Source organism: Methyloversatilis sp. (assembly GCF_030696805.1).
Lineage (GTDB): Bacteria > Pseudomonadota > Gammaproteobacteria > Burkholderiales > Rhodocyclaceae > Methyloversatilis.
In genome coordinates this window covers 1-57,671 of sequence record NZ_JAUYRO010000019.1, presented here as the reverse complement: position 1 = coordinate 57,671, position 57,671 = coordinate 1, and the positions used below count along the sequence as shown (strand labels likewise).

Genomic DNA, 57,671 nt, shown 5'->3' with positions numbered 1-57,671 from the left:
AAGAAACCGCCCTGACCGGCGGTTTTTTTTCGTCGCGACCGGCCGGCTGCCGACACATTGCTTCACCGGCTGCACGCACGGCGACGCTTGACACGCCGCAACCTGCGTGATTGAATGCGAATCATTCCTATTCATTACCGAACAGGACATGCGCCAGCCTGCTGCCCCGGCAGCCACCCGCCAGCCACCCCGTGCACCGCACGCCCAACCGCCGGAGGATGCAGGTATGACGACCGAACACAGTGCCACTGGCGACGCCAGTCCGAACATGCTGGCCGCGGCCACGCTGTTCGTCATGACCCGGTTTGCGGAACGTCCGTGCCCGGAAGTCGCCCAGATGGTGATCCGCCATCTCGAAGTGGTGGCCGAGGACGAGCGCGCCGATCCCCTGATGCGAGAGGTGTGCGACGCACTCATCGGCCGCTGGAGCCTGCATGCCGTCGGCGATGCCGGCCGGCGCGCCGCCCACTGATCCGGAGAACCCCGAACATGTCCCGCTACACCGGCCCCCGCCTGCGCGTGCTGCGCGCACTGGGCACCGACCTGCCCGGTCTGACCCGCAAGAACATCGAAAACCGCACCTCGCCGCCCGGCCAGCATGGCGCCCGTCCGAACCGCCGCAAATCGGAATTCGGCGCCCAGCTGATGGAAAAGCAGAAGCTGCGCTACAACTACGGCCTCAACGAAACGCAACTACGCGGCGTGTTCCGTGAAGCCGAACGCTCGAAACTGCCGACCGGCGAAAAACTGGTCGAACTGCTCGAGCGTCGGATCGACAACATCGTGTTCCGCGGCGGCCTGGCACCGACGATTCCGGCGGCACGCCAGCTGGTACGCCACAAGCATGTCCTGCTCAACGGACGGCGCGTGAACATTCCGTCAATCCGGCTGCGCGTCGGCGACACCATCACCCTGACCGACAGGGGTCGCACCGTCCAGAGCGTGGTCGATGCGCTGCAGACACCGCCGCTCGAACGGGCTGAATGGATCGCCTTCGACGCCGCAACGCTGAGCCTGCGCCTCGTTCATCTGCCGCCGGGCGATGCGACGCCCTTCGCATTCGAAGCTCAGAAGGTGGTCGAGTTCTACGCCCTGCGCGTCTGATCTCGCGCCTGGCCAAGGTTGATCGGGCGCCCTGCCCCGATCCGCCTGCCGTGGCTTTCCAGCTGCTGCTTGTTCTTCGCTGCTGCTTTCCCTTTCCCCCGCCCGCGCCGCGGCCGGGGCTGCCAGCCAGATCCGCTCACGCGATCCAGCCAGTCACGCATCTTCAGGAGACGCTGACATGTCGCTGTTCGCTTCATCGATCTGCATCACCGGTTCCCATCGCTGTCCTGCGGCAACCGGGAGCGTCACCTGTCAACGGCCGCGCATCCGCGCCGGCTCCACATCTTCAACCCGCTTCGAGAGGTCAACCATGATCACGTCACGCCTGCCCAGCGCAGCCCTCACCACCGCCGCCGTACTCTCCTTTGCATTCGCCGGTCAGTCGGTCGCGGCCACCGCGCACGAATCCTTCACCTCACTGGCCGATTCGGTCGCCAGCGACGGTTTCAACAATCTGACGGCTGGCCGCATCACGACCGCGCAACTGATCGCCGGCCTGGTCGCCAACGTCGACGGCAGCGCGGGCGACACGATATTCCGCAAGATGTCGGGTGGTGCCTACCCGGCGTCGGCCGGGCTCTATCAGTTCAGCGGCGCAGGTTCGAGCTTCGAAATGAAGGTCGCCGACGCGGTCGAAGGACTGACCAGCATCGTGTTCCAGAGCTATATCAACATCAGCCGTGGCGCCAATGGCGTCGATGGCCTGTTCGAACCCGGTTACGAGCCCCGCCTGAGCTACAACAACGGCACTCAGTTCCTGACTGCCTCGCTGGTGGAAACCGAAAACCTCAGCTACACCGACTTCTTCACCGGTCAGGTCGTGGCTTCGGACCCGAACAACCCGAACCACGCCACCTTCACGTGGAATCTCGCGGCATTGGGCGTCGCCGTGCCGGTCGACAGCTTCCGCATCACCTTCGGGACCGACACCCACTCGCAGACCGAAGCCTTTCAACTGGACCAGCTGGTGACGGCACCGGTGCCCGAACCGGAAACCTGGGCGCTGATGCTGGGCGGTCTGGGGCTGATCACGCTGAGCGCGCGTCGCCGCATCACGAAAGGCTGATCGCCGCCCACCGCCGGACGATCAGGTCCGGCGGCCCACCCTGCGGCGCGCGCTGCGCGCCGCATCCGTTGCAGACCTCCCGTGACACCCCAGCCCTCCACAGCCGCAAGGCGAATCTTCCGCCGCTCCGCCTCCTGGCCTGCCGCCGGACTGTGCGCGTTCGCCTGTCTCGCCGCGTCGGCGGCCGGTGCACAGGGCACGAGCGCACCCGACCGCGTCACCCGGGAACAGAGTGCCCGATCGACTGCACCGTCCGCTGCGCTGCCCGACGTACGGAAAGTCGCCGAGGCAATCAGCGACGACCCGACCGTGCTGCCCGAAGTCGAGGTGACCGACGAACGCGAGCTGCAGCGCCCGGTCGAGATAGAACTGCCGCCGGACCGCCCGGTCACCGTCATCAATGCCGCCGCAATCGAGCGGCGCCAGGCCAGCACCATTTTCGACATCCTCAAGGACATACCCGGCGTGGCAGTCGATGGCGGACCGCGCGCCAGCGGCATGAAATTCAATCTGCGCGGCTTTTCCGACAACGAGGACGTGCTGTTCAAGGTCGACGGCGCGGTCAAGGGCTTCGAAAAGTACCGCTTCGGAAGCGGTGTGTTCATCGAGCCTGAACTGCTCAAGGCACTGCAGGTCGAGCGCGGCCCGTCAGTTACCGCCGGGTCGGGCGCACTTGGCGGCACTGTATCGGCCACCACCAAATCGGCGTCTGACTTCCTGAAGCCGGGCCAGACCTTCGGCAGCGAGGTGAAATACGGCTACAACTGGAACAGCCGCGAGCGGTTGCGCATGGTGACCGTCTATGGCCGGCCGAACGCCCACCTCGACCTCATCGTGTCGGTCGCGCGGCGCGATTCCGATGACTTCCGCCTGCCCGACGGCGAGCGCCTCGACCTGACCGCCACATCGTCGGAAAGCCGCTTTGTCAAGGCGAGTTTCTACGCCACCGACGATCTGCTGATCGAACTGAGCCAGACGCGCTACACCGGAGGGCCCGAGCGCGCGCCATACGACGCGACCGCAAGCGGTGCCGGCGGCTTCGGCATCGTCCAGCGCAGCATCGACGACACCACGACCAATCTGTCGCTGCGCTATCTGCCGCCGGATTCATGGATCGCACTGCGCGGCACGCTGGCCTACGAAACGACCGAACTGGCCGACCTGCACCTGATCGGCCAGAGCCGCATCTGCGTGTCACCGTCGCGACTGCTGCCGGCCGCCTTCCGGGTCGACCGCTGCAACGACGACTGGCGCTATGCCATCTGGACCGGCGAACTGTTCAATGACCTGCGCTACACGCTGGGCGAGCTGCGCGGCGTGCTGACCGTGGGTTACCAGGGCATCCGCAACAGCCGCGACATCGTGCGCGTGACGTCGAACGCCAACACCAATGCGAATAATTATCCTGGCGGTTTCAACGAAGCACAGCCGCCCGGCGACAAGGTGTCCGACGCGCTGATCATCGAGAACGCGATGACCTACGGCGCGTTCACGCTGACGCCGGGTGCGCGCATCGACCGCTACCACGTGAGCGCCGAAGGCCAGACGCGCACCAACATGATTGCCGCCGGCCAGTCGCCCGACCTGCGCTTTGTCAAGGTGTCGCCAGCGCTCGCGCTGACCTGGCGCATACCGGCCAGTGATGTATCGCTCACCGCACGCTACAACGAAGCCTTCCGGCCGCCATTGGTCGACGAATATTTCGCGCGCGGCAGTTTTGCCAGCCGCTGCGCGAAAAGCACCCCTCTTGACCTGGGCCCCGCCAACAGCCCGGTCACGGCCGCTAATCCGCTGTATGACCCGTCGGGCATTGGCCTTCCTTACAACGCGGCGCTCGATCTGGCGCCGGCAAACGAAATCTGCGGCGGGCTCTATCGGCCGCAGGAATCGTCCAACCACGAACTGACGATCGCGTGGTCGCCGCAGCCGACGAGTGCCGCCGACGGGCGCTGGCAGGCACGCGCGACCTGGTACGACATCCACACCCGTCATCTGCTGCAATCCATCTCGAATATTGGCGGCAGTGTGGGTCAGCCAGGTCGCGAACGACGCAAGGGCAGCGAACTCGAGGTGTCCTACGACGGACTGCGCAGCTTCGCCACACTCGCCTGGTCGCAGATCGACGGCCGCATCACGAACCCGGTCGCCGGCACCGACTACGCGATCTATGGTGTGCCAGGCGACACGCTGAGCGCCAGCGCCGGCGTGCGCGGCTTCGACGGACGGGTCGAAGCCGGTCTGCGCATGCGCGACATCGGCGAGCGGCGCGCCAGCGCAGGCACCGAACCCACCGTGTGCTCACGCCCGGGCACGCTGTTCATCGAAGGCATCGGTCGTATCGGTACCCAGTTTGGTGCGCGGGTGTTCGACCTGTTCGCCAGTTGGCGTGTGACACCTGACGCCGTGCTGCGGCTCAACATCGACAATCTGACCGACGAGGTGTATTGCCTGCAGGACGGCTTCGCCGGCGCGGTCGGCGTGCAGGCGCCGGGCCGCAGCGCGAAGCTGTCGCTGACGCTGCGCTTCTGATCATGCCGATGCCTCGTCATCGCACAAACCGGAACTGTTTTTCATATTCCGACTATCGTGCGAGGCTGACAAAATCCGCGCATTTACTGGTATTTCAGCAGGGTGACGTTTCAGCCATGGACAGTCCGGTGCACCGTTACTGGACACCCGCGCAAACGGCCATCCGGAGAATTCCGCAGTTTTCCTTTCCCGCCCGTATCCTGCAGCGCATCGCCTGACATGGCGCAGGATTTGCTGATTCAACCGTCGTGTGAGCCGGCCTGCAGGTGCGACGCACACGAACCATTGCACATGACCCACACGTCGCGCCTCGACATCCGCACATGCCACATTCCTCCGACCCTGAATGCTCGCCCCACGGTGCCGGTCATGTTCCGGTCGTATCGCTGACCGCCAGCATTGACGCCGTCATGCTCATCATCCGGCTGTCTGCGCGCTACGGCCCGCTGATGTTCCGCCACGGTGCGATGGCCGAAAGCGTGCAGCCGCTGTGTCGGCCAATCGGCTCGATCGCGCTCGGCGACTCCGACGTGAAGCTGGGCGAGATCGCCGGTTGCGAATACTGGCTCGACGCATCGACTTTTGCGCGACTGGGCGAAGGCGCGTATCTGCTCGACGTGCTCAACCCCTCGGTCACGCCGCACGGCACGCCCGCCCTGACCGACCGCTTCGTGTTGCGTCCGCACGCCAGTTGAGCCTGCGCACTGCGCGCCGGTGGGACAAGCTCCCGCCGCCCTCCAGCTGTTTCGCTTGACACCGAACTGAGAATCATTATTATTTGAACCGGTTCAACACAGCGCGGCGCTGCCGCGACGGACATTCCGGTCACCATGCACGACGCCACGTCAGGTCTGAACGCTTCATCTTCAGACGCCCTGAAATCCCGACTTGCCGGCCTGCTCGACGAGCTGATACGGCATGACGGATTCGGGTCGCTCAGCGTGGAAGTGCGCCTGCTCAAACGCGGGCAGAAGGAAGTGATCATCGATTGCGGCAAGCAGTACCGCTACGTGATCGATTTCGCCGCCGGCTGAACGGAACCGTTCGTGCAGCACAGTCCGGCGGCGCGGGGCCGCGGACTCACATCATCCGAAACAACACCTGAGCAGTCGCCTTCGCGGGGAAGGGATGCATGGCTCTGAACGAGGCCCATCATGTCTTTCCGTCGTCTGTGCTCGACCGGCGCGCTGTGCGTGCTGTCTTCTTCTTCCGTGTTCGCCGCCGGAGCGGTCTGGGATACCCCACTGGCCGGTTTTGACGGCAACGGTGCCACCTCCGCCACGCCCTGGGCCAGCGCCGACGTTTATGCCGAATGGAATGTATTCGACAACATCAGCGTTGACGCTACCCCCGACATCGCCGGCAGCGGCTCGCTGAGCCAGACCAATCCGGCTGCCGGATCCTTCCTGACCGGCAGCGGCAACCTGTACAGCAGTGGCGGCGCTGCGAACTTCATCGTCGATCTCGCCGCCCCGGCCGCGGGCACGTACGACGTGTGGCTGCGCATCGCCACCCAGGGCACTGCGGCCAACGACATCGCAACGCTCAATGGCGTTGCAGCCAGCAAGGTGGTGTCGTTCAGCGCCACGCTGGGCGGCTTCGGTGGCAGCGAGGAAGAAGCCTGGTGGCGCTGGACGGTGACCGATCCGCTCGCCCTGCAATTCGCCTTCGCCAGCCCGGCGGCCCACCTGAGCCTCGACCAGCTGGCCGTGCTCGCCGCACCGGTGCCCGAACCCGCCACCTGGCTGTCGCTGCTGGCCGGCCTCGGCCTGCTTGGCACCCTCGCCCGCCGCCGCGCCTGACGCGCCGCCCCGCCCACCCCGAACCGGAGATTTCCATGACCCGCACTGCCGATCCCGAAAGCCTTTACCACACCTTCCACGCCCTGAAAGCCGAACGGCGCCTGCGCAACCGCGACGCCGCGGCAGCACTGGGCGTCAGCGAAGGGGAAGCCATTGCCTGCGGCGTCGGTCGCGATGCCATACGCCTGCACGGTCCGTTCGATGCCCTGTTCCAGCGCATGCCGCAACTGGGCGAAGTCATGGTGCTGACCCGCAATGAATCCGCCGTGCATGAAAAGACCGGCAGCTTCGAACAGATGTCAGGCAACGCCCATGTCGGGCTGGCACTGGGCAGCGTGATCGACCTGCGCATCTTCTACGGTCAATGGACGCATGGTTATGCCGTGACCGACGAAACGCCGCGCGGCACCTCGCTCAGCTTCCAGTTCTACGACCGCCACGGCGACGCCGTGCACAAGGTGTTCTCGCGCGCCGGCACGAAGCTCGACGCCTGGCACGCACTGGTGGCGACCTACACGGCTGACGACCAGCAGGCAGGTGAACAGGTCGAACTGCGCAACGCAGCGCCGGAAGCGGAAACGCCCCTGGCCGACATCGACGCCGACGCCTTCCGTCGCGACTGGCTGGCCATGCAGGACACGCACGACTTCTTCCCGCTGCTGCGCCGTCACAAGGTGTCGCGCCGACAGGCCATGCAGCTGGCACCGGACGGCCATGCCGAACGGCTGGACAACGCGCTGTCGCGCCCGCTGCTGGAACAGGCGGCGGCGCAGTCGGTATCCATCATGTGCTTCGTCGGCAACCCGGGCATGATCCAGATACATACCGGGCCGGTGCATCGCATCGAAGTCATGGGCGACTGGCTGAACGTGCTCGACCCCGGATTCAACCTGCACTTGCGGCACGATCTGGTGGCGGAAACCTGGCTGGTGCGCAAGCCGACGGCAGATGGCATCGTCACTTCGGTCGAATTGCTCGACGCCAGTGGCGAAACGATTGCGCTGTTCTTCGGCGAACGCAAACCGGGCAAGCCGGAACGCGAGGACTGGCGTGCGCTGGTGGGTCAGGTCTGCCAGTCGTCCGACACTGTCGCCGCATGAAGCGTCTCGCCCTGCTGAGTGTTGTGGCCGCTTTGTGCGGCCCGGCGCTGGCCGACAGCGCACAGCGTCTGGTCACGGTCGGCGGTGCGGTGACCGAAATCGTCTACGCGCTCGGCGCCGGTGCCCGCGTGGTCGCGACCGACACCACCAGCACCTTTCCCGCGGCGGCGCAGGCACTGCCCCGGGTCGGCTACCAGCGTGCGCTGGCGGCCGAAGGCGTGTTGTCGATGCGCCCGACGCTGCTGATCGCCACCGCCGACGCCGGTCCGCCGGTTGCGCTGACCCAGCTGCAGGGCGCCGGCGTGCGCGTGCTGCAGCTCGACGCCGGCCACCGTGCCGATCAGGTCGGTCGCACCATCCGCGCCATCGCGGCCTCGCTCGCGCTGGACGACGCCGGCCGCACGCTGGCCGAGCGCTTCGACGCCGACTGGGCGGCGGCGCGGCAACGGGTCGCGGCCTTGCCGGGGCGCCCGCGTGCGCTGTTCATTCTCGATCATGGTGGTGCCAGCCCGATGGTCGCCGGCGACGGCACGGCCGCCGCAGCCATGATCGACTATGCAGGTGCGGTCAATGTCATGGCCGGCCGCTTCAACGGCTACCGCCCGCTGACGCTGGAAGCGGCCCTGGCGGCGGCCCCCGACCTCATCGTCACGACCGACGAAGCGATCGCCACCGCCGGTGGACGCAACGCCTTCCTCGCCCGACCCGGTCTGGCCGCCCTGCCCGCGGCGCGAGCCGGCCGGCTGGTGACACTGGATGCGCTGCGTCTGCTCGGTTTCGGGCCACGTCTGCCGGCTGCGGTGCTCGATCTGGCGCAGCGGATGCGCACGCCATGAACCTGCGCAGTGTCGAGTTGCCGCGCATCGGCCCGCCCGCCGGCATGACGCTCTGGCTGCTGGCGGTCGCGCTGATCGGCGCCGTCGTCCATGCGCTGGGCAGTGGTGCGGTGGACCTGCCGGCGGCGACCGTCGTCAGCGCACTGCTCGGGCAGCAGGTCGGGTCGGACGCCGATCTGGTGATCTGGACGCTACGTCTGCCGCGCGTGCTGCTCGGCGTAATCGCCGGCGCCGGCATGGGCATCGCCGGTGCCGCCATGCAGGGCCTGATGCGCAACCCGCTCGCCGACCCCGGTCTGGTCGGCGTCAGCAGTGGCGCTGCACTGGCCGCAGCCGCCGTCGTCATCCTTGGCGAGCGCGCCATGAGCACGGGGGGCTGGGCCGCCAGTGCGTTGCTGCCGCTGACCGCCTTCGCTGGCGCGGCGCTGACCACGGCGCTGGTCTATGCCGCCTCGCGCCGCAATGGCCGCAGTTCGGTCACGCTGATGCTGCTGTCGGGCATCGCCATCAACGCGCTCGCCATGTCGGGCATCGGCCTGCTGCTGTTCATGGGCAGCGACGCCCAGGTTCGACAATTCACGTTCTGGACGCTGGGCAGCCTGGCCGGCGCCACCTGGCCGGGCGTCATCGCCGCCGCCGTCGCAGTCGGCGTGGCACTCGCGCTGCTGCTTCGCAAGGCCGGGCCACTCGATGCGCTGGCGCTGGGCGAAGCCCAGGCGGCGCACCTGGGCGTGGCGGTCGGCACGCTGAATCGCGCCTGTGTGGTGTTGATCGCACTGTCGGTCGGCGCCACCACTGCGCTGACCGGCACCATCGGTTTCATCGGCCTGATTGCGCCCCATCTGGCGCGCCGTCTGGCCGGGCCGTCGCACCACATGCTGCTGCCGGCCAGTGCGCTGGCCGGCGCCTTGCTGGTCGTGCTGGCCGACAGTGCGGCACGCACCTGGGTCAGTCCGGCTGAGCTGCCGATCGGCGTCTTGACCGCGCTGTTCGGCGCGCCCTTTTTCATGCTGCTGCTGCGCCGGCGCGCCGCGCAGGAACACTGACATGCTGAGCGCCCGCCACCTCACTGTCATGGCCGGTCAGCGCAGACTGATCGACGACGTGTCGATCGACGTGCGACCCGGCGAAATGCTGGCGCTGATCGGCCCGAATGGCGCTGGCAAGACCACACTGCTGCGCGCGCTGTCCGGCGACATCGACGCCGCCTGCGATGCCGTGTCGTGCAACGGCCGGCCGTTGCGCCACATTCCGGCGGCCGAACTGGCCACGCTGCGCGCGGTGCACGCCCAGCACCAGCGCAGCGATCTCGACTACACCGCGCAGCAGGTGGTCGCCCTCGGCCGATTTCCGCATCACGGCGGGCGACCGGGCGCCGACGACCGCGCCATCGCGCGCGCCGCCATGGCGCTGACCGGCTGCGAAGCGATGGCCGATCGGCTGTGCAGCACGCTGTCCGGCGGCGAACAGGCGCGCGTGCATCTGGCGCGCGCGCTGGCACAGATCTGGCGCGGCACACCCGGCGCGCACTTCCTGCTGCTCGATGAACCGGTCGCCGCCCTCGACATCGCCTGGCAGCACCGCGTGCTGGCCTGCGCGCGCGATCGCGCACACAGCCGCATGACCGGCGTGCTGGCCATCGTGCACGACCTCAATCTTGCGGCCCGCTATGCCGACCGGCTGGTGCTGCTGGCCGACGGCCGAATCCGGGCCGACGGTGCGCCGTTCGAAGTGCTGCAATCGGCCGCGCTGGCCGATGCCTTCGGACTGGATTGCCGCGTCTGGATCGACCCGCACACGTCGCGCCCGCTGCTGATGGCCGAGCCGGCCGCCTGAGGCACGGCGCGCGCTCAGCGGCGCGACGCGCGCCCGGCGCACTGGCGGCAATCGCTGCAGCCATCATCGCTTCCATCCTTGCCCGCGTCTGCATCCGACTTGCTTCCCGGATTGCTTCCCGACACGCCAGGCGGACGCAGCCGCGCCCGGGCGACGCGCATCACCTTCCATGCGGCCAGGCCGACGATGACCAGTGCCAGCAGATCGGTAACGGAAAGGATCATGTGCAGCAGGCCAGCGCAATGCGGTAGGTGACGAACGACGCTGCATACGCCAGCGCGAACAGATAGCCGGCCATCAAGAGCGGCGCGCTCCAGCCGCCGGTTTCGCGCCGTACCGTGGCGAGTGTCGACAGGCACTGCGGCGCGAACACATACCAGGCGAGCAGCGACAGCGCGGTCGGCAGACTCCAGCCGGCAACGATCAACGGTACCAGCGCCTGCGCGGTATCGTCGGCCGTGGCCGACAACGCATACACCGTGCCGAGTGCGCTCACCGCGACCTCACGCGCCGCCATGCCGGGTACCAGCGCCACCGCGATCTGCCAGTTGAAACCGATGGGCTCGAACAGTGGCAGCAGGAAATGCCCGAGCCGGCCGGCGAAGCTGTATTCGATCGGCGCGCCTGCGAAATCAGCGGGCGCGGCCGGGAAGCTGGCCAGAAACCACAGCAGCACGGTGAGCGCGAGAATGATGCCGCCGACCCGCCGCAGGAAAATGAGCACGCGCTGCCACAGGCCGATCGCCAGATTGCGCAACGACGGCCAGTGGTAGTCCGGCAATTCCATCAGCAGCGTGTGCTGGCGGCCTTTCGAGCCCAGCCGCTTGAGCAGCCAGGCCACTGCCACCGCCGACACGATGCCGGCGAGATAGAGCGCGAACAGCACCAGCCCCTGCAGTTCCAGTCCGCCGGCCACGCGGCGCGCCGGAATGAAGGCGCCGATCAGCAGCGCGTAAACGGGCAGCCGGGCGGAACAGGTCATCAGCGGCGCAATCATGATGGTCACCCAGCGGTCGCGCGGATTCTGGATGGTGCGCGTGGCCATGATGCCGGGAATCGCGCAGGCAAAGCTCGACAGCAGCGGGATGAAGGCGCGCCCGGACAGCCCGACGCCGCCCATCAGCCGGTCGAGCAGGAAGGCGGCACGCGGCAGGTAGCCGGACTCTTCGAGCAGCAGGATGAAGAAGAACAGGATGACGATCTGCGGCAGGAACACCAGCACGCCGCCCAGACCTGCGATCAGGCCGTCGGTCAGCAGGCTGCGCAGCAGACCGTCCGGCAATATCCGGCCCACCGCATCGCCGAGCAGCGCCGTCGCCGCTTCGATCCAGCCCATCGGCGCCTCTGCCCACGCGAACACCGCCTGGAAAATCAGGAACAGCAGCGCGAACAGCAGCAGCGGACCGGCCAGTGGATGCAGCAGCACGCGGTCGGCACGGTCGGTGAACGCATGCGCTGGCAGGCGATCGAGGCCCAGCGTCGCGAGGATGTGCTTCACCTGCCGGTGGTCATCGACCATGCTGCCGGCCGATTCTGCAGGCGGCACCGGAGGCAGTGCCGCATCCAGCAATCCGAACAGCGCATCGGCACCGCCGCCGCGTACCGCGACGGTCGATACGACCGGGACGCCAAGCGCGTGCGCCAGCGCCTCGACGTCGATGTCGACGCCGCGCGCTCGCGCGAGGTCGGCCATGTTGAGCACGACGACCAGCGGCAGACCGAGCCGCTTCAGGCCCAGCACCAGTCGCAGCTGGCGCGCCAGCTGGGTCGCATCGACCACCGCCAGCACCAGATCGGGGCGACGCTCACCTGGCAGCCGGCCGGCGAGCACGTCGCAGGTCACCTGTTCGTCGGGCGAATTCGGCGCCAGGCTGTAGGTACCGGGCAGATCGAGCACGGCCAGGCGTGTGCCGGCCGGCGTGCGCAGCCAGCCTTCCTTGCGCTCGACCGTGACACCGGCGTAATTGGCCACCTTCTGGTGACTGCCCGTCAGCAGATTGAACAGCGCCGTCTTGCCGCAATTCGGATTGCCCACCAGCGCCAGCATCGGCGGTGCGAGGCGGCGGCTTTCGATGGGTATTGCGGTCATCACTTGACTGGCCTGGCAGCGACGCGCACACAGGCCGCCTCGATGCGGCGCAGTGCAAAGGTCGACACGCCGATACGCACCGCCAGCGGCTCGCCGCCGGGCTGCCCGCGACGCAGTACGCACACCGCTTCACCCTCCATGAAGCCCAGCTCGCGCAGGCGCATCTGCAGATCCGGCAGTCCGGCACGGTCATCGAGACCGATCACCACCATGGGTGCGCCGGTTTCCGCATCGCTCAGCCGCATTTCATTGTCAGGCAGGGTCATTCAAGGTGTCCGTGATCCGGTAGCAGAGGCAAGGCGCAGGTTGTGAAGTGTGCGGCGAAGCGCGCCATTCTCGCGCGACCGCAGGGCTGCCGCACAAATCGCGCAAGCGAACGAGCCGGGTGAGGCGCGGCTACCCATCCGCCGCAGGTCGGCCCGAGTTGCGTTCACGCATCAGATGATTACAGCACTAATTTTAACAAGAATCATTCTCGATTATAGTCCGCCTCGCGTCGCTGCCGGTGTTCTCACCGGACAGACCGCGGACGAGCCAGCCTCTCTGCAAGCCAGTCCCGACAACTTCACTCCAGGACTGACTCAGATGACCCGCACTCCCCCACAGCAGCCGCTGTCGCTGGCGGCCGCCATGCTGATGGCGCTGTCGACCGGCAATCCCGCCCAGGCGCAACAGACGCCGCCCGCCGGCACGACGCCCGTACTGCCTGAAGTCAAGGTGATCGACGCGCGCGAACGCGCGAATTCACCGAACAACGGCTACCAGTCGGGCATCGTCCGTTCAGCCAGGACGAATCAGCTGTCCAAGGACATCCCGCAGGCGATCACCACCGTCACCGAACAGCTCATGCTGGACAGCAACTCCGACACGATGAAGAACGCGCTGCGTCACGTCGCCGGCCTCACGTTCAATTCGGGCGAAGGCGGGCGCATCGGCGACAACATCATGCTGCGTGGCTTCTATTCGTTCGGCGACCTGTATATGGACGGCATCCGCGACGTCGCCCAGTACAACCGCGAGGTGTTCCACGTCGAGCAGATCGACGTGCTGCGCGGATCTGCCGCCATGCTGTTCGGTCGCGGTCAGGCCGGTGGCGTCATCAACCGCGTCAGCAAGCAGCCGGGTCTGGTCGATCGCACCGAAGTGTCGGCCACCGTCGGCAGCTACGATTACGGCCGGGTCACCGCGGATGTGAACAAGGTCGTCGGCGAAAACGCCGCACTGCGGATCAGCGCGATGAAAACCGACGCCGAAAGCTCGCGCAACGGAGTTGAAACCAAGCGCGAAGGTATCGCACCCACCTTGCGCTGGGGCATCGGTACGGCGAATGAATTTTCGATCGGCCATCTTTATCTCTCGACTGATGACGTTCCTGACTTCGGTGTCCCCTTCATCAGCCGTGCAGGTACGGTAACCCGCCCGCAAGTCACGCGCCGTCCGCTCGATGTGCCGGTCAGCCGCTTCTATGGCACGCCGTCCGATTACGAACGTAACGACACCAATATCAGCACCGGTATGTGGACCCATCGTTTCTCGCAGGACACTGAAATACGCACGGTGCTGCGCGTGGCTGACTACAAGCGTGCGCTTTGGGCCACACAGCCCACATTGGGCGGCAGCGTCAACACGACGAATGTCTCGGATGCCACTGCGGTCACCCGCCGAACCCATGCGCGCGGCGCGCATGAGCAGACCGTTACACTGCAGAGCGATCTGACCACAAAGTTCCAGGCCGCAGGGATGAAGCATGAACTGCTGATGGGCATTGAACTCCTGAACGAGAAGCAAGACCGCTGGAACTACGTCGCCGCTGCTGCGCCTGCCACCACCGTGGGCAATGCCAACCCGGACCCCGCCCTTCCGGCGAACTATGGCAACCGCACCCGTACCAACCGGGCCGGCTACGAAGGCGACTCGCTCGGCGTGTATGCGCAGGACCAGATCGAATTCATGCCGCACTGGAAGCTTCTGCTCGGTCTGCGCCACGACCGCATGGACGCCGATTACTACACGGCGACCAATCCTGAGTTCCGCTTGAAGTACAACGAATGGAGCTATCGAAGCGGCCTGCTTTTCCAGCCGAACGACACCTCGACCTATTACTTCGCGTGGAGCGACTCGTTCAACCCGACTGCTGACCTGTACCAACTCAATAACGGCACGCGCTACGATGCCGAACGCAGCCGCACGGTGGAGCTGGGCTCGAAGTGGGAATTGCTGGACGGGGCGCTGTCGCTGCGCACCGCGGCTTACCGCGCAACCAAGTTCAACGAGCGCAATACGGATCTCGAGCAGGCGAACACTTCAGTCCTGTCGAAGGAACGCCACACTGACGGACTCGAGTTCGAGGCAGCAGGCCGTATTACTTCGAAGTGGGATGTGTTCGGCGGTATCGCGCTGATGCGGGCCGAAATCGACGAAGTGTTTGCTGCCAATAACCCGAACATCGTAGGGTTGCGCCCACGTAACACGCCACGCTACACAGGCAATTTGTGGACCACCTATCGCCTTGCTCCATCCTGGCGCATTGGTGGTGGCATTGAAGCCAAGGGCAATCGCCTTGCCTACAGCACCGGCGGCACCAACCAGGCTATCGCCATGGCACCAAGCTATGTGCGCACTGACCTGATGCTGGCTTACGAACAGCGGAACTACGATGTACGTCTGAACGTCCTCAACTTGTTCGACAAGCGTTACTACGATGGCATCTACGAAAACGGCAGCATGGTGGTTCCAGGCACCGAACGCGCCGTCCAGCTGACGGTGGCGGTGAGGTACTGAGCTGTCGGCCCAGTGAAGGCCGGGCCGGTGGTCTTTCGACTGCCGGCCCGGCTTTTTTTCGTTCAACGACCGGACAACGTGCGCCAGCCCGCCATCGTCCGTTCGACCAGCGCCCATCCGGAGCCGCTCTCGCACAATCCATAGCGGAACGGCAGGTTGTCGCGCCCCGGGGTTTCGAAGCGCAGGTCGCGAAAGCTGATGCAGGCGCCACCCGCTGCGCCGCCGACGCTGTCGAGCACCGGAAACATCGCGAACCAGCGGAATACTGCGAAGTCCGGCGCCGACCAGACGGCGCGCACCTGTTCCTGCACGGCGCCGTAGTCGCCATTGCCAAAGCGCTCGCGCACCTGCCACTGCGCCATCGCCACCGGCCGGTAATGCGACGAGAAGCGACGGATCAGGTTGTCGTCCGGCCCGGCCTCCAGGATTCCCGTTCGCCGCGTGTTGATGTGTGCGGTATGGAAGCGCTCGCCGTCGTCGATCACTGCGGTCCAGTTGAAAGGCGAAGCCGGGCGGGGAATCGCGTCAACCGCGACCGCGACGATGCCCTGCTCCACCGCATGGTGCCGCGCGGCATCGATGGCTTCCGACTTTCCGACTGCGCCGACGCCGACCCACGCGCACACCGCCACCAGCCCGATTGCGGCCGGAGCGCGGCGACGTCGCCACAGTGCGCTCGCTGCCAGACCTGCAATCAGCAGCCCGGTCAGCGGCAGATCGATGATGAAGGTGGTGCCCCAGCCGAAGCGACGATCCGAGAAGGGCGCCAGGATCATCGTGCCGAACTGCGTGATCAGGTCGCCGAGGATGTGGATGCCGATGCCGGCACACACCACGACATAAAAGGAACGCCAGTCGACGCCTTGCGCGCGCATTTTCGGCACCCGCGCCAGCAGCCAGGCGATCAGCAGCCCCCACAGCGGCAGCAGCACAAAGGAATGCGTCACGCCGCGGTGGCCGCGCAGATAGGTCAGCTCCGACACATAGCCGAGCACGAAATCGAGATCGGGAAAGGTCGCGGCCGCTGCGCCGGCGACCACCATCTGCCAAGGTTCCGGCCCCGGTTTTGCGGGGTCCGGGGGGCGGGCGATCAGGCGTCCGAGCAGTGCGCCGGACAGGGCGTGAGTAAGGGTATCCAAGAAACATCCTGAAGTTGAAGTGAAGCGGCGAACCGGCGAAAGTCCGGTGCGGGCGGGAATGCGGACTGCCGGTGGACGGTTATCGGCGCATATCGTTTCCAGTCTGGCGCAGTGCACAACCGACGGACGTATAATGCGTCCCCGAACCTCTACACGGCTTGTTGATGGAATCCGCTACCGCGCTCATCGATTTGCAAGTTTCGCGCGAACCTACCCGACTGCGCGAAATACCGTACAACTACACGTCGCTGTCCGATCGCGAAATCGTGATCCGGCTGCTCGGTGCGCCGCTGTGGGACATACTCGCCAGCCTGCGCGGCGAACGTCTGACCGGCCGCTCGGCGCGCATGTTGTACGAAGTCCTGGGCGACATCTGGGTCGTGCAGCGCAATCCCTACCTCGAAGACGACCTGCTCGACAATCCGAAGCGGCAGGCCGCGCTGGTCGGTGCGATGCACCATCGACTGGGCGAAATCGAGCAGCGCCGCCAGCGCAGCGGTGATGCGGCAGCGCTGGAACGCGACCGCAAGGTCGGCGAGTTGCTGCTCGGCGCGCGCGCAGCGGTAGACGCCTTCGCTGCCCACTTCGCCACCGTGCGCGCGATGCGCCGGCGCATCGTCAAGGTGCTCGGCCGCCACACGCGCGAAACGAACATCGCCTTCGACGGCCTGGCGCGCGTGTCGCACGTGACCGACGCCACCGACTGGCGGGTCGAATACCCGATGGTCGTGCTGTACCCGGATACCGAGGATGAAATCGCACCGCTGGTACGCGGCTGCATCGAACTCGGGCTGACCATCATCCCGCGCGGCGGCGGCACCGGCTACACGGGCAGCGCCGTGCCGCTGACCGCGACGTCGGCCGTCATCAACACCGAAAAACTGATCGACATCGGGCCGGTTGAATCGACCGTGTTGCCCGGTCTGGCAACGCCCTACGCCTCCATCCGCACCGGTGCCGGCGTGGTGACGCGGCGAGTGATGGATGCGGCGGAGCACGCCGGACTGGTGTTCGCCTGTGATCCGACGTCAGCCGACGCCTCGTGCATCGGCGGCAACATCGCGACCAATGCCGGTGGCAAGAAGGCCGTGTTGTGGGGCACAGCGCTCGACAATCTGGCGAGCTGGCGCATGGTCGATGCCGACGGCTTTCCGCTCGAAGTGACCCGGCTCGACCACAACCTCGGCAAGATCCACGATGCGGCGCTGGTGCGCTTTTCCATCCAGCACTTCGAGGCCGATGGCAGGACGCCGCGCGGCGACGCCGAAACGCTTGAAGTGCCAGGCGCGCGTTTTCGCAAGGAAGGTCTGGGCAAAGACGTCACCGACAAGTTCCTGTCCGGCCTGCCCGGCGTGCAGAAGGAAGGTTGCGACGGTCTGATCACGAGCGCGCGCTGGATACTGCACAAGCTCCCACCGGTCACCCGCACCGTCTGTCTCGAGTTCTTCGGTCAGGTGCGCGAGGCGGTGCCGGCCATCGTCGAAATCAAGGATTACCTCGACGCCCTGCCCAAGGCCGGAAACGCGCGCGTGCTGCTCGCCGGCCTGGAACACCTGGACGAGCGCTATGTGCGCGCGGTCGGCTACGCCACCAAGGCGCGCCGCCACGGCCGGCCGAAGATGGTGCTGATCGGCGACATCGTCGGCGACGACGAAACGACGGTGATGGCCGCCGCATCGGACGTCGTACGCCTGTGCAACCAGCGCGGCGCCGAAGGCTTCATCGCGGTGTCTGCCGAGTCGCGCAAGACCTTCTGGCTCGACCGCGCACGCACCGCAGCCATCGCGCGCCACACCAACGCGTTCAAGATCAACGAAGACGTGGTGATTCCGCTGCCGCGCATGGGCGACTACTGCGACGGCATCGAACACATCAACATCGAACTGTCGATCGCCAGCAAGCTGCGCTTGTGCGATGCGCTGGTGACGCTGCTGCGCGGCGAGCTGCCGCTGCACGCCGGCGACGCCAACATCGACGCCGACCAGCTGCTCGGCGACCGCCGCACGCAGGCGCTGCAGCAGGTGGCCGCGGTACGCGGTCGCTGGCAGTGGCTGCGCGACAACCTCGACATGCCGCTGGAGCGGGCCGAGGCAGTCGCCCGCTCGCTCGGTGTCGAAGTCGGTCCGCTGGTGAACCGCGCCGCCTCGCCGACGCTGTTCCACCGGCTGCAGGACTACTCGGTGCGCGTGTCGTGGAAGCGCGAACTCAAGCCGCTGCTGGAAGAGATTTTCGACGGCGCGATGTACCGGCCCACCCTCGAGCGCATCGAGGCCGAGCAGAAGGCGGTGCTGCGCAGCCGGGTGTTTGTCGCGCTGCACATGCATGCGGGCGACGGAAACGTTCACACCAACATCCCGGTGAATTCCGACAACTACGACATGCTGCAGGAAGCCAATGCGGCGGTCGCCCGCATCATGGCGCTGGCGCGTTCGCTCGGCGGTGTCATTTCGGGCGAGCACGGCATCGGCATCACCAAGCTGGAATTCCTGACCGACGAAGAACTCGCTCCTTTCATCGATTACAAGCGGCGGGTCGATCCGGACGGCCATTTCAACGCCGGCAAGCTGCTGCCCGGTGGCGATCTCGCGCGCGCCTACACGCCGTCATTCTCGCTGCTCGGCACCGAATCGCTGATCATGGAAATGAGCGACGTCGGCCAGATCGCCACGTCGATCAAGGACTGCCTGCGTTGCGGCAAGTGCAAGCCGGTCTGTTCGACCCATGTGCCGCGCGCCAATCTGCTCTACTCACCTCGCAACAAGATCCTCGCCACGTCGCTGCTGATCGAGGCCTTCCTGTACGAAGAACAGACGCGGCGCGGCGTGTCGCTGCGCCACTTCGACGAATTCAGCGACGTCGCCGACCATTGCACGGTGTGCCACAAGTGCGCCAACCCCTGTCCGGTCGACATCGATTTCGGCGACGTGTCGATCGCCATGCGCAACGCCTTGCGCAAGCAGGGCAAGCGCAAGTTCAATCCGGGTACGGCGGCGTCGATGGCCTTCCTGAATGCGACCGACCCGGCCACCATCAAGGCGCTGCGCGTGGCGATGATGGGCGTGGGCTACAAGGCACAGCGGCTCGGCCATGCGGTTGGCAAGGCACTCGGCCTGATCGACCGGCAGACGAAGAACCCGCCGCCGACGCTCGGCCGACCGCCCATCAAGGCGCAGGTGATCCACTTCATCAACAAGCCGATGCCGGGCAAGTTGCCGAAACGCACTTCGCGCGCGCTGCTCGACATCGAGGATGCCGCCATCGTGCCGGTCATCCGCAATCCGAAGCGCGCGTCGGAAGAGCAGGAAGCGGTGTTCTACTTCCCGGGCTGCGGTTCGGAACGGCTGTTTTCGCAGGTTGGTCTGGCCACGCAGGCCATGCTGTACCACGTCGGTGCGCAGACCGTGCTGCCGCCAGGCTATCTGTGCTGCGGTTACCCGCAGACGGCCGGCGGCGAAGCCGAAAAGGGCCAGCAGATCAGCACGTCGAACCGAGTGCTGTTCCACCGCGTGGCCAACACGCTGAATTACCTCGACATCAAGACGGTCATCGTGTCCTGCGGCACCTGCATGGACCAGCTGCAGAAGTACGAATTCGACAAGATCTTCCCCGGCTGCCGGCTGCTCGACATCCACGAGTACCTGATGGAAAAGGGCATCAAGCTCGAGGGCGTCGAAGGCGTGCGCTATATGTATCACGACCCCTGCCACACGCCGATGAAGACCCACGCGCCGCTCAAGGTGGTCAATCAGCTGATCGGCACGGCGGACGGTTCCAAGGTCGCGCTGAACGAGCGCTGCTGCGGCGAGAGCGGCACGCTGGCCGTCAGCCGGCCGGACATTTCCACCCAGGTGCGCTTCCGCAAGGAAGAAGAAATGCGCAAGGGTGCGGGCGCGCTGCGCGCCGACGGCTACACCGGCGAAGTGAAAGTGCTGACGTCGTGTCCGTCCTGCCTGCAGGGCCTGTCACGCTACGACAACGACAGCGCGACGCAGGCCGATTACATCGTGGTCGAAATGGCGCGCCACCTGCTCGGTGGCGACTGGGCCGAACGCTACATCGAGCAGGCCAACAACGGCGGCATCGAGCGCGTACTGCTGTGACGCCGCCGGTCGACCGTCACCGGCGCTGCGCCGGTGACGCGTCGCGCCGGCTCAGGTCCTGCATGAAGGCTTCGAGCGCCTGTTCATCACGCGGGCCGGCGGGTGCCATTTCGAGCTTCATGGTGCCGCTGCCGCCCGGCTGATCCGCCGCACACACACGGTGGGCAAGCATGCCGCCATGCCGTTCCGGGCGCCCCTCGCGGTCCAGATAGATGTTCTGCACGCGGTAGGCTTCACGCTCGGAACGCAGCGTGGCCATGCAGTCCTGCTGATAAGCTGCCCCCTTGAGGCGCGCTTCGAGCACATGGACAAACTCGTGCACCAGGAAGGAGTTGTCGGCCGCGTCCTGCAGGTCGAGATCCGAGCGCATCAGCACCTGATGGCGTTCGCGGTCGTACAGCGCAACCAGCTCTTCGCAGTCCGACGGCGCATCCGGGCAAACTTCTTCGACCAGAGCCGCGGGCGTCATCAGCCTCAGCAGCGGTCGATCCGGTTCGGCTATCGCCGGGTAACCCGACAGGGCTGCCGCCACGCTGAACAGGTGGGCAATGATTGCGCTGTCGACCATGTCAAAGTCCTTCGAGGCGCGTTGGGCGCCCGGTCCGGGCAATCAGCGCAATGTCTGGAAAGATATCCGGGCATTTCGACATCGCCGCGCGAAATCGTTCCGTTCCGGAAGAACTCGGGCACGGCGCCCGTGTCGGAAAACGCAGCGATGGCGACAATGCGTCATCCAGCCGATCACCCTTACGCCCCCGCACGGAGTCCGCCATGCCCTCACCTTCCCTGAAGTGCGCCTGTCTGCTGTCCCTGAGCCTGTTTGCCGCACAGACCGCGCAGGCCGTCCCGGCCGATGCCGAGCGCGCCGCATCGCCCGTGCCGCAGCTCACCGGCGCATGGAGCTGGACCGATCCGGCGCAGTGCAGCGAAACCTACGAGTACCGCGTCGATGGCAGCGGTTCGGTGCAGAGCGGCGAAGAGCGCAGCGAAATGGCCTATGTGTTCGATCCGAAAGGTTCGGACACGGGCTTCTACAAGCTGGAGGCGACCATCCTGAAGGACCACGGCGGCACCGACTGTGCCGGCTCGAAGGAAGACGACACGAACAAGCTTTACACCGTGTACGTAAAATTCAACCCGGAAGGTGACCAGCACGTCGTGTGCGTGGCGCCGGAGCTTAAACACTGCTTCGGACCGCTGCGCCGCACCGGCGTAGCGCGCTGACGGTCAGCGCAGCAGCAGGTCGACGCGGTCGAATTCTTCCGGCGTGGCGACCAGCTTCACGACTTCCCGCAGGTCGGCACGCTCGATGAAGTGATGCGCGCGGCGCGCCACGATGTCGCGTCGCACGACACCGCCGAAGCCGATCACCGTCGCGCCGGCGTCGCCAGCTTCCAGATCGGTGATGCCGTCACCCACCATGACGACGCTGTCTACCTCGCCCAGCACCGCCCGGCACACATCGGCCTTGCCGCCGCTGCGCGCCAGCGGCGATGAGCGATCGAAACCGGCGTATGCACCGGCGTCGTCGAACTGCAGGTCGACCGCATGCACCCGCTCATCCGGCACGCCAAGGTGGCGCGCCAGCGCCAGCACCGCCTGACGGATGCCACCACTGACCACATGCACCTGCCAGCCCAACGCACGAAGTGCGGCCACCGCCTTGCACGCCCCCTCCACCCGCGTATCGATGTAGCGCTGGCCGAGCGCCTCGATGGCCGCAGCGTCCGGCCGGATCAGGTCCAGCCGCGCCGCGTAGGCGTCTTCGAGCTTCAGTCGGCCGTCCATCGCCGCGGTGGTCAGCGGCACGACCTGATCGACCACACCGGCCTGCTCGGCCAGCACGTCGATGCCTTCTATCGTCGACAGCGTGCTGTCACAGTCGAACAGGATGGCGCGGTTCATTCGGAGGATTCCTGCTTCACGGTTTCATAGGCCCAGTCCAGCCAGGGCGTCAGGGCGGCGACATCCGCAGCGTCGACCGTGGCGCCGCACCAGATGCGGAAGCCCGGTGGCGCATCGCGGTAGGCCGCAACGTCGAAGGCGGCCTCTTCCTGTTCGAGCAGCGCGCACATGCGGCGCACCCGCGCCCACTGCGTGGCTGGCGGCTGCATGGTGAACCAAGGATCAACAATCTTCATGCAGACCGAGGTATTCGAGCGGGTCACCGGATCCTCGGCAAGGAAAGCCGCCCAGTGACTGCCATCGATCCAGCGCGCCAGCACGTCGAAGCTGGCCATGCTGCGCGCAATCAGACCCGGCAGACCGCCGACGGACGCCGCCCAGCGCAGCGCATCGATCTGATCTTCGACACACAGCATCGACGGCGTATTGATCGTGCTGCCGGCAAACAGGTCTTCGATCAGGCCCGCCTTGTTGGTCATGCGGAACAGCTTGGGCACCGGCCACGACGGCGCGTGACGTTCAAGTCGCTCGACTGCGCGCGGGCTGAGCACGATCATGCCGTGCGCGGCTTCGCCACCCAGCACCTTCTGCCACGACCACGTTGTCACGTCGAGCTTCGGCCACGGCAGCTCCATCGCAAAGGCGGCCGACGTGGCGTCGCAGATCGACAGGCCGCTGCGGTCGTCGGCAATCCAGTCGCCATCGGGTACGCGCACGCCACCGCTCGTGCCATTCCACGTGAACACGACATCGTGATCCCAGCTGACGGCGTTCAGGTCGGGCAGGCTGCCGAACGGTGCGACAAACGTACGGGCGCCGGCCAGTTTCAACACGCTGTCGACGTCCGTCACCCAGCTCTGGCCGAAGGTTTCCCACGCCAGACAATCGACTATGCGATCGCCGAGCAGCGACCACAAAGCCATTTCGACCGCGCCGGTATCCGAACCGGGCACGATGGCGATCCGGTAGTCGTCCGGCACGCCGAGCACCGCGCGGCTGAGGTCGATGACTTCTTTAAGTTTGGCGAGGCCGTGCGGTGCGCGGTGCGAACGCCCGATGAACGCATCGCCCAGCGCCGCCAGTGTCCAGCCAGGACGCTTCACGCAAGGCCCGGAGGAAAACGAGGGCCGCAACGGGCGGATCAGGGGCTTCTCGGCAGTCATGGTGTCACGGTCACTCGATGTTGAACGGTGAATTGGCGCGGACATTCCGGCCTGCCCGGCGCCTGAATGCGCCGGGTACGCATAAATCGCGGCGAAGTATAGCGGCAGCGTCGCTGCAACGCCGAACGGGCAAGGCCAGTGCTCGAAGGTGTTGTGCGAGCATGCGCTGCCGCGCCGGACAACTGCGCCTGCACCCTGAACGGAAGGCCCGTTGTAACAATAGTTGGCATTCCCGCAGACCTGCACGACGACGGGTGTGACGGGTGTCCTGCCTTCCGGCAGACACATAACTTAAGTTGTATTACATAATCGGTCTGAAACGCAGTCATGGCGCAGTAACGCACGCGTCCGATGCTGCAGGACTTCGCCCAATCCGGACACTACAGTCATGAAAAAATCACTCTCGTCATTGCTGGCGACGGCCTTGGCGGCACCGCTTGCCGCCTTCGCCGTCGACCTGGCCCCTGCACTGCCCGGAAGTTATGGCACCGGTGGCGGCTCGGATGCGCTGTTCGTCAAAATCGATGACAACTGGCAGGGCAGCACCGTGCTGTGGGATGAAGCCACACTCACCTACGGCAGTGGACAACCGATATCCGACTTTGCCTGGGGCACCGGCATCTGGGGCATCGCCGACTGGCATGCGCTGATCGACCAGCCGCAGGGCCAGTCCGGTGTCATCGAGCGCTGGACCGGCATCGCGAGCCAGGTGAATTTCGGCAATACGCTTTACAACGCGATGTATTCGTCTCAGTGGGGCAGCGCATTGCCGCTGCCGCTGAGCGCGCCACAGACCAACTGGCTGTCGCGCTTCGATGGCTACATCCGCATCACCGAAAAAAGTCTCTACAACTTCGGCGTGCTGTATGACGACGGATTCTTCTTCAACCTGTACGGTGCAGACGGCGCGGTGCTGTCGCTGGCCAAGGACGGCGTGAATCCCCGCGACCGGCTCGGCTTCGAGCAGGACATCCTGCTCGACGTCGGCCTGTATCGCTTCCAGCTTGGTGCCTACAACCGGCTTGAGGCCGGCGTCGTCGACCTGCGCTGGTCGCGTGAAGGCGCTGCCGACTGGACGCTCGTGCCGACCGAAAACCTGCTCAGCCTGACCCAGCCGCTGCCGGTACCCGAACCTGCGACCTGGTGGATGCTGCTGGGTGGGCTGGGCCTGATCGCCGTCGCAGCCCGGCGACGTGCCTGATGCGCCGTGAGCCCCTGCGCGGCGCGGGTCAGCGACTGGTGCATGTCGTCGTCGTCGCTGCGGGGTGGTTCCTGTTCGGATGGGCCTGGCTGCTGGTCGGTCGCGACCTGCCCGACTACGGCGTACTGGCCTGGATGATCGTTGCCACACTGGTCATCAGCCCGGCGGTGACGCTTTATTGGGTGCTGCACAATCTGGCGATTTTCAAGCTTAAGGGTCCCCGGCGCCAGCTGCCGGACGTAAAGGCCGACTACCTGCATGACTGGGCCGGGCGGCCGGTAGTGGCCGACTGGGACACGCTGCGCACCGCAAATATCACGGTGATCGGCGTCGTCGATTCCCGAAAGCTGTACCGCTGTCTCGCGCCGCGCAGCGTCGATCCAGGAGTGTCGCGACTGTTCGGCAAGGGCTGACCCGCAGTCATGCACGCGCTTGAAGGACTGCTGATCGGCATTCAGTACACCGGGACCTACTCGGTTGCGCTGTTCTTCTTCGCGGCCTACCCCATCATTTCCAGCCTGGTGTGGATCACCACGTCGCTGTTTTTCGTGTTCCGCTGGGAACGCGACGAGCCGGGTGCGGCGCCGCCCGAGCGCAACTTCGCTCCGCCGGTCAGCATCCTCATTCCGGCGCACAACGAAGACGCGGTGATCGCACGCTCACTGGTCGCGGTGTGCGCCGTCGACTACCCGGACTACGAAATCGTGGTGGTCAATGACGGCTCCAGCGACAGCACGGTGCGCCAGGTGCTGCCCTTCGTGCAGACGGGCCGGGTGCGCCTGATCGACAAGCGCATCAACGAAGGCAAGGCGATGGCGCTGAACGACGCGCTGCCGATGCTGCGCGGCGACATCGTGCTCATCATGGATGCGGATGCCGAACCCGAACCCGACATCCTGTGGCACCTGGTCCCGCACTTCATGAGCGCCCGCGTCGCAGCCGTCACGGGCAACCCGCGGGTGCGCAACGTCGACAACTTCCTGAGCCGCCTGCAGGCGATCGAATTCACGTCCATCGTCAGCCTGCTGCGACGCTCGCAGCGCATCTGGGGCCGCATCGTGACGGTGTCAGGCGTGGTGGCCGCCTTCCGCAAGAGCGCCGTGCAGTCGGTCGGCGGTTTTTCGCCCGACATGCCGACCGAAGACATCGAACTGACGTGGAAGCTGCAGCGCCACTTTCACGACATCCGCTACGAGCCGCACGCCATCGTGTGGATGACGGTGCCGACGCACTTCCGGGCGCTGTTCCGGCAGCGGCTGCGCTGGGCACGCGGCCTGATGCAGGTGCTGCGCCGCCATCACGACGTCATCCTGCACTGGCGTTACCGTCGCATGTGGCCGATGTTCATCGAGTCGGTGCTGTCGATCTGCTGGGCCATTGTGTTCGTGGCGATGACGATGTTGTGGATCGCATCGTGGGCGATCGGCTTTCCACCGGTCGGCGCGTCGCCACTGCCCAATCTGTGGGGCATGGTGATCGCCACCCTGTGCCTGGTGCAGCTGGCCCTGGGCACGCTGATCGACCACCGGTATGACCGCGGAATCTGGCGCTACTTTCCATACGCCGTGTTCTATCCCCTTGTTTACTGGGCCTTCCTTGCCGTCACCACCTGCATGTCGCTGCACCACCTGTTTGTTGCGCCTGCGCGACAGTCGATCACGTGGAACACGCCGCGCACCGGGCGCGAGGCCTGATACTTTTGTTATACGAATCCCCCGCAGCATCCTCTTTTATGACGCGTGCACTGCCTGCCCTGACGCTCGCCCTGACGCTGACACTTTCGCTGGTCGCAGCGCAGCCCGCTTTCGCGGTCCATCCGCAGCGCGACGAAGCGCGCCGGCTGGTCGAGGCGCGTGACTATGCGCCGGCGATCGAGCTCTACCGCGGGCTGGTGAGCCAGTTTCCGGACGACACGGACCTGTTGATCGAAGCCGCCCGGGTCGAAGGGTTTGCCGACCGCAACGAGGCGGCTGCGGAACTGTACGAGCGCGCGCTGCGCAGTGCACCGGCCCGGCAGGCAGACATCCTCCCTTCACTCGCCTGGCAGTCGTTATGGGCGGGCCGCTTCGAACGCGCCGCGACGCTGTTCCGGCAGCGGATGAATGGCTGGTCCAACGCGACATCAGTCAGCGACAGCCGGCGCGGCCTGATCGAATCCCTGCTCGGCCTGGCGCGTTCGCGTACTGCAGCGCAGGACTACGCCGGTGCGCTCGACACCTATGCACAACTGGCACAGGTCGACCGTGCGGATGCGACGCGCACGGCGGAGGTGGCGCGCGTGCTGGGTTATGCCGACCGCAACGCCGAGTCGGCGGTGACGTATCGGCTGGCGCTGCAGCTTGCGCCTGAACGACGCACCGAGTGGTTGCTTCCGATGGCCTGGCAGACCTTGTGGTCGGGCGATGCCGCGGGCGCCCGTACGCTGTTCTCGCAAGCGCATGCCGAAGGGATTGGCCTGCCCGAAATCTGGCGTGGTCTTGCGCAGGCCTGTGCCGCGCTGGACCGCCATCCCTGCGCTGCCGAAGCGTGGCGCAAGCTGCTCGCCAACCAGCCGGACGACCGCGGAGCACAGCGCGGCCTTGCACGCGCGCTGCTTTGGTCGGACGACCCGGCCGGTGCGCGGGCGATCTACGCTGCCCTGCTGCAGGCCGATCCGGGCGATGCCGATGCGCAGCTCGGTCTGGCGCAGTCCGAAAACTTCTCCGGTCGGCATCGCGCAGCGGTCGGCGAATTCGACCGGCTGGATACGTCTACAGATCCCGGCATGAACGTGGCGAAGGCGCGCGCCCTCTACTGGGCCGGCTATGCCGACGAAGCCATGCCGCTGCTGACCGATGTCACTGACGAGGGCGCGCAGTGGCTGCGCGATTACCGCATCCGGCGCGATACGCAGCACTACGCCTCGGCCGGCATTGACTGGTCGGACGACGCCGACCGGTTGCGCATCGTCACGCCGTTCGCGCTGGCCGGCTGGCGACGTTCGCCGACCGAACTGTTCGAGGTCGGCGTGCGCCTGCCGCAGATCAGCGGCTACGAAACCGGAACACGTTCGCCGCGCCGCACGGTCAGCGGCAGCGAAATCAGCGCAACCTACGGCTTGCGTCTGGGCGAGGTGCGCGGCGGCCGCGGCACGCTGTGGCCCGGTTTCACGCTCGGCCGACGCGACTATGACGGTTGGCAGAGCACGGTGTGGCGAGCACGTGTGCGCTACGTTCCCGCGGATCTGTGGCGCATCGACGCGGAAACCGGCAGCGGCATCATCGACACCATCAGTGCCCTGCGCAACGAAGTGAATTTCCGCGACATTTCGGTCGGTGCGACCTATACGCCGACGCCGCGCTGGAGCTTCGCCGGCAGCGTCGCGCGGCTAGAATTCGATGACGACAACCAGCGCTCCCGCATCGCCTGGCGTGGCGACTACGCGCTGTGGACGCGTCCGCAGATCCGGCTGGGTATCGAAGGCAACCGGTTCGAAAACAGCCGGCCCTGGGACGTCAGCCGCGCCAATCGCGGCTACTACAACCCGGATCGCTATCTCGAATACCGGGCCTTCATGTCGATCTACGACGACGTCCGCCCGTGGAGCTACTACGCGAAGGCCGCGTTCGGCCGCTACGACGAAACCGACGGCGATGGCAACGGCGCATCCGGCCGCAACTATCTGCTCGAAGGTTGGGTGGCCTACGACATCGGGCCCGGCTGGCAGCTGCGTGCGGCAGCCGGCATTTCCGACAGCGAAGCAGGCTCGCCGGGCGGCGGAAGCGGCTACTGGCGCCGCTTCGGCAGCGTCACGCTCAACGCCTGGTTCTGATCATCCTAACCCAGCCCGGATTACGACTCGCGCGTGTGGATGTTCCCCGATCCGACCATGCGGTGGGCACCGGTGCGCGCCCGATTACCTGGCATCCGGTGCAAATTCCGACTTCGGCTCCGCACCGCGCTTCTTTCGGACGGATGACGACCATCCGTTGTGGATACACCCCGCTCATTGCCGACACGCATCGGGGTGCCTTCCGAGACGGCCACCCGAATCGCGTCCAGCTCACCCTGCGCTCGAATCGCCGACGACCAGCACATCACAGTCGGATTCCGAAAGGACATGACGGGTCACGCTGCCCAGCAGCATTTCCTTGATGCGGTTGCGACCCTGCTTGCCGAGCGCAATCAGATCACAGTGTTCCTGCTGCTGTACTTCGCGAATGAGTGAACACGCATCTCCGTGGCGAACGATGATGCGCGACTGGTCGGCAATCCCGGCGCTTGCCTGCAGCGCTTCCATGTGCTGGAAAGCCGAGCTGCGCTCGGCAATCCGCAGCGCATGTATTGCCGCGTCGTCGATGCCTGCATAACGCAGCTTGCCTTCGAATGGCAGTTCGAAGGCGTGCAGCAGAATGATTTCGGCGCGCGGAGCGAGCACGTGTACAGCCTGCAACGACGGTTCCGAAGCCATCGAGAAATCAACCGGCACGAGCACGCGCCGGTACGCCGCATGAGGTGGCTGGCGAACCACCAGCACCGGCTTTGTCATCACCCCGAGCATGCGCTCTGCGGTCGAACCCAGCATCAGGTGGCGCATGAAATCCTCACCGCGCGCGCCCAGCACCAGCAGATCGGCGTCAAGCTCATCGAGCTGGCCGATGATTTCCTGCACGACGGCGCCGGTCGATATCCGCACAGCGGCGGATACCCCATGCGCCCGCCCCAGTTCGTCGGCGAGGTCACGCAGCGTGTTGCAGGCATCATCGACGATGCGCTGTTCGACCGTCGGCGCGCTCGTGCCGAGCAACTCATGCAACGTCGCCATCACCCCGCTGCTGACTGCATGCATCAGCGTCAGCCGGGCACCCGTCTCCGCAGCGAGCTGGAATGCACGGGCAAGCGCCTCCCGGGCCGGGGCTGAAAGATCAGTTGCCGCGAGAATGTTACGGATTGGCTTCATGTCGCTCCTCCTTCTTGCGTATCAATTCGGACAGGTGCTCCGCAACATAATCCACCGCATTGCGGAACGGATACAGCACGATCGGGGCACCCGCGCGCTTGAGCTGCTCACCCTGCCCATCGTCACGCGCCACGATCGCCACCTCGCCGGCAAACTGGCGCGCCCTCAGCGCCGCCAGCCACTCGCGGTTCGATTCGAAATCAGGCAGCGTGCTGATCGCCCACTGGACTGTGTCGAGCGGCAGGCTGTCGAGGAAATGGGGATCCTGCGCATCGCCGAAATCCACCTGTACTCCGCGCCCGCGCAACTCAAGCACCACCTCCGGATCGAAGTCGATGCCGCGCACGGTCAAGCCTGCGTCGGCAAGTTGCAGCGCAAGCCGTTTGCCGTAGCGCCCGAGCCCGAACACCATCACGTCAGTCGTACCGGAGCGCTCGACCCCGCTTTCGACTGTCACCTCGCGATATGGATGCTTGCGCTCGAATATCGACAGCCAGGGTGACAGCCTCTCGAACAGCGGCTGTGCATGAATGATCATGTAGGTAGACAGCGCGATGGTGACCAGCCCGACCAGCGTCGTCAGCCCCAGCGCCTCGCGGCCGATGTGGCCCAGCGTGATGCCCATGGCAACGAACACGATTGAAAACTCGCTGATCTGTGCAACGGTCAGACCGGCCAGAAAGCCGGTGCGCTTTCTGTAGCCCATATACCCCATGATGGCCATCACGATCAGCGGGTTACCGATCAGTACGAAGGCGCTGAGCACAAGCGCCGGCACAACTTCATCGCCCAGCGTCGACAGATCGAGCCGGGCGCCGAGATCGATGAAGAAGAACAACAGCAGGAAGTCGCGCACGCCGGTCAGGCGGGCGCTCATGGCTTCACGGTAAGGGGTCGACGCCAGCGAAAAGCCCGCGACGAAGGCGCCGGCCTCTTTCGAGAAGCCGGCCCACTCGCCCAGTGCGGCAAGGCCGGTTCCCCAGGCAATCGCAAACAGCAGCAACAGTTCCTGCGAGCGCGCCATGGTGCGCACCAGCGGCGGCAGGATGTAGCGCATCAGCACGAAGATTATCAGCGCGGCGCCGGACACCCGCGCGAGCAGCGACAGCACGACTTCCGTTGCGCCCGCATCGCCGGCACCGCGCAGCGCGCTCATGGCCATCATGGCGAGCACGACGGCGATGTCCTGCACGATCAGGAAGCCGACCGCGATGCGCCCGTGCAGCGAATCGAGCTCCCGTTTATCGGACAGCAGCTTGACGATGATGATGGTGCTGGAGAAAGTCAGTGCAACCGCGACATAAAGCGCTTCCATCGCGCCCCTGCCGAGCAGCAGCACCAGGATGAATCCGAAGAATATCGTGAAGCACAGCTGACCCAGGCCGGTCGCCAGCGCAACGGGACCGATACGCCTGACATGCGAAAGATCCAGCTTGAGTCCGACCACGAACAACAGCACCGCCACACCGATCTGCGCCAGCAGATCGATCTGGTCATGCGCCTGGACAAATCCGAATGCCGCCGGCCCGGCCAGTATGCCGACCACGATGTAGGCGATCAGCACGGGCTGGCGCAGACGTACGGCCAGCGCACCGGCAGCCGTGGTCAGCCCGAGCAGCAGCGCCATTTCGGCAAACACGCTGGATTGCATCCCTTCAGTCACCATGAAACATCTTCTCCCGCATCACTGACTCCCTGTCGATCCGGCATCCGGCAGACGGAATCGCCGACGGAAACGACCCTCTTCAACGCGCCACGACGACGCCTGCATGCTGCCTCATTCGGCAATCAGATGCATCCGGCTTTCATCCGGACTTATTGCATCGTCATTCATCTCGATCCGGTGCAGGAGCTGCAGCGCCTTTCCGGCCTGTTCCGCTGCAAGCCGCATGGCGCGTGCGCGCTCCAGCAGGGCATCCATGCGGGCAATATCGAGTGCGTCGGCGGCGGCGGCACGCAGAATCGCGTCCTTCAGGGCAGCATAGCCGGCAACCAGCGCATCGGGCAGCACTGCGGCAGCTGGCAGACTCGCCGCATCCCCCGCGGGCAGCACCAACGCGAGCCAGTCGCGTACCTGTGTGCGAAAGTGCGTCTCGCAGCGGACCACGTCGTCCGGAAGCGGTCCCGAAGGAACCGGTTCAGCGATCACGGCTCCCATGCGGGCGACCGTTTCGTAGTACCGCAACTCGCGCAGGACGCGCGGCAGGCGCTCGCCGCTGGCTGCACTCATCGTGCTGCGGTGGATGCTGACGACAAATCCTGCGACTGCCCGGGTGAGCCGGTCGAATGCGTCACGCTGATGGGCGATCGATTCGGGTGCGGCGCCATCCAGCGCCGACAGCACCATCCCCCTGGCCATCGCGCCGACCCGGCGCGCCTCCAGCGCCAGTGCATCAAGCGCGAGCGTCGGTACCGAAAGCACGTTCGCGTCGAGGTGCTGCGGACGTCCGGCGTCTTCGTCGGGTGTAACGAAGCGCGCCGACAGGGCCCGCTCCAGCCGCATGGACAGGGGCCACATCAGCAACACGCCGAGCACATTGAACGTGGTGTGAAACGTCGCGAGAACGGTGGTCGCCGTCGGCTCGAGTTCCAGCACATCCGTCATCCATGCGACCAGCGCAAGCAATACCGGAAGGCACAGCAGGGCAACGACTGCGGTGATCAGATTGAACGCCACATGCGCCGCAGCGGTGCGTCGGGCATTCGGTGTCGCGCCCAGTGCGGCGATGATCGCCGTGATGGTGGTACCGAGGTTGACGCCTATCACGCCGGCAGCGGCCACCGACAAGGGCACCACGCCACCCGCCACGGCCGTCAGCACGACGGCCATCGCGGCACTCGATGACTGCATGAGTGTGGTCAATACGATCCCGACGAGTACGGCGGACAGCACACCGCCGGCTCCACCGGCTGCCCAGGCGTCGAAATTGACAGCGGATCCGAGACCTCCGAATGCCTCCCGCAACACATCGATACCCAGAAACAGCGCCCCGAAGCCGGCGATCGTCATGCCGATCGCCGCCCGGCGCGACCCTTCGCCGGTCAGACGCAGCAGCATGCCGACCCCGATGAGCGGCAGCGCGAACAGCTCGATCGGCATCTTGAAACCGACCAGCGCAACCAGCCAGCCGGTCATCGTCGTGCCTACATTGCTGCCGAAAATGACCCACATTGACTGACCGAGTGTCAGCAGGCCCGCATTGACGAAGCCGATGGTGGCGACCGTCACAGCGCTCGACGATTGCACCAGCCCGGTCACCAGCACGCCGGACAGCAGCGCGCGCAGTCGGGTGCGCGTCCAGTCCGACAGAATGCGCTCCAGCGCGGGGCCGGCAGCCAGTTTGAGTCCGTCCGTCATGAAGCCCATGCCGAGCAGGAACAGGCCGAGACCGCCAAGGAGGTGAAAGAGCGGTTCCATGAGGTCAGCCGCTCTGCTGCCGGCGGCGTGCCCAGGAGCGAACCGCCAGCTTTTCCAGTTCGATGATGACCAACAGGAGGGCGCCGAACACCAGAACCGGCCACCAGTCGCTCATCTGCGGAGGAGCGGTGCCGAACAGCATCTGTGCTGCTGGCAGATAGTTGAACAGCCCCTGCAGCACCAGCAGCAAAAGAATGGCGAGCAGCACATAGCGGTTGCCCGTGACACCTTCGACGGTCAGCGAACTTGCGGTGAGGTGGCGCACATTGAACAGATAGACCATTTCACCGAACACCAGCGTGTTTACGGCGACCGTGCGCGCCAGTTCCATTGAGCCCCCTTCATCGAGTGTGCGCAGGAACAGGGTCAGACCGCCGGTCACCAGCAGCAGCGACACGAACGCTATGCGCCACAGCAGGAACCCGGTCAGCAGCGGTTCGTCCGGGCTTCTCGGCGGGCGGCGCATGATGTCCGATTCCGGTGTTTCGAACGCCAGTGCGAGCGACAGGGTGACGGCAGTCACCATGTTCACCCACAGAATTTGCGCGGGCGTGATCGGCAGCGTCAGGCCGAGCAGGATGGCCGTGACCAGGATGCCGGCCTGCCCGCCCCCGGTCGGCAGGATGAAAATGACCGCCTTGCGGATATTGTCGAATACCGTGCGGCCCTCTTCCACCGCGGCGGCAATCGACGCGAAATTGTCGTCGGCCAGTACCATTTCGGCCGCCTCCTTGGCGGCTTCGGTGCCCTTGTCACCCATGGCCACGCCGACGTCGGCACGTTTCAGCGCAGGTGCGTCATTGACGCCGTCGCCGGTCATCGCCACCACTTCGCCATTGGCCTGCAGCGCCTGAACGATGCGCAGCTTGTGCTCCGGGCTGGCGCGCGCAAAGATTTCGGTGTCGGCCACTGCGACGCGCAGCTGCAAGTCATCCATCCGTTCGATCTGCGGGCCGGCCAGCACGCGTACCGTGTCACCCAGACCCAGCTGTTCGCCGATCGCGCGGGCGGTGACGGCATGATCTCCGGTGATCATGCGCACGGAGATGCCGGCACCGCGGCAGCGCGCCACTGCGGCAACCGCCTCCTCACGCGGCGGATCGGCAAGGCCGAGCAGCGCAAGCAGTGTGAAGCCGCCGGCCTCGACGTCGGCAAATGTCAGCGCGCTCAACGACGTGTCCATCGGCTTGATTGCCAGCGCGAGCAGACGCATGCCCTCGCTCGCCACGGCTTCGCTGCAGGCATGCCAGTAGGCCGGCTGAAGCGGCTGCGCATCACCGCCCTCGCGCTGTTCGCGACACAGTTCGAACACGCGCTCGGGCGCGCCCTTGAGCAGCATGAATGCGCGGCCCTGATGATCGTGATGGAGGGTAGCCATGAAGCGGTGTTCGGATTCGAACGGAATGGTGTCGATGCGCGGCAGCATGTCCGCTTCGCGATGCGCATCGAGACCGACCTTGAGCGCCAGCGTGATCAGCGCACCTTCGGTCGGATCGCCCGCCAGCACCCATCTGCCTTCCGCATCCCGGTTCAGCGCGGCGTCATTGCACAGCAGCGCGGTACGGCCGATCTCGACCAGTTCGGGGCAATCGATCAGTTCGCATTCGCCGTCGTCGCGCGAAAACCCGCCTTGCGGTGCATAACCGGCACCGCTTACCCGGAAGGTGTCGCGCGCTGTCGTCACGCGCTGCACGGTCATTTCGTTTCGCGTCAGCGTGCCCGTCTTGTCCGAACAGATGACCGTGACCGAACCCAGCGCTTCGACTGCCGGCAGGCGCCGGATGATCGCGTGACGCTTCGCCATGCGCTGGACGCCGATGGCCAGCGTCACGGTCATGATGGCGGGCAGCCCTTCCGGGATTGCCGCGACGGCGATACCCACCGCGGCGAGGAACATGTCTGCGATTGAAAAATCATGGACCAGGATGCCGAAGGCAAACGCCACGGCAGCCACGCCGAGGATGGTCCAGGTCAGCCATGCACTGAAGGCTGCCATCCTGCGCGTCAGCGGCGTGGCCAGTTCCTGCACCCCGGCAAGCAGGGTGCTGATGTGGCCGATCTCGGTGCTTGCGCCGGTCGCGACCACAACGCCTGTGCCCTGGCCGTAGGTCACCAGCGTGCCGGAAAAAGCCATCGACCGGCGATCGCCGAGCGCCGCCTCGTCGGCACAGATCTCCGTGTGCTTGTCGACCGCCACCGACTCGCCGGTGAGCGCAGACTCGTCGATGCGCAGGTTGCGCACGTCCAGCAGTCGCAGATCGGCTGGAACGCGGTCGCCGGACGCGAGAAACACGATGTCGCCCCGGACCAGTTCCGCAGCCGGCAGATCGATCCGGCGTCCGCCGCGCAGCACCTGCGCGCGCGGCGAAAGCATCTTCCGTATGGCGTCGAGCGCCGCTTCGGCCTTGCCCTCCTGCAGAAAGCCGATCAAAGCATTGATGAGCACCACGCCAGCGATGACTGCGCTGTCCAGCAGGTGCCCGAGCAGCGCCGTCACCACGGCGGCGGCGATCAGTACGCGAATGAGCACGTTCTCGAATTGCGCAAGCATGCGTTGCAAAACACTGCGCCCCGCCGGCACGGGCAGGCTATTGGCGCCATCGGCCAAGAGTCGGCGCGCCGCCTCGTCGGCTGTCAGTCCGGCATCGCGTACGCTGCCGACCGAAGTCAGCGTCGCTGCGCCGGTGAGCGCGTGCCAGCTTTCCGGCCGCACCGGATTGTCCGTCTGATGCCGCATTTCAAGACTCCTTCGGGTTCAACCTGAAAACCTCGGATGACCGCTTGCCATCGCGCAAAAAGCCCTGCGCATCAAGGAGATCGGCACTTTTTGCTCGCTTGCCGTCCAGGCGACACCGCTTCGACCTCGCGTGCACGGCCGGCGGGCGCCCGGCTGCGTTGCTCGTCCTTGCAGGGTGCCATCCTGCCGCGTCCTCGCGCCTTGCCGTACACCCCGCCCACCATGCCCACGAAGCCGATCAACTGAGGTTTTCAGGTTCAATGCAATGCTAAACGCGGTACGCGACGATTTCATTTGCACGCTCAGCAAATGCACGCAAGCTTGAGGGGGGTCAAGAAAGGGCTGAAAACCAGGGAACCACGACGGCGGCCTGCGCACCCCGATACACGTATCAGTGTGTACCCGTGAGCGGCAGGTTGAGCAGCAGATTCTGCGGCTTCATCCGTACCAGACCATCTTCATCCATGGCCAGCGCCAGCCAGACCGGACGCGCCGTACCGTCACGGCGCAATTCGGCGCGCATGTCGCGCGCATCGAGGAAGTCGAGCCGGAACAGCGCGACGATGCGCGACAGGCGGTCCGGCGCCAGTTCGCCGCCTTCATACAGCGTGTTCAGAAGGTCCATCGCCTCGCGGTCAAGTCCGATGTGCCACGCCCACTGTTCGTCGCGGATGTCCTGCTGCGGCGTGATGCGGACGGCCGAGCCGTAAAAGTGGGCGATCCAGCGCTCCATCACACGACACAGCGCCTCGAGCGCCGGCTGGCCGAAATTCAGCGGCAGCACGGCCCGACGCCCGGTGCGCGCATACAGTTCAGCGGCGTTGCCGGCATCGAGCACGTCGAGCTCGGCCGCGCGCGGTATCGCCCCGGCCTGCCGGATCAGGCGGCCGATATTGCCGAAACCACCGGTTTCGGCGTAGTCGCCGAGCGTTTCGGCGTCGGCCATCAGGATGCGACCGGCGTGCGGCGTCGCGCGCTGGTTGCGGAAGAACAGTTCGGCTGCCCGCCACATCAGCGCGCCGTCATTGCCGGTGCAGTCTTCGAGCAGGCCGTGCAGGATGAGCTGCGTGAGTTGTGGCAAGAACAGCGGCGCGATGCCGCTCGGGCCGTCGAGAAACAGCTCAAGCCAGGCCGACTCGATGTCCGGTCGGGCGAGCACGCGGTCGCGCAAGGCGATGAAGGCAAACCAGTTGTCGCGCGCGTCTTCGTCGGCAATCGATGCGATGTCGTCATGGGCGACAATGCGCGCCGGCTCATCGAGCAGGCGCGAAACCAGCGCGCGCTCGGCGTTGCAGCTGTCCGCCACGAGCGCCAGTTCGGGCCGTGCCAGCCAGTCGCGCAGCAGTGCGTCGGTCACGACGAGGCGCCCGGCTGCGTTGCGCCTGACCCGCCCGAAGGCCGAGTCAGGCCACCAGCCGGCCGCCGGCATCAGCCGCGGACGAGCAGTTCGCCGCGTCCGCTGACCGCCATGTCGCCCATGTAGCGGCGTACGGTGCAGGCGCCGGCATCAAGCGCGCCGAACGGTCCGGGCAGGCCTTTCCAGCTCGCGTACAGCAGGCTGAGGAAGCCAAGCCGGTGCGCGCCGCAGTCGACGACGGTGGGCAGCATCCGCGCCGGCAGGGCACTGAGGATCAGCGTGCCGCGCTTCATGCCGTATGCCGGATACGCGCCCGGCATGCCGGCCACCGCGATGGTGCCGGCGATCATGCGGGTGCCGCAGTAGTCGCCAGCGTTGCCGCTGACGAGTATCTGGCCGCGCCGCATGCGATCGCCCAGACGGTCGCCGGCGTTGCCGCCGACCAGCAGCAGGCCGCCGGCCATGCCTTTCATCTCGCCCGGGATGGCGCCGCCAGCCGATTCGCCAACGTCACCGGCGATGTCGATGCGACCGCCCTTCATGCCGGTCGCGCAGAAGGCCCCGGTCGAACCAGCGACCGTGATCGTGCCGCCGAGCAGTCCCTGACCGACATACGGTCCGGCGTCGCCTTCGACGGTGATGCGGCCGGACTTCATGCCGGCGCCGATGCGTTCGAGCTTGCTGCAGTCGCCGCGGAACACGATGTCGGTCGTATCGTCGCCGGCAATCTCGAACAGTTGGTCTGCGCGCACGGCGCGCTTGCCGACGTGAAGCACGATGGCCGCAATGTCGGACACTGCCCCACCCGCGAGTGCAGCGGGACTCAGCGCGCCGACATCGACGCGCTGGGCCGGTGCGCTACGCAACGTGAATGTCAGGGCGCTCATTTCAGGATCTCCCGCAGGTGGTACTGGTACTGGCCGAGCTTGCCGCCGTAATTGCCCGCCGACAGGCGGCGGATGCCGCCGGCGGCACCAATCCGGCACACCGCGCGCATGCCGACCTCCATCGCCTTCTTGACCGACGCGTCGGTCAGGCCGTCGATGACGATTTCGAGCACCGCACCGATGCGTTCGTCCAGCTCGGACTTGGTCGCACCGCGCAGCGTCGGGCAGAAGGCGTCATTGGTCGAGGCCGACAGCGCCTTGTATTTCGAGCCCACCTTGGAGCCGGAACGCACGACGCCACCCGGGAAGGGCATGACGATTTCGCGCAGCTTGCGCATGTCGGCAATGGCCGCCTCGCAGGCTTCGAGCGCCTGCACCTGGGTATCGGCGAGCACCAGGAAATTGCCGCCACCGATCGCCTTTACCATGCGCGCGGTATCCTGCACCAGGAATTCGCCATCCATGACCGGGATGCGCCAGTAGCGCTTGCCGGCAATCTGCTTCGAGGTCTGGAAGCCGTCGCCAAAATAGCGCAGCGTCTTGCCCATGGGCACCGGATCGCCTTCGTCCAGCCCGGCGAAGATGGCGCTGGTCGGGCTGGTCAGCACGCACTGGCCGACGCGCCGCTCGATCTGCTTGATCATTTCCTTGCTCGACACTGCGAACAGCAGCACCGACACGCCCGGACGTCCGTCCGGCGTTTCTTCCGGTGACATCATGCGTTCGATGCCCGCCTCGGCTCCGCAGGCGATGACCGAGGTCGCGAAGCCGGTCAGCGCATTGGCCGAATGCAGCGCCCAGGTTTCGTTGTAGGCGGTGATGATGAGACGGATGCCGCGCATGCCGAATGCTTCGGCAAAGGTATCGTCGATTGCTACGCCATTGATGATCATCGCCTCAACCCCGCTTCCTGCAGGCATGGGCCATCAGCCTGGAGCCGCCGCCACACTCGCACAGTTCATCGTCACTGATCTTGAAATTATTCATGCGCATCGAATGGAAACGTTCGAAATAGGGTTTGATCTTCTTTTCGATACCGATATCGAATTCGGGCTTCACGGCATGCGTGCCGCCGCGCACCACCTTGACGATACGGCCGTCACGCACCACCAGTTCGCCGTCCTTGAACACCAGTTCCGGTTTTTCGAACATGCGCTCGCGGTCGGCGTCTTCCTTGTAGACCACGATGTCGGCAGCAGCGCCCGGCGCCAGATGGCCGCGATCCGCCAGGCCGATCAGCTTCGCCGGACCGGCGCGCGTCATGATTGCGATCTCGTACAGCGAATATTCGCGGTCGAGACCCGCCAGATTGCTCATCGCGCGCGCATCCGGGTTGATCGTGTCGAGCATCGCGCTGCGGAAGCTGCGGTCCATCAGCAGCTTGATCAGGTGCGGATAGGTCGTGAACGGTGCGCCATTCGGGTGATCGGTGGTCAGGAAAATGCGCCACGGGTCATCGACCATCAGGAAGATTTCCAGGCCGATGGCCCACTGTAGTGCATTGACGAAGTTCTGGTCCTTGTACTTGAACGGCACGACGCCGCAGCCGGCGTCGCACTCGATGTCCATGATGACCGACTTCTTCGGCGAGCCGTGACCGGCATTGCGGTACTGCACCATGTTGTCGCCGGACGCGGTCACCGTCTGGCCGAACAGGATCTGGCCGACGTCGGCCGACACGTTCTTCTTCTGGTTGATCGCCTCGGCGATGCGCGCGGCGGCGCTGGAAAACTTGCGCTCGCCCTCGGTGCCGTAGCTGTGGAACTGGATGTGCGTCAGATGGACGGGCAGGCCTTCCGCAGCATCCATGGTGCCCAGCGTGGTATCCACATTGCCCGGCACGCCCAGATTGCTGGCATGCACGTGCAGCGGCTTGGCCACCCCGAGGTCATGCACCGCGCGCGACAGCACCTTCACGATCTCGCGCGGCGTGATGCCGTAGAAGGCGTTCTGCTCGTCGAGGTCGAGCTTGCGCTGGTTGAACTTGAAGGCGGAGATCGCACCCGGGTTCACCACCTTGATGCCGACCGTCTGCGTCGCGTGCAGCGTCCATGCCACGTAGTCGTTGATCGCCTGCTGGTCTTCCTTTGCCGCCAGCATTCGCAGCAGGAAGTCGTCGCTGCCGAGCATGGCGTAGCCGCCGGTGTCCAGCATCGGCGTGTCGCCCATTTCCATGTGGGCCTGGCGCGCATTGACCGGCAGCAACGCCGGTTCAAACGCCGCGGTGTAGCCCATTTCGGCATAACGGTAGCCGGCCGCCAGCGTGCCCGGTGCGGCGTGACCGCAGCTTGAACGCGTCAAGTCGGTGCGCTCGACCGGGTCGCCACCATGGTCTTCCGGCAGCATTTCGCGTGCGATGTTCACCTTTCCGCCGCCGATGTGGCTGTGCATGTCGATCGCGCCCGACATGACGATGCGGCCGGAAATGTTGTACTCGGCGCTGATCCTGTCGTGTGCATCCGGCGCGGCGATCAACCGGCCGTCGCGGATGTAGAGGTCGCGCACCTGGTCGTCGACGCCATTTGCCGGATCGATCACCCGGCCGCCGGTCAGCTTGATGACGCTCACGACTGCACCTCCTTCATACGGGTTGCGATGGCAACCGCCACTTCGCCGGCTGCCGGCAGCGCGCTCTTGCGCAGCGCCTGCAGCGGCAGCGTCACGACCTTGTCGGTACGCACAAAATGACCGGTGTGATGCATGCCCGGCGTGGCGACCGGAATGTAGACCTGCGGTTCGCTCGCCAGCTTCAGCGATGGTGGGGCAATCACGATGGTCGGCATGCCGGTGACCGGAGGCGCCTGCAGGTCATTCAGGCTGGACAGCCACACCAGTGCATCCGCTTCACCGGTCGCCAGCAGGCGCTCGATGCCGTTGTGCAGCGGGTCGAACTTCGGCGCGCCGCTGGCGTAACTGGTGCGCATCGGATAGCCGGTCTGCCAGATATGCACGGCCGCCATCGACAGGTCGCCATCGTTGCCGGCCAGCGGCAGGCTGTTGCAGCGGGTGATGACATTGAGCCGACGCACCAGCGACCCGATGGCGCCCACGTTGAGATCGAGCTGCGACATGTCGAACGTCGAACCCTCCCACACGACCACGCTGTACTTCGCGCCCAGCAACGCGTCGGCAAGCTCCTGCCAGCGCGCCAGCGCGATGCCCAGCGGTGCGTCACCGTCCACCGGCTGCTGCGCCACCAGCGCGTTGAGCACCGACAGCGCCTCGGGCATGCGACTGCAGTCGAAGTCGAACACATCGGGCGCACGCCCATCCGGCGAGCGACCCGGCGTCGTATCAAGTGCGCCGCCGAGATAGACGATGCGCCGACTGGCCGGCTGCAGGTCGAACATGGTTTCCTTTACCCACACGCAGCGCTCGAAGAAGCGCGGCTGCACGCTGACCGCATCGGTGCCGACCAGCAGGATCAGGTCGGCGCGATTCTTCACTTCGGCCAGCGTGGTGATGATGCCGCCGCCGTCCTGGACCACGCGGCTGGCGCGCCAGCCGAATTCATTGTTCATGTGGTCGATGACACCACCGGCCTGATCGACCAGTTCCATCGCACCGCGCGCGCCGCTCACATCGAGCGCCATGCCGCCGAACACCGGCTGGGCCGACGCGGCGAGCAGACGGGCCGCTTCGGCACAGGCTTCGTCCAGCGAGGCCGCACGCCCGGCAATGCGCGGCGTCGCGGCGCTCGATTCCGCGCTCAGGCGAGCAAAACCGCTTACCGCCCGATCGCAGCCATGGGCCACCACCGCCAGCGCAGCGCCGGCGGTATCGACGCTCAGGTCGTCGCAGGCATGTCCGCACAGCGGACACGCCACCTCGGTGACGACAGTCGAAGTCGCTTCATGGGTCATGAATCATCCGTTTCATCAGTTGGGTCGTACGCAGCACTCGTCACGATACAACATGCAAAAAGCCGTTGCGGACCGACCTTCCGGTGCCGCAGTGCAGCATCGGAGCCACGACGAACGCGTGAGATCAGTCTGTTTCACATGCGATACAGCACGATCCGAAAACGACGTCGCCCGGCAGCACCAGACTCCGCTGCTGCACCACATCATCCAAGCCTTCCCTGTGTTGCGGGCGAATTTGGGATAATCGGTGCTCTCCGGACCATGATTGACGCGATGAACCCAAGAAATGCAACCGCCGCCGCCCTGACCGTCCGGGCCCCCGCGCGTCTGCACCTGGGCTTCATCGATCTCGATGGCAGCATGGGGCGGCGCTTCGGCAGCGTCGGCCTGACGCTGAACGGGCTGAGCACCGTGGTCGAGATCGAGCCCTCCGACACGCTTCAGGTGATTGGCCACGATGCCGAACGCGCCCACCGCTACGCTCTTGACCTGAGCACGCGCTTCGACCTGCCGCCGGCACGCATCACGCTTACCGATGCCATTCCGTCGCATTCGGGCCTGGGCTCCGGCACCCAGCTTGCCCTCGCGGTCGGCATGGCACTGGCGCGGCTGTACGGTCTCAACCTGGATTCACGCGAAATCGCCAGCCTGCTAGACCGCGGCGCGCGCTCGGGCATCGGTATCGGTAGTTTCGATGGCGGCGGCTTCATCGTCGATGGCGGTCGCGGCGCCGTGGATGCGCCGCCGCCTATCATTGCGCAGATGCGCTTTCCCGCCGCTTGGCGCATGGTGCTGATTTTCGATCACGCTTGCAGCGGCCTGCACGGCAGTGCCGAAAAGGAAGCATTCCGCGTGCTGCCGCCCTACGCGCCCGGCGTGGCTGACCGGCTCAGCCGGCTGGTGCTGATGCGCGCACTGCCGGCGCTGGCGGAAGAAGACATCGACCTGTTCGGCGCAGCAATCAACGAACTGCAGCACTGCGTGGGTGATTATTTCTCGCCGGCACAGGGTGGCCGATACACCAGCAAGCAGGCCGGCGAGGTTGCGCTGACGCTGCAGGAACTGGGCGCGACCTGCATCGGCCAGAGTTCATGGGGGCCGACCGGCTTCGCACTGGCCGCATCGGAAGCTGATGCGCAGGCCATGGTCAAGGCGGTCCGCGAACGCTACGCGGATGCGCCCGGGCTCGAACTGATGATTTGTGCTGCACGCAACGAAGGCGCGCAATGGACATCACGACAGACTTCAACTGCTGCCGCGACCAGCCGTGAATAAGTACCGGGCTCGCTTATGGCCCACGCAAGCACGCACCTGACAACGACGTAACCAGAGTACGCAGCCTTCGGGCGGAAAGAGTGAGACAGACCATGGAAAACCCCTACATCCTTCACATGTTCAGCCCGACCAACAACATCAGCCCGTTCGACGTGAACATGGCGTGCGATGCGGGCTACCAGGTTCTGATGCCCTACTCCGGCGTCGGCCTCGACCAGATCTACGGCCTGACGCAGGACGCGATCTTTTCGCGCGGCCCCAATGGCGTGAAGCGCACCGGCCTGTTCATCGGTGGCCGTGACATCGGTCTGGCGGCCGACATGCTGGACGCCTGCCGCAATGCGATGGTGCCGCCGTTCGAAGTGTCGGTGTTTGCCGACCCGAGTGGCGCCTTCACCACCGCCGCCGCGCTGGTCGCCTGTGTCGAACGGCAGCTGCGCAAGGCGCACAACACCGAACTCGAAGGCAAGACCGTGCTGGTCCTGGGCGGAACGGGCCCGGTGGGTACCGCTGCAGCCGTACTCGCCTCGAGCGCCGGCGCCAAGGTGCTGGTCGGCAGCCATTCGAGCGCCATGCGCGCCCGCGTCGCCTCCGAAGTGGTGAATACCCGCTACGGTTCGTCGGTGCTGCCGGTCGAGGCAGGTTCGAACGAACAGAAGGAAAACCTGATGCCGCAGGCCAACATCATCCTGTGTACGGCGAAGGCCGGCATCCAGGTGCTGAGCAAGGCGCAGCTGATGTCCGCGACCTCGCTGCTGGTGGCCGCCGACGTCAACGCGGTGCCGCCGGCTGGCGTCGAAGGTCTGGGCGTGATGGACGACGGCAAGCCGCTGGAATCCGGTTCGGGCAAGGCGGTCGGCATCGGGGCACTGGCCATCGGCAACGTGAAGTACCTGTGCCAGCGCGGACTGTTCCAGCGCATGATCAATACCGACAAGCCGGTCTATCTCGACTTCCGCGACGCCTTCGCCACCGCCCGCGAGCTGGTGGCCTGACCGGGCCGGGCTGGAAGCGTCGCCGGTGCCGCACTGGCTCATCGTGTCGGGCAGCGCGCGCGCGCTGGCGCAATCGTGCGTCGCTGCGGGCTCGACCTGCGACGTGATTGACCCGTTTGCTGACACCGACACGGTGGCGCTTGCCCGACGGACCGTCCGGGCCGGTTTTCACGATGGCGCCTTCGGTGACGACCTGCCGTCTCTGATCGCCGGGATGGCTGGACACTGGGACGGCATCATTGCCGGTTCGGGCTTCGAACGACGACCGGACCTGCTGTCTGCGCTGGACTTCGTACTCCCCGCATCGGCCCCGCGCATCGGCAACACTGCGGTGACCGTACAACGCTGCAAGACGCCGGACACGCTGACCGTCGGCCTGCAGCAAGCGGGCGTGCGCTTTGCGACGATGCGCAGCAAAGGCCGGGCGCCCGACGGCTGGCTGATGAAACAGACCGGTGCCTGCGGCGGCGCGCATGTTCGCCCGGCGCGCAGCGGCGAAACGATATCGGTGGGCTGGCACGCGCAGGCGTATGTCGCAGGTGTTCCGGCTTCGGTGCTGTTTCTCGCCGACGGCCATTGCTGCCGCATCGTCGGTGTCAGCCGGCAGTTTCCCGGGGCGATTGCCGGGCCGCATGCCTGGTGCGAAGCGGTGAGTGACCTGCCGCTCGACGATGTGCAGCAGGCCGCGCTGGAACGTGACGTCGATGCCATCGTGCGGGCGTTCGGACTGCGCGGTCTGAACGGAGCCGATCTGGTGCTGGAGGGTGGCCGGCATGTGTTGCTGGAGATCAACCCGCGGCCGACCGCGACCCTTGCTCTGTACGAGGACCGGGTTGAAGGCGGCCTGTTCGCGGCCCATGTCGCCGCCTGTGCCGGGCAACTCGACGACCTGGCCATGTCGCCGGCACGCACCCTGCGCGGCCTGCGCGTGGTCTATGCGCCGCACGACCTGATGGTCGGCGACGGCGTCCGTTGGCCCGAGGACTGCACCGATCTGCCGGCCGCCGGCAGCTTCGTTGCGAAGGCAACGCCGGTCTGCACCGCTTACGCGGCGGGCCATGACGAAAACAGCGTTCGCGCGCAGTTGCAGCGACGCGAGAGTGAAGTGCTGCATCGGATCGCTCCACTCACCAGAGCGGTCGCAACAGACCATAACAAAGATCTTGTACTCCCGAGGAGAAGCGCATGAGCACTGCAGAACACGGACCGGTACTGACCGGCGCCCAGCCCAGCGTGGGCCGATACGTGATGGATCTGGTGGAAGGCCTGGTGCGCGACGCCGACGCGCTGCGCGTCAAGGTTGACCCGCTGCCCGGCGGCGGCCGCGTCATCGACGCCGGCATTCACTGCCACGGTGGCATCGAAGCCGGTCGCCGCATCACTGAAATCTGCATGGGCGGACTGGGCACTGCGACCTTCAACACGCGCGATGCGCACTGGCCGCTGACCATCAACGTGCATTCCACGCATCCGGTCGTCGCCTGCCTGGCCAGCCAGTACGCCGGCTGGAGCCTTTCGCACGGCGAAGGCAAGGACGCCTTCCATGCGCTCGGTTCAGGCCCCGGTCGCGCACTGGCGGTCAAGGAGCCCTTGTTTGCCGAGCTCGGCTACAAGGACGACGCGAAGCACGCCGTACTGGTGCTCGAAGTCGATCGCCAGCCGCCGACCGAAGTGCTGGCCAAGATCCGCCGCGACTGTGGTGTCGCCGACGATGCCGTCACGCTCATCCTGACGCCGACGCGCAGCCTGGCCGGCACGGTGCAGGTGGTCGGCCGCGTACTCGAAGTGGCGCTGCACAAGGTGCATGCGCTGGGCTTCCCGCTGTCCCAGGTGGTCGATGGTTCGGCGAGCGCACCGGTCGCGCCGCCGGCGCCCGATTTCCTCAACGCGATGGGCCGCACCAACGACGCCATCCTGTTCGGTGGCGTGGCACAACTCTATGTGGACAGCGACGACGATTCGGCCGCCGATCTGGCGCACAGGCTGCCGTCTTCATCGTCGCGCGACTACGGCCGTCCGTTCGCCGAAGTGTTCAAGGAAGTGAAGTACGACTTCTACAAGATCGACCCGATGTTGTTCGCCCCAGCGCGTGTCATCGTCAGCAACCTGCGCACCGGCAAGAGCTTCCGCGCCGGCCAGATCAACGCCGAACTGCTCGCCCGTTCGTTCGGCGAGGGCAAGTAAGCGTCATGGGTGCGCAGCAGGCCGACATCGCCATCGTCACCGACGAGCCGGGCTGGCACGGCAAGCGCCTGGTCGAGGCTTTCCGGGCGCGCGGCCTGCTGGCGCGCTATGTCAGTCTGGGCGAATGCCACATCGACCTGCAGCGCGGCGTGTCGGGTGTCGTCATGCCCGGCTTCGAACAGACGTTGCCGCAGGCCGTGTTCGTGCGCGGTGTGGCCGGCGGCACGCTGCAGCAGGTGGTGTTGCGCATGGATTTCCTGCACTACCTGGGCGAACTGGGCATTCCGGTCTACAACCACGCCCGCGCCATCGAAAAAAGCGTCGACAAGGCGATGACCAGCGTGCTGCTGCACCACGCCGGCATCCCGACGCCGCCGACCTGGGTGGCCGAGGGCGAAAGCGAGGCGCGCGCGGTGCTGATGCGCGAATTCGCCGCCGGTCACGACGTGCTGGTCAAGCCGCTGTTCGGCTCGCAGGGTGAAGGCATCGTGCGTCTGACGGCCGGCGACGCGCTGCCCGACGCCGAAAGCGTCGGCCACGTGTGGTACATGCAGCGCTACAGCGCTCGCACGCGCGACGCACTTGGCGAGTGGAGCGACTGGCGCGTCATGGTGATCGACGGCAAGCCGGTTGCCGGCATGCTGCGCAAGGGCCGCAGCTGGCTGAACAATGTGTCGCAGGGCGGACGCTGCGAAGCCATTCCGCCGGACGAAGCGCTGACCCGCCTGGCCGTCGACGCGGCCCGTGCCACCGGCATGGACTACGCCGGCGTCGATATCCTGCGCGACGACCACGGCCGGCTCACCGTGCTTGAAGTCAACAGCATCCCGGCCTGGAAGGGGCTGCAGGGCGTCACCAGCCTGAACATCGCGCAGGCGCTGGCGGACGACCTGCTGCGCCGCTGCCCGGCAGCGGGCGAGATCGCATGCTGATGACGCCGCCGCCTGACACCGTCCGGATTGCGCTTCAGACGGAACTGGAAAGTGCCTTCGTGCACGCCTGCCGGCTGGACGTCGAGGCGCTGAAACCGGGCAATGTCGGCCACCATGGTTCCGGTCACCGCATGCAGGTGGCCGATTTCATCGCCAGCGCCGAAGCAGCCGCCGGGCCGATCTGTCGCGCGGACGCGACGGTCGGCGAACGCATCGAGGATGCGATGCGCGCGACCTGGCAGGCGGTCGGCTGCAACACCAATCTGGGCATCGTGCTGGGCTGCGCGCCGATCGCCCATGCTGCGTTGCACCGCGAGCCGGACGAGGGTTTGTGGGCGTCGCTGCAACGCACGCTGTCCGGCCTCACTGTCACCGACGCGTCACACGCTTATGAGGCAATCCGTCTGGCACGACCGGCCGGACTGGGCCGGCGAAACGATCACGATGTGGCGGGCGATGCGCGGATCACGCTGATGCAGGCGATGCAGCTTGCTGCACACCGCGACAGCATCGCTTCGCTGTACGCAAACCGATACGAACTGGTGCGCCGCCACCTGCTGCCGGTCCATCTGGCGGCGCGTGAACGATGGTGCAGTGAAGCATGGGCAGCGGCCACAGTGTTCATGTTCTGTCTCGCATTGATTCCCGACACCCACATCATGCGCAAACATGGTCCGGAAACGGCGCTATCGATACGCAACACGGCGATACGCCTGCTGGACGGGTTTGAACGGGCGGATGATCCGGTTATGATGCAAAACACGCTGATGGAATGGGATGAACGTCTGAAAACCGCAGGCATCAATCCCGGAACGAGCGCAGACCTGACGGTTGTGACGGCCTTCCTGGCCAGCGCGCTGGAACTGGCGGGCGCATGACGAAGCCAGGGCGCAACTAAAGGCTGGAAAGCATCACAAAGGCACCGGAAGTGCACCACAACGAAGTTTTTATCCTGTGTTTCGTACCCCGGAACGCGGGCTACCACAGGGGGTAAACCCCTATAACTTGCCTAGTAATGAGGAGATTCGATATGGCGAAGATTAATGGTCTGTGTGTTGGTGAATCCCTGGTTGGTGACGGCAATGAAGTCGCTCACATCGACCTGATCATGGGCCCGCGTGGCAGCGCTGCTGAATCCGCTTTCGCCAACGCCCTGGTCAACAACAAGGACGGTTTCACGTCCCTGCTGGCCGTCGTTGCACCGAACCTGCTGTGCAAGCCGGCAACGGTCATGTTCAACAAGGTCACCATCAAGGGCGCCAAGCAGGCTGTCCAGATGTTTGGCCCGGCACAGCGCGGCGTTGCAATGGCCGTCGCCGACAGCGTTGCTGACGGCACGATCCCGGCTGACGAAGCCGACAACCTGTTCATCTGCGTTGGCGTGTTCATCCACTGGATGGCCGAAGACGACGCAAAGATTCAGGATTACAACTACCGCGCGGTCAAGGAATCGATCGCTCGCGCTGTTGCCGGTACCCCGACCGCTGCTGAAGTGGTTGCCAAGAAGGGTTCGGCCACGCACCCGTTCGCCGCAAACTAAGCTTCACGGCTTCGTTGCGAAAAACGCCTCCGGCCTTGCGGCCGGAGGCGTTTTTTTTGGCCGGGGCAAAAGAAGGTCATCGGATCGCCCCGGCACATAGTGGAGGCTACACTGCGGCGCAGAGGCTGCCCGCAGGTCAGCGATTCCAACGAAGGGAACTTCATGATCGATCTCTACACCGCGGCCACACCCAACGGCCACAAGGTTTCCATCGCGCTGGAAGAACTTGCGCTGCCCTACACGGTGCATGCGCTGTCGCTGTCGGCGCGCGACCAGAAGGAACCGTGGTTCCTTGCAATCAATCCGAACGGTCGCATTCCCGCCATCATCGATCGTGCGGAGGACGACTTCGCGGTATTCGAATCGGGCGCCATCCTGATCTATCTGGCGGAAAAAACCGGCCGGCTGATGCCGTCGGACATGAAGGGCCGTTCGCGCGTGCTGCAGTGGTTGATGTTCCAGATGGGTGGTGTCGGCCCGATGATGGGTCAGGCCAACGTATTCTTCCGTTATTTTCCGGAAAAGCTTCAGCAGGTCATCGACCGCTACCAGGGTGAGTCGATGCGGTTGTTCCGCGTGCTGGACGGCCATCTGAAGGATCACGAGTTCCTGGCTGGCGACTATTCGATCGCCGACATCGCGAACTGGGCGTGGGTGCGCACCTATCCGTGGTCGGGCCTGAACGTCGACGAACTGCCGCACCTCAAGCGCTGGCTCGATGTCATCGACGCGCGCCCCGCGGCGCAGCGCGGCGTGGTGATTCCGCCGTCCGACATTGATCTGGCAAAGCCCGAGGGCGACAAGGCGGACGCCTTCGTTCAGGGCGCGCGAAACATGGTCGAAACCGGGAAATCGAGGAAGGACGGGGTCTGACCGGCGTACCGCGAGCGGTGCCCGGCGGACACCTGTGCCTCAGGTATCCGCCGTCGTGCCGCGACGTCAGGCGAAGGTGTCGTCGAACAGGCGTTCTGCCCACTTGAACATCTGTTCGAAGTTCTTCGTCGAATGCCGTTCCGCTTCGCCGAAGGCAGCATCGACGCGCTTCATCAGCCCGCTGCCGGCGTCGTAGGCGAACACCGCGTTCAGCCACGAGGCCGTCGTGTAGGTGATGGGGCTGTAACAGGCCGAATTGAGCACCAGGCTGGACAGCCTCGCCGGCTCATCGATCGGCCAGCCGTTGAGCAGGCGCACGACCGCGTCGGCGCACACCTTGGCTTCACCGTTGGCGATGTGGCCGGCCTTCGGCAAACCGCTGCCCTGCGCATCGCCGATGACGTGAATACCGGGGGCGACCTCGGATTCGAAAGACAGCGGATCCACGCCGGCCCAGCGCCCGCCGACGTTGGCCAGACCGAGTTGATGCACGATCGGTGCCGCGGTATTGCGTGGAATGTGGTTGAGCACGTCGCAGCGGTAGGCGACTTCGCTGCTGCCGTTGCGCACCCACGCCACGCGCCGGTTGCCCTCGAAGCTGACCCGCACCACTTCCGCATTCGGCACATATTGGAGCCGGCCGGCGTACAGCACGTTGAAGGCATTCAGGAAAGCCGCAGGCTCGGCCTGGATGACCGGGTTCGCGTCCAGCACGATGATTTTCGAGCGCGGCTTCTTGCGCTGCAGATAATCCGCAATGACACAGGCCCGCTCGTAAGGGCCGGGCGGGCAGCGGTACGGTGCTTTCGGAATCGTCAGGATGACGGTCGCGCCGTTCGCCATCTTCATAAGCTGGTCGCGCAGCGTGAGCGTCTGGCTGCCGGCAATCCAGGCGTGCGGCACCATGGCCTGCAGGGCCGGCGTGCCCAGGCCGGGTACCGGATCGAAGCCGATACCGGGCGCAACGATGAGGCGATCGAAGGCCAGGGTCGAACCGCTGGCCAGATCGAGTTTGCCGGCGACCGGATCAGCGGCGACCGCCCGGTCGCGCACCAGTTCGACGCCATAGCGCTGATGCAGCGTCGAGTGGTTGAAACCCAGCGCCGAATACTTGACGCGATCGTTCAGCACCAGATTGCTGAGGATGCACGACACATGCGTTGCGTCGGGCTCGACCAGGCTGACCGACACACCTGGGCCGCCCCACTGCGCAACGTATTTGGCTGCGGTTGCGCCGGCGAAACCACCGCCGACCACCACGACCCGCGAGGTCGCGGCACGCGCGTTGCGCACATGGCCCAGCAAGGGCAATGCGGTTGCTCCGGAGGCTGCCTTGAGGAAGGTTCTGCGATTGAAATTCATGGACATGTTCTCCCTCAGCGACGCGTGGTCGACGACACGCGCCGACCGCTGGCCGACTTCACCTTGGCGCGATGCTCGGACTCGTCTTCGTCGTCATCACTGCTGCCACCGCTGACCGGCGAACCGGCATTGATGGCAAACCATTGCGCAATGCGCTGGATCTGCGCGTCGTCGTAGCCACGTGCCTGCAGATGCATGATGTTCTTCGCGCCGGCCTTGGCCCGCATCTCGAGCATCTCTTCGGCGATTTCGGCCGCGGTTTCACCGGTCAGGCGGTCGAATCCGCCCCGACCGGTGCGGTCGGCGGCATGACAACCGAGGCATTGCGACGCCAGGAGCCTGTCGTCCTCGGGTGCAGCCAGCGCAAGCGCTGACCATGCATACAGCGCCAGCGCCACACTTTTTCCCATCTTCTGCATTGCGTCTCTCCTCGGTTGGAACAAGGGAAACGGTCTCACGCAGCTAAAGACCCTTCATTAAGTAGGGGTTATCGCAAGATTAAATCTTGTCCAGACGGAATCTCTGGAAGCGGCAGCACTGCATACGTCGACGATGAAGACACGCAGCACGATCGGCCGGTGCGTGAAGAAACGTCAAAACGGCGCTGATCCGGCTTGAGCGGCGCGCTTGCGGGTTCAGGCGCAGGCCCACGCAACCGTTACAAGCTCAACCACGCACAAGAACGTGCTGGCGCGGATTCCCCGGGCACCGGCCCGAGGCCGGACCGAAGCGGGGGCGACCATGAACCAGGCCAGTCGCAGCAGAAACAGACGCACCGCAGAACACCCGATCCAGGACCGCAACACGGCGGTCCTTTCCGCAGTGAATGCAGGCGTGCGCCACCCCGATCCGCTGACGACGATAGCCATGCGCAACGTGGCGCCGGACGACCACGTCGCCGACGTGATCGCCACGGCAAGGCGCGAAAATCTGATCATCGTCACCAACGGTCAGCGATTCGCGCTGTGTTCGGTGATTCCGGCAGGTTGGCGGTCCTTCGGGCCGCGCGAGTACGCACCGCCCCTGATGCCCTGAACCGCTGCACGGATCTGAGCGGCCGACGGTGATCGAGGCTTGAGCAGATTGTCCTATTCGCTAACCGGGTGGCGCGGCGCCCGGCGTATTGCCCGCATCCGGTCTGCCGGTGCCCGCCGCGCCGCCGTTGCGCGCCACCATGTGCCGCGCCACTGTTTCGTAAAGCGGCTGGCTGAAGATGCGCGACACCCCCGATGACAGCAGCGATACCGCCATCAGGCCAATCACCACCGAGTAGCCGTCGACCATTTCCATCACGATGATGAAAGAGGTGATCGGCGACTGGGTCACCGCGGCGAGAAAGCCGGCCATGCACAGCACCAGCAGCATGCCGGGCGCGTCCTGCTGGCCGATCAGCGGCGCGAGGTCGTGGCCGATGCCGGCACCGATCGCAAGGCTTGGCGCAAAGATGCCGCCCGGCAGGCCGGACAGGTAGGCGATCAGCGTGGCGAGGAATTTGGCCGGGCCGTAGTACCACTCGAGCGACGTGTCGCCTTCGAGCAGCGCCCGTGTTTCGCCGTAGCCGCTGCCGAAGCTGCTGCCGCCGGTGACGTAGCCCAGTGCGGCGACCAGCAGGCCGCAGGCGGCGGCAAAGCGGATCGGATGATCGCGCCGATAATCCGCCATCCGTCCCTTCCACGACGTCGAACTGATGATGAGCATGCGCGAGAAAAGGCCGCCCGCCACACCGCACACCAGCGCGGTGATGGCCACGGCAAGCGCCATTTCACGGTCGGTACCGGCGATGGCGATCTGGCCGAAGTAGCTCGCCTTGCCGAGAAAGGCCTGCGACACGATGCCGGCTAGCACAATGGCGGTGATGATCAGACCGCTCATGCGCGACTCGACATTGCGCGACAGCGTTTCGATGGCGAACACGATTCCGGCCAGCGGCGTGTTGAACGCCGCAGCGATGCCGGCCGCACCGCCGGCGACCAGCATGTGGGTACGCGGAATGTGCAGGCCGCCCGGCAGCAGCCGGTGCATCGCATTGAGCATCGATGCGCCGATCTGTACCGTCGGGCCTTCCCGGCCCAAAGAGAATCCGCTGCCGACAGCCGCCGTGCCGATGACGATCTTGCCGAGGATGATGCGCAGCGACAGCAGCGGCTTCCAGCTTCGATCTTCCGGGCGCGACATTTCGGCAATGGTCTGCGGAATGCCGCTGCCTTCGGCTCCGGGAAACCAGCGCCGCGTCGCCCACACGCACAGCGCACCGCCGAGCGGCGTCAGCAGGAAGGGCCACCAGGGGTTTTCGCTTGCCATGGCCCGGAAGTGGTGGATGGCCAGGTCCGACAACTGCGCAAAGCCGACCGCCAGCATGCCCACCACGACGGCACCACCCCACAGCACGAGACGGCCGAGCCATACCTTGAAATAGGCCTGGTTGCGCCGGCGCAGCGCCGGGTACCTGAAATCGAGCCAGGCAAGCCGCAGTCGGGCGCGCAAGGCAGACAGCGATAACCACAGCGAAGACTTCTGACGCATCGTTTGAATCCGTAAGCAGGGTAAGGCGCAGCGCGGCACGGGGGATGCCTGCAGAACGCAAGATGCATGCCGCCGGCCGCGACGCCTGCATAGCGACTGTAACCGCGTTGAAGCGGCGGAATGGCCACGAATATGCCGGAAAGCCGCGCAAGCGATGCAGCTTGATGCACCATACGGGGGCATTCGAACCCGCCGCAGCGGCCACCCATGGAGATGCCCAGATGAAATCCACCGCCCGCGGCATCGCGGTCGCACCCCATCACCTGGCCAGCGAATCGGCGCGCGACGTGCTGCGCGAAGGCGGCAACGCAATCGAAGCCATGATCGCAGCCGCCGCGACCATCGCCGTCGTCTATCCGCACATGAACGCGCTCGGCGGCGACGGTTTCTGGCTGATCGCCGAACCGGGCCAGGCCCCGCGCGCGATCGACGCCTGCGGCGCTGCCGCCGTCATTGCCAGCCGCACCTGGTACGCCGATCACGACGTGCGCGACCGCCTGCCGACACGCGGCCCGCTGGCTGCGCTGACGATGGCCGGCACGGTGTCGGGCTGGCAGCTGGCGCTTGAAGCGGCGGCTCAGGCGGGCGGGCACCTGCCACTGTCGCGCCTGCTGCGCGATGCCGAACACCATGCGCGGACCGGCACGCACGTTTCGCGCAGCCTGGCAAACGGCCTGCGCACGAAACAGGACGAACTGCGCCACCAGCCCGGCTTCGCCGCGCATTTCATGACGCACAAAACGGTGCCACAGGCCGGCGACCTGCTGTACCAGCCACGCCTTGCCGACACACTCGCCCAACTGGCGCGCGCCGGACTTGAAGATTTCTACCGCGGCGACCTGGCGCGACGCATGGCCGCCGCGCTGGGGGCGGCTGGAAGCCCGCTGCGCCTGTCCGACTTCCTGACCCATCGCGCGCAGTGGCGCACGCCCTTGAAGCTCGAGCACAGCCTGGGCCACGTCTACAACACACCGCCGCCCACCCAGGGTCTTCTGTCGCTGCTGATACTCGGCCAGCTCGACCGCCTCGGACTCGACGGCCTGCATGGCCAGTCAGCCGAATTCATCCATCGCGCGGTCGAGGCGACGCGCCAGGCGTTCGTGATCCGCGACCGTCACCTGACCGATCCGGCGCGCATGCGTACGGACGCGCAGTCGCTGCTGTCGGACGAATGCCTCGACATGCTGGCCGACGGCATCGACCTGCAGCGCGCCGGTGGCTGGGTCAGCGGTGCGCCGGGCGATACGGTGTGGATGGGTGTGGTCGACGCTGAAGGTCGTGCAGTGAGCTTCATCCAGAGCATCTACCACGAGTTCGGCAGCGGCGTGATCGCCGGCGACACCGGCGTGCTGTGGCAGAACCGGGGCATCAGCTTTTCGCTGGCGATCGGCGCGCTCAACGCGCTGGAACCCTGCCGCAAGCCGTTCCACACGCTCAACCCGCCGATCGCCCAGCTGGCTGACGGGCGCACGGTGGTCTACGGTTCGATGGGTGGCGACGGACAGCCGCAGTTCCAGGCCGCCGTGCTGCTGCGCCACCTGCTGTTCGGTGACAGCGTGACCGCCGCAGTCGCCGCGCCGCGCTGGCTGCTGGGCCGCACCTGGGGTTCGGACAGCGACACCCTGAAACTGGAGTCGCGCTTTGCGCCCGAGGTGTTCGACGCGCTGCGCAAGCGGGGTCATGTGGTCGAGTCGCTGCTCGAGTTCGATGAAAGCGCCGGCCACGCCGGCCTCATCGTGCGCCACCCCGACGGCCGCATCGAAGGCGCCGCCGACCCGCGCTCGGATGGTTCGGTCGAGTACGCCTGAGGCAAACGCCCGGTAAGGACAGCCGACCGAAACCGGTCGTCTGCGCATGTCCAACCGCCGGAGTGCGTTCATGTCGCTGCGCCTTGCCACCCTCACCCTGCTCGCCGCCACCCTCGCGCCGATCGCACGCGCCGAGACGACACCGGTTGCCCAGACCTGCCAGGTCACCCGCAACTGGGTGCCGGTGGTCGAGCTGTACACCTCGCAAGGCTGCAGCAGTTGCCCGCCGGCCGACGACTGGCTGCGTTCGCTGAAGCAGGCGGCCGACGCGCAGCAGGTCGTGCCACTGGCCTTCCATGTCGATTACTGGGACTACCTCGGCTGGCGCGATCCGTACTCGTCCGGCGCGCATTCGGCGCGACAGCGACGGCTGGCGCGCGCCGAGGGCGGCAGCGTGGTCTACACACCGCAGGTCAGGCTGTCGGGCGAGGATTTTCGCGGCTGGCGCTCGGCTGACGCGGTGCAATCGATGCTGGCGCGCAAGGTGCCGCCACCGGCCGCTGACGTGATGCTGTCGATCGATGTGCGCGGCAACCTGCTCAAGGTCGATGCACGCACCGCTCTGCCCGGCGACACGGTGGGCTACGTCGCCGTGTATGAACGCATGCTGGGATCGAAGATTTCAGGCGGCGAGAATGCGGGTCGCACATTGCAGCACGACTTCGTCGTGCGCACCCTGATCGGCCCGTTCACGCCTGACGCACAGGGGCAGTTCAATCTGGTGCGCGACATCGCGCTCGACCCGGCCTGGAAGCGCGCCGATCTTGGCGTGGCGCTGTTGCAGGCCGATGCCGACTCCGGCGCTGCGTTGCTCGGTGCTTCGCTTGCGCTGTGCGGAGCGCCAGCTTCAGCGCGTTGACTTCCAGCGCGCCACGCCGATGAGCGCGTGAAACAGCGCTTCGACCGACATCGGGCTGGACGCGGCTGGCCTGGATCAGTCGGACGAGCATCGATTTCTCCTCGGGTCGCGTTGCCGGTTTGTGTATAAGGATTCTCGCAGTTCGCGCGGCCGTACGATGAACGATTGTGCAGCGCCACGCCCGCAGCCGGTCGACCGGTAGAATGGCGGCCTTATTCCGTTGTCCGTCTCACATGTCCATCCAGTGGTTCCCCGGTCACATGACCGCCGCGCGCAAGCACGCGACCGACGCGATGAAATCGGTCGACGTGGTGGTCGAGGTGCTCGATGCACGCCTGCCCGACGCGAGCAGCAATCCGCTGATCCACGCCATCCGCACCCACCGCAATCGGCCCTGCCTGAAGCTGCTGAACAAGGCCGACCTTGCCGACCCGGAGGCGACGGCAGCCTGGCTGAAGCACTTCAACGCCCAGCCGAACACGAAGGCGGTGTCGATTTCGGCGCGCAAGCCCGGCGACGCGAAGCGCATCGAACAGCTTGCGCAGTCGCTCGCGCCGCACCGCGACGACAACCTCAAACCGCTGCGCCTCATCATCATGGGCATCCCCAACGTCGGCAAATCGACGCTGATGAATGCGCTGGTGAAGAAGCATGTGGCCGCGACCGGCGACGAGCCGGCGATCACCAAGAGCATCCAGCGCATCCATCTGACACCGCGGCTCACGCTGTACGACACGCCCGGCCTGATGTGGCCGAAGATCGAGCACGAAAGCGACGGTCTGATGCTGGCGGCCAGCCATGCCATCGGCCGCAACGCCATCATCGACGAAGAGGTCGCGACCTTTCTCGGCAATCTGCTGCAGGCGAAGTACCCGGCACTGATGACGGCCCGGTACGGCTGCACGCCCGACATGGACGGCGTGTCGGTCATCCAGCACATCGCCGCCCGGCGCGGCTACCGCATCAAGGGCGGCGCGCCCGACTACGAAAAGGCGTCGTTCACCCTGCTGCAGGACTACCGAGACGGCGCCATCGGCCGCGTCAGCCTCGAAACTCCGGAATCGCGCGCCCGGATGCTGGCGGCCGACCGCGCGGCCAAGGCAGAAAAGGCACGGCAGAAGGCGCCGGACGACACGGCATCGCCGGAACCGTAGGAGCGAGCCCTGTCCGCGATGCGTTCGTAATCAAGCGACATGGCAGGCGCGAAGACCTGATCGCGGACAGGGTCCGCTCCTACGAGAAGCAACACCGTCGCGGTTTTCTTAGGAGCCTGCCCAGCAGGCGATGCGGTCTTCGGACACGCGACAGCGCTTGATCAGCGTGCGGATCGCGGACAGGGTCCGCTCCTTGTATGTTTAATCCTGTAGCCGAATGGCTGCACAGAGATTGATCACCGGGGAGGCCGTCCGCTCCTTGAGGCAGCCTTTGGCTGACCTCGTTCGTAGATTGGCCCCCCGCCCCATTGCTG

The 57,671-nt window shown here is 65.8% G+C and carries 49 protein-coding genes; 30 read left to right on the top strand and 19 right to left on the bottom strand.

What is annotated here, in order from left to right; all coding sequences use genetic code 11:
* Positions 1-226: 226 nt before the first annotated feature.
* The 11 genes from Q8R75_RS02545 (at position 227) to Q8R75_RS02495 (ending at position 10,273) form a co-directional block, all read left to right on the top strand.
* Positions 227-472, top strand: coding sequence for a hypothetical protein (locus Q8R75_RS02545; RefSeq protein WP_305612309.1), 246 nt, complete (start codon positions 227-229; stop codon positions 470-472).
* Between the two features lie 17 nt (positions 473-489).
* Positions 490-1,104 (top strand): 30S ribosomal protein S4, encoded by a 615-nt coding sequence (gene rpsD / locus Q8R75_RS02540; RefSeq protein WP_305612311.1) that lies wholly within the window; start codon positions 490-492, stop codon positions 1,102-1,104.
* 310 nt (positions 1,105-1,414) lie between these two features.
* Positions 1,415-2,170, top strand: coding sequence for a PEPxxWA-CTERM sorting domain-containing protein (locus Q8R75_RS02535; protein WP_305612312.1), 756 nt, complete (start codon positions 1,415-1,417; stop codon positions 2,168-2,170).
* Between the two features lie 81 nt (positions 2,171-2,251).
* Positions 2,252-4,699, top strand: a complete 2,448-nt coding sequence (locus Q8R75_RS02530; RefSeq protein WP_305613789.1) for a TonB-dependent receptor — start codon at positions 2,252-2,254, stop codon at positions 4,697-4,699.
* 323 nt (positions 4,700-5,022) lie between these two features.
* Positions 5,023-5,394, top strand: coding sequence for a DUF779 domain-containing protein (locus tag Q8R75_RS02525; RefSeq protein ID WP_305613790.1), 372 nt, complete (start codon positions 5,023-5,025; stop codon positions 5,392-5,394).
* 135 nt (positions 5,395-5,529) lie between these two features.
* Positions 5,530-5,733: a hypothetical protein gene (locus Q8R75_RS02520; protein ID WP_069040101.1), complete on the top strand. Its 204-nt coding sequence runs from the start codon at positions 5,530-5,532 to the stop codon at positions 5,731-5,733.
* A gap of 120 nt (positions 5,734-5,853) precedes the next feature.
* Entirely contained in the window at positions 5,854-6,501 is a 648-nt protein-coding gene (locus Q8R75_RS02515) for a PEP-CTERM sorting domain-containing protein (RefSeq protein ID WP_305613791.1), read from the top strand.
* A gap of 35 nt (positions 6,502-6,536) precedes the next feature.
* Entirely contained in the window at positions 6,537-7,601 is a 1,065-nt protein-coding gene (locus tag Q8R75_RS02510; protein WP_305613792.1) for a ChuX/HutX family heme-like substrate-binding protein, read from the top strand.
* Complete coding sequence (locus tag Q8R75_RS02505; protein WP_305613793.1) at positions 7,598-8,437, top strand: ABC transporter substrate-binding protein; 840 nt, start codon at positions 7,598-7,600, stop codon at positions 8,435-8,437. The genes Q8R75_RS02510 and Q8R75_RS02505 overlap by 4 nt, the downstream gene beginning before the upstream one ends.
* Positions 8,434-9,483 carry an iron ABC transporter permease gene (locus tag Q8R75_RS02500; protein ID WP_305613794.1) on the top strand — a complete coding sequence of 350 codons (1,050 nt, stop codon included), beginning with the start codon at positions 8,434-8,436 and terminating at the stop codon, positions 9,481-9,483. The genes Q8R75_RS02505 and Q8R75_RS02500 overlap by 4 nt, the downstream gene beginning before the upstream one ends.
* Before the next feature lies 1 nt (position 9,484).
* Positions 9,485-10,273 carry a heme ABC transporter ATP-binding protein gene (locus Q8R75_RS02495; protein WP_305613795.1) on the top strand — a complete coding sequence of 263 codons (789 nt, stop codon included), beginning with the start codon at positions 9,485-9,487 and terminating at the stop codon, positions 10,271-10,273.
* A 14-nt stretch (positions 10,274-10,287) separates the two neighbouring features.
* Here Q8R75_RS02495 and Q8R75_RS02490 read toward each other — a convergent pair whose 3' ends face one another.
* Genes Q8R75_RS02490 through Q8R75_RS02480 form a run of 3 tightly spaced genes read right to left on the bottom strand, consistent with a single transcriptional unit; the run spans position 10,288 to position 12,628 of the window.
* The gene (locus Q8R75_RS02490) at positions 10,288-10,497 is read right to left on the bottom strand and encodes a hypothetical protein (protein ID WP_305613796.1); all 210 of its coding nucleotides are present in this window, start codon (positions 10,495-10,497) and stop codon (positions 10,288-10,290) included.
* Positions 10,494-12,362 (bottom strand): ferrous iron transporter B, encoded by a 1,869-nt coding sequence (locus Q8R75_RS02485; protein ID WP_305626143.1) that lies wholly within the window; start codon positions 12,360-12,362, stop codon positions 10,494-10,496. The genes Q8R75_RS02490 and Q8R75_RS02485 overlap by 4 nt, the downstream gene beginning before the upstream one ends.
* Positions 12,362-12,628: a FeoA family protein gene (locus tag Q8R75_RS02480; RefSeq protein WP_305615264.1), complete on the bottom strand. Its 267-nt coding sequence runs from the start codon at positions 12,626-12,628 to the stop codon at positions 12,362-12,364. The genes Q8R75_RS02485 and Q8R75_RS02480 overlap by 1 nt, the downstream gene beginning before the upstream one ends.
* A gap of 49 nt (positions 12,629-12,677) precedes the next feature.
* Here Q8R75_RS02480 and Q8R75_RS02475 point away from each other — a divergent pair, with 49 nt between their 5' ends.
* Positions 12,678-15,143, top strand: coding sequence for a TonB-dependent siderophore receptor (locus Q8R75_RS02475; protein ID WP_305615262.1), 2,466 nt, complete (start codon positions 12,678-12,680; stop codon positions 15,141-15,143).
* Positions 15,144-15,205: 62 nt separating this feature from the next.
* Here Q8R75_RS02475 and Q8R75_RS02470 read toward each other — a convergent pair whose 3' ends face one another.
* On the bottom strand, positions 15,206-16,282 hold the full coding sequence (locus tag Q8R75_RS02470; protein WP_305615260.1) for a metal-dependent hydrolase: 1,077 nt from the start codon (positions 16,280-16,282) through the stop codon (positions 15,206-15,208).
* Between the two features lie 164 nt (positions 16,283-16,446).
* On the opposite strand from Q8R75_RS02470, the gene Q8R75_RS02465 reads away from it, so the two are divergent.
* Positions 16,447-20,382 carry an FAD/FMN-binding oxidoreductase gene (locus Q8R75_RS02465; protein ID WP_305615258.1) on the top strand — a complete coding sequence of 1,312 codons (3,936 nt, stop codon included), beginning with the start codon at positions 16,447-16,449 and terminating at the stop codon, positions 20,380-20,382.
* Between the two features lie 16 nt (positions 20,383-20,398).
* Here Q8R75_RS02465 and Q8R75_RS02460 read toward each other — a convergent pair whose 3' ends face one another.
* On the bottom strand, positions 20,399-20,950 hold the full coding sequence (locus Q8R75_RS02460) for a hypothetical protein (RefSeq protein ID WP_305615256.1): 552 nt from the start codon (positions 20,948-20,950) through the stop codon (positions 20,399-20,401).
* A gap of 203 nt (positions 20,951-21,153) precedes the next feature.
* Here Q8R75_RS02460 and Q8R75_RS02455 point away from each other — a divergent pair, with 203 nt between their 5' ends.
* Positions 21,154-21,606: a hypothetical protein gene (locus Q8R75_RS02455; RefSeq protein ID WP_305615254.1), complete on the top strand. Its 453-nt coding sequence runs from the start codon at positions 21,154-21,156 to the stop codon at positions 21,604-21,606.
* A gap of 3 nt (positions 21,607-21,609) precedes the next feature.
* Here Q8R75_RS02455 and Q8R75_RS02450 read toward each other — a convergent pair whose 3' ends face one another.
* Both Q8R75_RS02450 and Q8R75_RS02445 read right to left on the bottom strand, forming a co-directional pair.
* Positions 21,610-22,287: an HAD-IB family phosphatase gene (locus tag Q8R75_RS02450; RefSeq protein WP_305615252.1), complete on the bottom strand. Its 678-nt coding sequence runs from the start codon at positions 22,285-22,287 to the stop codon at positions 21,610-21,612.
* On the bottom strand, positions 22,284-23,450 hold the full coding sequence (locus tag Q8R75_RS02445; RefSeq protein ID WP_305615250.1) for a phosphoserine transaminase: 1,167 nt from the start codon (positions 23,448-23,450) through the stop codon (positions 22,284-22,286). The genes Q8R75_RS02450 and Q8R75_RS02445 overlap by 4 nt, the downstream gene beginning before the upstream one ends.
* 388 nt (positions 23,451-23,838) lie before the next feature.
* On the opposite strand from Q8R75_RS02445, the gene Q8R75_RS02440 reads away from it, so the two are divergent.
* From Q8R75_RS02440 to Q8R75_RS02425, 4 genes are read left to right on the top strand one after another with little or no spacing between them, the layout of a single operon-like run.
* The gene (locus tag Q8R75_RS02440) at positions 23,839-24,651 is read left to right on the top strand and encodes a PEPxxWA-CTERM sorting domain-containing protein (protein WP_305615248.1); all 813 of its coding nucleotides are present in this window, start codon (positions 23,839-23,841) and stop codon (positions 24,649-24,651) included.
* Positions 24,651-25,064, top strand: coding sequence for a hypothetical protein (locus Q8R75_RS02435; RefSeq protein WP_305615246.1), 414 nt, complete (start codon positions 24,651-24,653; stop codon positions 25,062-25,064). Before Q8R75_RS02440 ends, Q8R75_RS02435 begins: the two co-directional genes overlap by 1 nt.
* Before the next feature lie 9 nt (positions 25,065-25,073).
* Positions 25,074-26,345, top strand: coding sequence for a glycosyltransferase (locus Q8R75_RS02430; RefSeq protein WP_305615244.1), 1,272 nt, complete (start codon positions 25,074-25,076; stop codon positions 26,343-26,345).
* A gap of 38 nt (positions 26,346-26,383) precedes the next feature.
* On the top strand, positions 26,384-28,462 hold the full coding sequence (locus Q8R75_RS02425; RefSeq protein WP_305615241.1) for a tetratricopeptide repeat protein: 2,079 nt from the start codon (positions 26,384-26,386) through the stop codon (positions 28,460-28,462).
* A gap of 231 nt (positions 28,463-28,693) precedes the next feature.
* On the opposite strand, the gene Q8R75_RS02420 is transcribed toward Q8R75_RS02425, so the two are convergent.
* The 9 genes from Q8R75_RS02420 to Q8R75_RS02380 all read right to left on the bottom strand — a co-directional run bounded on the left by Q8R75_RS02420 (position 28,694) and on the right by Q8R75_RS02380 (position 41,852).
* Positions 28,694-29,590 carry a universal stress protein gene (locus tag Q8R75_RS02420; protein WP_305615313.1) on the bottom strand — a complete coding sequence of 299 codons (897 nt, stop codon included), beginning with the start codon at positions 29,588-29,590 and terminating at the stop codon, positions 28,694-28,696.
* Positions 29,574-31,256, bottom strand: a complete 1,683-nt coding sequence (locus Q8R75_RS02415) for a cation:proton antiporter family protein (protein ID WP_305615311.1) — start codon at positions 31,254-31,256, stop codon at positions 29,574-29,576. Before Q8R75_RS02415 ends, Q8R75_RS02420 begins: the two co-directional genes overlap by 17 nt.
* Before the next feature lie 111 nt (positions 31,257-31,367).
* A complete protein-coding gene (locus Q8R75_RS02410; protein ID WP_305626145.1) occupies positions 31,368-33,008 on the bottom strand; it encodes a Na/Pi symporter in 1,641 nt (546 codons plus the stop codon).
* A 4-nt stretch (positions 33,009-33,012) separates the two neighbouring features.
* Positions 33,013-35,745, bottom strand: coding sequence for a cation-transporting P-type ATPase (locus Q8R75_RS02405; protein WP_305626146.1), 2,733 nt, complete (start codon positions 35,743-35,745; stop codon positions 33,013-33,015).
* Between the two features lie 391 nt (positions 35,746-36,136).
* Entirely contained in the window at positions 36,137-37,174 is a 1,038-nt protein-coding gene (locus Q8R75_RS02400) for a DUF6352 family protein (RefSeq protein WP_305614189.1), read from the bottom strand.
* The gene (locus Q8R75_RS02395) at positions 37,174-37,989 is read right to left on the bottom strand and encodes a formylmethanofuran dehydrogenase subunit C (RefSeq protein WP_305614190.1); all 816 of its coding nucleotides are present in this window, start codon (positions 37,987-37,989) and stop codon (positions 37,174-37,176) included. The genes Q8R75_RS02400 and Q8R75_RS02395 overlap by 1 nt, the downstream gene beginning before the upstream one ends.
* Entirely contained in the window at positions 37,986-38,882 is an 897-nt protein-coding gene (gene fhcD / locus Q8R75_RS02390) for a formylmethanofuran--tetrahydromethanopterin N-formyltransferase (RefSeq protein WP_305614206.1), read from the bottom strand. The genes Q8R75_RS02395 and fhcD overlap by 4 nt, the downstream gene beginning before the upstream one ends.
* Before the next feature lie 4 nt (positions 38,883-38,886).
* Positions 38,887-40,557: a formylmethanofuran dehydrogenase subunit A gene (locus Q8R75_RS02385; RefSeq protein WP_305626147.1), complete on the bottom strand. Its 1,671-nt coding sequence runs from the start codon at positions 40,555-40,557 to the stop codon at positions 38,887-38,889.
* Entirely contained in the window at positions 40,554-41,852 is a 1,299-nt protein-coding gene (locus tag Q8R75_RS02380) for a formyltransferase (protein ID WP_305614192.1), read from the bottom strand. Before Q8R75_RS02380 ends, Q8R75_RS02385 begins: the two co-directional genes overlap by 4 nt.
* Before the next feature lie 273 nt (positions 41,853-42,125).
* Between Q8R75_RS02380 and Q8R75_RS02375 the strand changes: the two genes are divergently transcribed.
* The 8 genes from Q8R75_RS02375 to Q8R75_RS02340 all read left to right on the top strand — a co-directional run bounded on the left by Q8R75_RS02375 (position 42,126) and on the right by Q8R75_RS02340 (position 49,651).
* Positions 42,126-43,127 (top strand): beta-ribofuranosylaminobenzene 5'-phosphate synthase family protein, encoded by a 1,002-nt coding sequence (locus Q8R75_RS02375; protein WP_305614193.1) that lies wholly within the window; start codon positions 42,126-42,128, stop codon positions 43,125-43,127.
* Positions 43,128-43,219: 92 nt separating this feature from the next.
* A complete protein-coding gene (locus Q8R75_RS02370; protein WP_257094913.1) occupies positions 43,220-44,122 on the top strand; it encodes an NAD(P)-dependent methylenetetrahydromethanopterin dehydrogenase in 903 nt (300 codons plus the stop codon).
* A gap of 25 nt (positions 44,123-44,147) precedes the next feature.
* A complete protein-coding gene (locus tag Q8R75_RS02365) occupies positions 44,148-45,311 on the top strand; it encodes an ATP-grasp domain-containing protein (protein ID WP_305614194.1) in 1,164 nt (387 codons plus the stop codon).
* A complete protein-coding gene (mch, locus tag Q8R75_RS02360) occupies positions 45,308-46,306 on the top strand; it encodes a methenyltetrahydromethanopterin cyclohydrolase (RefSeq protein ID WP_305614195.1) in 999 nt (332 codons plus the stop codon). The genes Q8R75_RS02365 and mch overlap by 4 nt, the downstream gene beginning before the upstream one ends.
* A gap of 5 nt (positions 46,307-46,311) precedes the next feature.
* A complete protein-coding gene (locus tag Q8R75_RS02355) occupies positions 46,312-47,238 on the top strand; it encodes a RimK family alpha-L-glutamate ligase (protein WP_305614196.1) in 927 nt (308 codons plus the stop codon).
* Positions 47,232-48,116 (top strand): triphosphoribosyl-dephospho-CoA synthase, encoded by an 885-nt coding sequence (locus Q8R75_RS02350; RefSeq protein ID WP_305614197.1) that lies wholly within the window; start codon positions 47,232-47,234, stop codon positions 48,114-48,116. The genes Q8R75_RS02355 and Q8R75_RS02350 overlap by 7 nt, the downstream gene beginning before the upstream one ends.
* A 152-nt stretch (positions 48,117-48,268) precedes the next feature.
* Positions 48,269-48,778, top strand: coding sequence for a formaldehyde-activating enzyme (gene fae, locus Q8R75_RS02345; protein ID WP_069040068.1), 510 nt, complete (start codon positions 48,269-48,271; stop codon positions 48,776-48,778).
* A gap of 162 nt (positions 48,779-48,940) precedes the next feature.
* A complete protein-coding gene (locus Q8R75_RS02340; protein WP_305614198.1) occupies positions 48,941-49,651 on the top strand; it encodes a glutathione S-transferase N-terminal domain-containing protein in 711 nt (236 codons plus the stop codon).
* 66 nt (positions 49,652-49,717) lie between these two features.
* On the opposite strand, the gene Q8R75_RS02335 is transcribed toward Q8R75_RS02340, so the two are convergent.
* On the bottom strand, positions 49,718-51,013 hold the full coding sequence (locus tag Q8R75_RS02335) for an FAD/NAD(P)-binding oxidoreductase (protein ID WP_305614199.1): 1,296 nt from the start codon (positions 51,011-51,013) through the stop codon (positions 49,718-49,720).
* 14 nt (positions 51,014-51,027) lie between these two features.
* The gene (locus Q8R75_RS02330) at positions 51,028-51,432 is read right to left on the bottom strand and encodes a hypothetical protein (RefSeq protein WP_305614200.1); all 405 of its coding nucleotides are present in this window, start codon (positions 51,430-51,432) and stop codon (positions 51,028-51,030) included.
* Positions 51,433-51,754: 322 nt separating this feature from the next.
* Between Q8R75_RS02330 and Q8R75_RS02325 the strand changes: the two genes are divergently transcribed.
* Positions 51,755-52,048, top strand: coding sequence for a hypothetical protein (locus Q8R75_RS02325; protein WP_305614201.1), 294 nt, complete (start codon positions 51,755-51,757; stop codon positions 52,046-52,048).
* 60 nt (positions 52,049-52,108) lie between these two features.
* Here Q8R75_RS02325 and Q8R75_RS02320 read toward each other — a convergent pair whose 3' ends face one another.
* Positions 52,109-53,536 (bottom strand): chloride channel protein, encoded by a 1,428-nt coding sequence (locus Q8R75_RS02320; protein ID WP_305614202.1) that lies wholly within the window; start codon positions 53,534-53,536, stop codon positions 52,109-52,111.
* Between the two features lie 221 nt (positions 53,537-53,757).
* Between Q8R75_RS02320 and Q8R75_RS02315 the strand changes: the two genes are divergently transcribed.
* The 3 genes from Q8R75_RS02315 (at position 53,758) to ylqF (ending at position 57,357) form a co-directional block, all read left to right on the top strand.
* Positions 53,758-55,344: a gamma-glutamyltransferase gene (locus tag Q8R75_RS02315; RefSeq protein ID WP_305626148.1), complete on the top strand. Its 1,587-nt coding sequence runs from the start codon at positions 53,758-53,760 to the stop codon at positions 55,342-55,344.
* A 70-nt stretch (positions 55,345-55,414) separates the two neighbouring features.
* Positions 55,415-56,203 carry a DUF1223 domain-containing protein gene (locus Q8R75_RS02310; RefSeq protein WP_305614204.1) on the top strand — a complete coding sequence of 263 codons (789 nt, stop codon included), beginning with the start codon at positions 55,415-55,417 and terminating at the stop codon, positions 56,201-56,203.
* A gap of 233 nt (positions 56,204-56,436) precedes the next feature.
* Positions 56,437-57,357 (top strand): ribosome biogenesis GTPase YlqF, encoded by a 921-nt coding sequence (gene ylqF / locus Q8R75_RS02305; protein WP_305614205.1) that lies wholly within the window; start codon positions 56,437-56,439, stop codon positions 57,355-57,357.
* Positions 57,358-57,671: the final 314 nt, after the last annotated feature.

Excerpts from the sequence above, each read along its gene's own strand:
- Q8R75_RS02545 (WP_305612309.1), top strand. The coding sequence starts at position 227 with ATGACGACCGAACACAGTGCCACTGGCGACGCCAGTCCGAACATGCTG.
- rpsD (WP_305612311.1), top strand. The coding sequence starts at position 490 with ATGTCCCGCTACACCGGCCCCCGCCTGCGCGTGCTGCGCGCACTGGGC.
- Q8R75_RS02535 (WP_305612312.1), top strand. The coding sequence starts at position 1,415 with ATGATCACGTCACGCCTGCCCAGCGCAGCCCTCACCACCGCCGCCGTA.
- Q8R75_RS02525 (WP_305613790.1), top strand. The coding sequence starts at position 5,023 with ATGCCACATTCCTCCGACCCTGAATGCTCGCCCCACGGTGCCGGTCAT.
- Q8R75_RS02520 (WP_069040101.1), top strand. The coding sequence starts at position 5,530 with ATGCACGACGCCACGTCAGGTCTGAACGCTTCATCTTCAGACGCCCTG.
- Q8R75_RS02515 (WP_305613791.1), top strand. The coding sequence starts at position 5,854 with ATGTCTTTCCGTCGTCTGTGCTCGACCGGCGCGCTGTGCGTGCTGTCT.
- Q8R75_RS02510 (WP_305613792.1), top strand. The coding sequence starts at position 6,537 with ATGACCCGCACTGCCGATCCCGAAAGCCTTTACCACACCTTCCACGCC.
- Q8R75_RS02505 (WP_305613793.1), top strand. The coding sequence starts at position 7,598 with ATGAAGCGTCTCGCCCTGCTGAGTGTTGTGGCCGCTTTGTGCGGCCCG.
- Q8R75_RS02500 (WP_305613794.1), top strand. The coding sequence starts at position 8,434 with ATGAACCTGCGCAGTGTCGAGTTGCCGCGCATCGGCCCGCCCGCCGGC.
- Q8R75_RS02495 (WP_305613795.1), top strand. The coding sequence starts at position 9,485 with ATGCTGAGCGCCCGCCACCTCACTGTCATGGCCGGTCAGCGCAGACTG.
- Q8R75_RS02490 (WP_305613796.1), bottom strand. The coding sequence starts at position 10,497 with ATGATCCTTTCCGTTACCGATCTGCTGGCACTGGTCATCGTCGGCCTG.
- Q8R75_RS02485 (WP_305626143.1), bottom strand. The coding sequence starts at position 12,362 with ATGACCGCAATACCCATCGAAAGCCGCCGCCTCGCACCGCCGATGCTG.
- Q8R75_RS02480 (WP_305615264.1), bottom strand. The coding sequence starts at position 12,628 with ATGACCCTGCCTGACAATGAAATGCGGCTGAGCGATGCGGAAACCGGC.
- Q8R75_RS02465 (WP_305615258.1), top strand. The coding sequence starts at position 16,447 with ATGGAATCCGCTACCGCGCTCATCGATTTGCAAGTTTCGCGCGAACCT.
- Q8R75_RS02460 (WP_305615256.1), bottom strand. The coding sequence starts at position 20,950 with ATGGTCGACAGCGCAATCATTGCCCACCTGTTCAGCGTGGCGGCAGCC.
- Q8R75_RS02455 (WP_305615254.1), top strand. The coding sequence starts at position 21,154 with ATGCCCTCACCTTCCCTGAAGTGCGCCTGTCTGCTGTCCCTGAGCCTG.
- Q8R75_RS02450 (WP_305615252.1), bottom strand. The coding sequence starts at position 22,287 with ATGAACCGCGCCATCCTGTTCGACTGTGACAGCACGCTGTCGACGATA.
- Q8R75_RS02445 (WP_305615250.1), bottom strand. The coding sequence starts at position 23,450 with ATGACTGCCGAGAAGCCCCTGATCCGCCCGTTGCGGCCCTCGTTTTCC.
- Q8R75_RS02440 (WP_305615248.1), top strand. The coding sequence starts at position 23,839 with ATGAAAAAATCACTCTCGTCATTGCTGGCGACGGCCTTGGCGGCACCG.
- Q8R75_RS02435 (WP_305615246.1), top strand. The coding sequence starts at position 24,651 with ATGCGCCGTGAGCCCCTGCGCGGCGCGGGTCAGCGACTGGTGCATGTC.
- Q8R75_RS02430 (WP_305615244.1), top strand. The coding sequence starts at position 25,074 with ATGCACGCGCTTGAAGGACTGCTGATCGGCATTCAGTACACCGGGACC.
- Q8R75_RS02425 (WP_305615241.1), top strand. The coding sequence starts at position 26,384 with ATGACGCGTGCACTGCCTGCCCTGACGCTCGCCCTGACGCTGACACTT.
- Q8R75_RS02420 (WP_305615313.1), bottom strand. The coding sequence starts at position 29,590 with ATGAAGCCAATCCGTAACATTCTCGCGGCAACTGATCTTTCAGCCCCG.
- Q8R75_RS02415 (WP_305615311.1), bottom strand. The coding sequence starts at position 31,256 with ATGGTGACTGAAGGGATGCAATCCAGCGTGTTTGCCGAAATGGCGCTG.
- Q8R75_RS02410 (WP_305626145.1), bottom strand. The coding sequence starts at position 33,008 with ATGGAACCGCTCTTTCACCTCCTTGGCGGTCTCGGCCTGTTCCTGCTC.
- Q8R75_RS02405 (WP_305626146.1), bottom strand. The coding sequence starts at position 35,745 with ATGCGGCATCAGACGGACAATCCGGTGCGGCCGGAAAGCTGGCACGCG.
- Q8R75_RS02400 (WP_305614189.1), bottom strand. The coding sequence starts at position 37,174 with ATGCCGGCGGCCGGCTGGTGGCCTGACTCGGCCTTCGGGCGGGTCAGG.
- Q8R75_RS02395 (WP_305614190.1), bottom strand. The coding sequence starts at position 37,989 with ATGAGCGCCCTGACATTCACGTTGCGTAGCGCACCGGCCCAGCGCGTC.
- fhcD (WP_305614206.1), bottom strand. The coding sequence starts at position 38,882 with ATGATCATCAATGGCGTAGCAATCGACGATACCTTTGCCGAAGCATTC.
- Q8R75_RS02380 (WP_305614192.1), bottom strand. The coding sequence starts at position 41,852 with ATGACCCATGAAGCGACTTCGACTGTCGTCACCGAGGTGGCGTGTCCG.
- Q8R75_RS02375 (WP_305614193.1), top strand. The coding sequence starts at position 42,126 with ATGAACCCAAGAAATGCAACCGCCGCCGCCCTGACCGTCCGGGCCCCC.
- Q8R75_RS02370 (WP_257094913.1), top strand. The coding sequence starts at position 43,220 with ATGGAAAACCCCTACATCCTTCACATGTTCAGCCCGACCAACAACATC.
- mch (WP_305614195.1), top strand. The coding sequence starts at position 45,308 with ATGAGCACTGCAGAACACGGACCGGTACTGACCGGCGCCCAGCCCAGC.
- Q8R75_RS02355 (WP_305614196.1), top strand. The coding sequence starts at position 46,312 with ATGGGTGCGCAGCAGGCCGACATCGCCATCGTCACCGACGAGCCGGGC.
- Q8R75_RS02350 (WP_305614197.1), top strand. The coding sequence starts at position 47,232 with ATGCTGATGACGCCGCCGCCTGACACCGTCCGGATTGCGCTTCAGACG.
- fae (WP_069040068.1), top strand. The coding sequence starts at position 48,269 with ATGGCGAAGATTAATGGTCTGTGTGTTGGTGAATCCCTGGTTGGTGAC.
- Q8R75_RS02340 (WP_305614198.1), top strand. The coding sequence starts at position 48,941 with ATGATCGATCTCTACACCGCGGCCACACCCAACGGCCACAAGGTTTCC.
- Q8R75_RS02335 (WP_305614199.1), bottom strand. The coding sequence starts at position 51,013 with ATGAATTTCAATCGCAGAACCTTCCTCAAGGCAGCCTCCGGAGCAACC.
- Q8R75_RS02330 (WP_305614200.1), bottom strand. The coding sequence starts at position 51,432 with ATGCAGAAGATGGGAAAAAGTGTGGCGCTGGCGCTGTATGCATGGTCA.
- Q8R75_RS02325 (WP_305614201.1), top strand. The coding sequence starts at position 51,755 with ATGAACCAGGCCAGTCGCAGCAGAAACAGACGCACCGCAGAACACCCG.
- Q8R75_RS02320 (WP_305614202.1), bottom strand. The coding sequence starts at position 53,536 with ATGCGTCAGAAGTCTTCGCTGTGGTTATCGCTGTCTGCCTTGCGCGCC.
- Q8R75_RS02315 (WP_305626148.1), top strand. The coding sequence starts at position 53,758 with ATGAAATCCACCGCCCGCGGCATCGCGGTCGCACCCCATCACCTGGCC.
- Q8R75_RS02310 (WP_305614204.1), top strand. The coding sequence starts at position 55,415 with ATGTCGCTGCGCCTTGCCACCCTCACCCTGCTCGCCGCCACCCTCGCG.
- ylqF (WP_305614205.1), top strand. The coding sequence starts at position 56,437 with ATGTCCATCCAGTGGTTCCCCGGTCACATGACCGCCGCGCGCAAGCAC.